The organism is Mesorhizobium sp. M0954, from assembly GCF_040319155.1.
GTDB lineage: Bacteria > Pseudomonadota > Alphaproteobacteria > Rhizobiales > Rhizobiaceae > Mesorhizobium.
In genome coordinates this window covers 1-55,473 of sequence record NZ_JAMYNR010000028.1, presented here as the reverse complement: position 1 = coordinate 55,473, position 55,473 = coordinate 1, and the positions used below count along the sequence as shown (strand labels likewise).

59 protein-coding genes and 2 pseudogenes (1 of these 61 only partly in view) are annotated in these 55,473 nt (G+C 61.4%); 33 read left to right on the top strand and 28 right to left on the bottom strand.

Annotated elements, in window-relative coordinates:
* A protein-coding gene (locus NKH93_RS27595; RefSeq protein WP_352973645.1) for an alpha/beta hydrolase crosses the window boundary here: on the bottom strand, positions 1–764 show its 5' portion. Its footprint begins 145 nt before the window's first position; the window shows 764 of its 909 coding nt (coding positions 1–764); the start codon lies at positions 762–764; its stop codon lies off the left edge, out of view.
* 47 nt (positions 765–811) lie between these two features.
* Here NKH93_RS27595 and NKH93_RS27590 point away from each other — a divergent pair, with 47 nt between their 5' ends.
* Positions 812–1,264 (top strand): MarR family winged helix-turn-helix transcriptional regulator, encoded by a 453-nt coding sequence (locus NKH93_RS27590; RefSeq protein WP_352448891.1) that lies wholly within the window; start codon positions 812–814, stop codon positions 1,262–1,264.
* Positions 1,265–1,291: 27 nt separating this feature from the next.
* On the opposite strand, the gene NKH93_RS27585 is transcribed toward NKH93_RS27590, so the two are convergent.
* Positions 1,292–1,903, bottom strand: coding sequence for a pyridoxamine 5'-phosphate oxidase family protein (locus tag NKH93_RS27585; RefSeq protein WP_352816404.1), 612 nt, complete (start codon positions 1,901–1,903; stop codon positions 1,292–1,294).
* Positions 1,904–2,062: 159 nt separating this feature from the next.
* On the opposite strand from NKH93_RS27585, the gene NKH93_RS27580 reads away from it, so the two are divergent.
* The gene (locus tag NKH93_RS27580) at positions 2,063–2,491 is read left to right on the top strand and encodes a nuclear transport factor 2 family protein (RefSeq protein WP_023675023.1); all 429 of its coding nucleotides are present in this window, start codon (positions 2,063–2,065) and stop codon (positions 2,489–2,491) included.
* A gap of 24 nt (positions 2,492–2,515) precedes the next feature.
* On the opposite strand, the gene NKH93_RS27575 is transcribed toward NKH93_RS27580, so the two are convergent.
* Complete coding sequence (locus tag NKH93_RS27575) at positions 2,516–2,869, bottom strand: gamma-butyrobetaine hydroxylase family protein (protein WP_023717628.1); 354 nt, start codon at positions 2,867–2,869, stop codon at positions 2,516–2,518.
* Between the two features lie 198 nt (positions 2,870–3,067).
* Here NKH93_RS27575 and moaA point away from each other — a divergent pair, with 198 nt between their 5' ends.
* A complete protein-coding gene (gene moaA, locus NKH93_RS27570; protein ID WP_352816408.1) occupies positions 3,068–4,063 on the top strand; it encodes a GTP 3',8-cyclase MoaA in 996 nt (331 codons plus the stop codon).
* Positions 4,064–4,158: 95 nt separating this feature from the next.
* Positions 4,159–4,593: a hypothetical protein gene (locus tag NKH93_RS27565; protein WP_352973644.1), complete on the top strand. Its 435-nt coding sequence runs from the start codon at positions 4,159–4,161 to the stop codon at positions 4,591–4,593.
* A gap of 51 nt (positions 4,594–4,644) precedes the next feature.
* Here the strand turns inward: NKH93_RS27565 and NKH93_RS27560 are convergent, their stop codons facing one another.
* Positions 4,645–5,373 carry a DUF1579 family protein gene (locus NKH93_RS27560; protein WP_198023531.1) on the bottom strand — a complete coding sequence of 243 codons (729 nt, stop codon included), beginning with the start codon at positions 5,371–5,373 and terminating at the stop codon, positions 4,645–4,647.
* Between the two features lie 196 nt (positions 5,374–5,569).
* On the opposite strand from NKH93_RS27560, the gene NKH93_RS27555 reads away from it, so the two are divergent.
* The 11 genes from NKH93_RS27555 (at position 5,570) to NKH93_RS27505 (ending at position 13,638) form a co-directional block, all read left to right on the top strand.
* Positions 5,570–5,926, top strand: a complete 357-nt coding sequence (locus NKH93_RS27555) for a hypothetical protein (RefSeq protein ID WP_352448884.1) — start codon at positions 5,570–5,572, stop codon at positions 5,924–5,926.
* A gap of 122 nt (positions 5,927–6,048) precedes the next feature.
* Positions 6,049–6,969, top strand: coding sequence for a DMT family transporter (locus NKH93_RS27550; RefSeq protein ID WP_352816412.1), 921 nt, complete (start codon positions 6,049–6,051; stop codon positions 6,967–6,969).
* A 58-nt stretch (positions 6,970–7,027) separates the two neighbouring features.
* The gene (gene mobA / locus NKH93_RS27545) at positions 7,028–7,657 is read left to right on the top strand and encodes a molybdenum cofactor guanylyltransferase MobA (protein WP_352471892.1); all 630 of its coding nucleotides are present in this window, start codon (positions 7,028–7,030) and stop codon (positions 7,655–7,657) included.
* Positions 7,654–8,163: a molybdopterin-guanine dinucleotide biosynthesis protein B gene (mobB, locus tag NKH93_RS27540; protein WP_352471893.1), complete on the top strand. Its 510-nt coding sequence runs from the start codon at positions 7,654–7,656 to the stop codon at positions 8,161–8,163. The genes mobA and mobB overlap by 4 nt, the downstream gene beginning before the upstream one ends.
* 212 nt (positions 8,164–8,375) lie before the next feature.
* Complete coding sequence (locus tag NKH93_RS27535) at positions 8,376–9,158, top strand: ABC transporter substrate-binding protein (RefSeq protein ID WP_352471894.1); 783 nt, start codon at positions 8,376–8,378, stop codon at positions 9,156–9,158.
* Positions 9,159–9,276: 118 nt separating this feature from the next.
* A complete protein-coding gene (locus tag NKH93_RS27530; RefSeq protein ID WP_352471895.1) occupies positions 9,277–9,990 on the top strand; it encodes an ABC transporter permease in 714 nt (237 codons plus the stop codon).
* Entirely contained in the window at positions 9,987–10,814 is an 828-nt protein-coding gene (locus NKH93_RS27525) for an ABC transporter permease (protein WP_352815594.1), read from the top strand. The genes NKH93_RS27530 and NKH93_RS27525 overlap by 4 nt, the downstream gene beginning before the upstream one ends.
* A 64-nt stretch (positions 10,815–10,878) precedes the next feature.
* The gene (locus tag NKH93_RS27520; protein ID WP_352815596.1) at positions 10,879–11,748 is read left to right on the top strand and encodes an NAD(P)-dependent oxidoreductase; all 870 of its coding nucleotides are present in this window, start codon (positions 10,879–10,881) and stop codon (positions 11,746–11,748) included.
* A gap of 9 nt (positions 11,749–11,757) precedes the next feature.
* Positions 11,758–12,462, top strand: coding sequence for a DNA alkylation repair protein (locus NKH93_RS27515; protein ID WP_352816415.1), 705 nt, complete (start codon positions 11,758–11,760; stop codon positions 12,460–12,462).
* Entirely contained in the window at positions 12,422–13,003 is a 582-nt protein-coding gene (locus NKH93_RS27510) for a GNAT family N-acetyltransferase (RefSeq protein ID WP_352815600.1), read from the top strand. The genes NKH93_RS27515 and NKH93_RS27510 overlap by 41 nt, the downstream gene beginning before the upstream one ends.
* Positions 13,004–13,065: 62 nt before the next feature.
* Positions 13,066–13,638 carry a DUF3299 domain-containing protein gene (locus NKH93_RS27505; RefSeq protein WP_352816421.1) on the top strand — a complete coding sequence of 191 codons (573 nt, stop codon included), beginning with the start codon at positions 13,066–13,068 and terminating at the stop codon, positions 13,636–13,638.
* Between the two features lie 11 nt (positions 13,639–13,649).
* Here NKH93_RS27505 and NKH93_RS27500 read toward each other — a convergent pair whose 3' ends face one another.
* The 4 genes and pseudogenes from NKH93_RS27500 to NKH93_RS27485 all read right to left on the bottom strand — a co-directional run bounded on the left by NKH93_RS27500 (position 13,650) and on the right by NKH93_RS27485 (position 16,250).
* Positions 13,650–14,141 carry an Lrp/AsnC family transcriptional regulator gene (locus tag NKH93_RS27500; protein ID WP_023675006.1) on the bottom strand — a complete coding sequence of 164 codons (492 nt, stop codon included), beginning with the start codon at positions 14,139–14,141 and terminating at the stop codon, positions 13,650–13,652.
* Between the two features lie 201 nt (positions 14,142–14,342).
* A pseudogene (locus NKH93_RS27495) lies at positions 14,343–14,960 on the bottom strand (uracil-DNA glycosylase family protein); the annotation flags it as partial.
* Positions 14,961–14,973: 13 nt separating this feature from the next.
* Entirely contained in the window at positions 14,974–15,585 is a 612-nt protein-coding gene (locus NKH93_RS27490) for a glutathione S-transferase (RefSeq protein WP_352973643.1), read from the bottom strand.
* A 41-nt stretch (positions 15,586–15,626) separates the two neighbouring features.
* On the bottom strand, positions 15,627–16,250 hold the full coding sequence (locus NKH93_RS27485; protein ID WP_352508414.1) for a thermonuclease family protein: 624 nt from the start codon (positions 16,248–16,250) through the stop codon (positions 15,627–15,629).
* Positions 16,251–16,325: 75 nt separating this feature from the next.
* Between NKH93_RS27485 and NKH93_RS27480 the strand changes: the two genes are divergently transcribed.
* Positions 16,326–17,840 carry a sensor histidine kinase gene (locus NKH93_RS27480; protein WP_352927392.1) on the top strand — a complete coding sequence of 505 codons (1,515 nt, stop codon included), beginning with the start codon at positions 16,326–16,328 and terminating at the stop codon, positions 17,838–17,840.
* Between the two features lie 4 nt (positions 17,841–17,844).
* On the opposite strand, the gene NKH93_RS27475 is transcribed toward NKH93_RS27480, so the two are convergent.
* Positions 17,845–18,843 carry a nicotinate-nucleotide--dimethylbenzimidazole phosphoribosyltransferase gene (locus tag NKH93_RS27475; protein WP_352471937.1) on the bottom strand — a complete coding sequence of 333 codons (999 nt, stop codon included), beginning with the start codon at positions 18,841–18,843 and terminating at the stop codon, positions 17,845–17,847.
* A gap of 197 nt (positions 18,844–19,040) precedes the next feature.
* Between NKH93_RS27475 and NKH93_RS27470 the strand changes: the two genes are divergently transcribed.
* Together NKH93_RS27470 and NKH93_RS27465 are read left to right on the top strand one after the other, a co-directional pair.
* Positions 19,041–19,274 carry a DUF1289 domain-containing protein gene (locus NKH93_RS27470; RefSeq protein WP_352471906.1) on the top strand — a complete coding sequence of 78 codons (234 nt, stop codon included), beginning with the start codon at positions 19,041–19,043 and terminating at the stop codon, positions 19,272–19,274.
* A 13-nt stretch (positions 19,275–19,287) separates the two neighbouring features.
* On the top strand, positions 19,288–19,992 hold the full coding sequence (locus tag NKH93_RS27465) for a TIGR02281 family clan AA aspartic protease (protein WP_352540527.1): 705 nt from the start codon (positions 19,288–19,290) through the stop codon (positions 19,990–19,992).
* Positions 19,993–20,000: 8 nt separating this feature from the next.
* On the opposite strand, the gene dusA is transcribed toward NKH93_RS27465, so the two are convergent.
* Together dusA and NKH93_RS27455 are read right to left on the bottom strand one after the other, a co-directional pair.
* On the bottom strand, positions 20,001–20,993 hold the full coding sequence (dusA, locus tag NKH93_RS27460) for a tRNA dihydrouridine(20/20a) synthase DusA (protein ID WP_352815609.1): 993 nt from the start codon (positions 20,991–20,993) through the stop codon (positions 20,001–20,003).
* 183 nt (positions 20,994–21,176) lie between these two features.
* Positions 21,177–21,848 (bottom strand): GntR family transcriptional regulator, encoded by a 672-nt coding sequence (locus NKH93_RS27455; protein ID WP_023674997.1) that lies wholly within the window; start codon positions 21,846–21,848, stop codon positions 21,177–21,179.
* A gap of 140 nt (positions 21,849–21,988) precedes the next feature.
* On the opposite strand from NKH93_RS27455, the gene NKH93_RS27450 reads away from it, so the two are divergent.
* The 8 genes from NKH93_RS27450 (at position 21,989) to NKH93_RS27415 (ending at position 30,809) form a co-directional block, all read left to right on the top strand.
* A complete protein-coding gene (locus NKH93_RS27450; protein WP_352927389.1) occupies positions 21,989–22,576 on the top strand; it encodes an amino acid synthesis family protein in 588 nt (195 codons plus the stop codon).
* Positions 22,569–24,368, top strand: coding sequence for an alpha/beta fold hydrolase (locus NKH93_RS27445; protein ID WP_352973642.1), 1,800 nt, complete (start codon positions 22,569–22,571; stop codon positions 24,366–24,368). Before NKH93_RS27450 ends, NKH93_RS27445 begins: the two co-directional genes overlap by 8 nt.
* A 5-nt stretch (positions 24,369–24,373) precedes the next feature.
* Positions 24,374–25,432: an LLM class flavin-dependent oxidoreductase gene (locus tag NKH93_RS27440; protein WP_352927383.1), complete on the top strand. Its 1,059-nt coding sequence runs from the start codon at positions 24,374–24,376 to the stop codon at positions 25,430–25,432.
* Positions 25,429–26,904: an aldehyde dehydrogenase gene (locus NKH93_RS27435; protein WP_352927380.1), complete on the top strand. Its 1,476-nt coding sequence runs from the start codon at positions 25,429–25,431 to the stop codon at positions 26,902–26,904. Before NKH93_RS27440 ends, NKH93_RS27435 begins: the two co-directional genes overlap by 4 nt.
* An 83-nt stretch (positions 26,905–26,987) precedes the next feature.
* On the top strand, positions 26,988–28,007 hold the full coding sequence (locus NKH93_RS27430; protein ID WP_352540533.1) for an ABC transporter substrate-binding protein: 1,020 nt from the start codon (positions 26,988–26,990) through the stop codon (positions 28,005–28,007).
* 66 nt (positions 28,008–28,073) lie between these two features.
* The gene (locus NKH93_RS27425) at positions 28,074–28,934 is read left to right on the top strand and encodes an ABC transporter permease (RefSeq protein WP_502896503.1); all 861 of its coding nucleotides are present in this window, start codon (positions 28,074–28,076) and stop codon (positions 28,932–28,934) included.
* A gap of 1 nt (position 28,935) precedes the next feature.
* Entirely contained in the window at positions 28,936–29,736 is an 801-nt protein-coding gene (locus NKH93_RS27420) for an ABC transporter permease (protein WP_352471915.1), read from the top strand.
* Positions 29,733–30,809 (top strand): ABC transporter ATP-binding protein, encoded by a 1,077-nt coding sequence (locus NKH93_RS27415; protein ID WP_352471916.1) that lies wholly within the window; start codon positions 29,733–29,735, stop codon positions 30,807–30,809. Before NKH93_RS27420 ends, NKH93_RS27415 begins: the two co-directional genes overlap by 4 nt.
* 501 nt (positions 30,810–31,310) lie before the next feature.
* Here the strand turns inward: NKH93_RS27415 and NKH93_RS27410 are convergent.
* The 4 genes from NKH93_RS27410 to NKH93_RS27395 form a co-directional block, all read right to left on the bottom strand.
* On the bottom strand, positions 31,311–32,348 hold the full coding sequence (locus NKH93_RS27410) for a phosphatidylglycerol lysyltransferase domain-containing protein (protein WP_352471917.1): 1,038 nt from the start codon (positions 32,346–32,348) through the stop codon (positions 31,311–31,313).
* A 267-nt stretch (positions 32,349–32,615) separates the two neighbouring features.
* A complete protein-coding gene (locus tag NKH93_RS27405; protein ID WP_352973641.1) occupies positions 32,616–33,338 on the bottom strand; it encodes a glycosyltransferase in 723 nt (240 codons plus the stop codon).
* Positions 33,339–33,446: 108 nt separating this feature from the next.
* Positions 33,447–34,220 carry a glycosyltransferase family 2 protein gene (locus NKH93_RS27400; RefSeq protein WP_352973640.1) on the bottom strand — a complete coding sequence of 258 codons (774 nt, stop codon included), beginning with the start codon at positions 34,218–34,220 and terminating at the stop codon, positions 33,447–33,449.
* A gap of 113 nt (positions 34,221–34,333) precedes the next feature.
* Complete coding sequence (locus NKH93_RS27395; protein ID WP_352973639.1) at positions 34,334–35,497, bottom strand: glycosyltransferase family 4 protein; 1,164 nt, start codon at positions 35,495–35,497, stop codon at positions 34,334–34,336.
* A 221-nt stretch (positions 35,498–35,718) separates the two neighbouring features.
* On the opposite strand from NKH93_RS27395, the gene NKH93_RS27390 reads away from it, so the two are divergent.
* Positions 35,719–36,699 (top strand): glycosyltransferase family 2 protein, encoded by a 981-nt coding sequence (locus NKH93_RS27390; RefSeq protein ID WP_352471921.1) that lies wholly within the window; start codon positions 35,719–35,721, stop codon positions 36,697–36,699.
* Positions 36,700–36,729: 30 nt separating this feature from the next.
* Here NKH93_RS27390 and NKH93_RS27385 read toward each other — a convergent pair whose 3' ends face one another.
* The 11 genes from NKH93_RS27385 to NKH93_RS27335 all read right to left on the bottom strand — a co-directional run bounded on the left by NKH93_RS27385 (position 36,730) and on the right by NKH93_RS27335 (position 46,936).
* Positions 36,730–37,425, bottom strand: a complete 696-nt coding sequence (locus NKH93_RS27385) for a sulfotransferase family protein (RefSeq protein ID WP_352471922.1) — start codon at positions 37,423–37,425, stop codon at positions 36,730–36,732.
* A gap of 14 nt (positions 37,426–37,439) precedes the next feature.
* On the bottom strand, positions 37,440–38,219 hold the full coding sequence (locus tag NKH93_RS27380; protein ID WP_352471923.1) for a sulfotransferase domain-containing protein: 780 nt from the start codon (positions 38,217–38,219) through the stop codon (positions 37,440–37,442).
* Positions 38,220–38,520: 301 nt separating this feature from the next.
* The gene (locus NKH93_RS27375) at positions 38,521–39,699 is read right to left on the bottom strand and encodes a glycosyltransferase family 9 protein (RefSeq protein WP_352919667.1); all 1,179 of its coding nucleotides are present in this window, start codon (positions 39,697–39,699) and stop codon (positions 38,521–38,523) included.
* A complete protein-coding gene (locus NKH93_RS27370) occupies positions 39,689–40,873 on the bottom strand; it encodes a glycosyltransferase family 9 protein (RefSeq protein WP_352973638.1) in 1,185 nt (394 codons plus the stop codon). Before NKH93_RS27370 ends, NKH93_RS27375 begins: the two co-directional genes overlap by 11 nt.
* 9 nt (positions 40,874–40,882) lie before the next feature.
* On the bottom strand, positions 40,883–42,064 hold the full coding sequence (locus NKH93_RS27365) for a glycosyltransferase family 9 protein (protein ID WP_352973637.1): 1,182 nt from the start codon (positions 42,062–42,064) through the stop codon (positions 40,883–40,885).
* A gap of 6 nt (positions 42,065–42,070) precedes the next feature.
* Positions 42,071–43,858, bottom strand: coding sequence for an ABC transporter ATP-binding protein (locus tag NKH93_RS27360; protein WP_352685742.1), 1,788 nt, complete (start codon positions 43,856–43,858; stop codon positions 42,071–42,073).
* A 237-nt stretch (positions 43,859–44,095) separates the two neighbouring features.
* Positions 44,096–44,638 (bottom strand): class I SAM-dependent methyltransferase, encoded by a 543-nt coding sequence (locus NKH93_RS27355; protein WP_352502411.1) that lies wholly within the window; start codon positions 44,636–44,638, stop codon positions 44,096–44,098.
* A 397-nt stretch (positions 44,639–45,035) separates the two neighbouring features.
* Complete coding sequence (locus NKH93_RS34385; protein ID WP_502896501.1) at positions 45,036–45,290, bottom strand: DUF6894 family protein; 255 nt, start codon at positions 45,288–45,290, stop codon at positions 45,036–45,038.
* Between the two features lie 215 nt (positions 45,291–45,505).
* The gene (locus NKH93_RS27345) at positions 45,506–45,730 is read right to left on the bottom strand and encodes a hypothetical protein (RefSeq protein ID WP_352502409.1); all 225 of its coding nucleotides are present in this window, start codon (positions 45,728–45,730) and stop codon (positions 45,506–45,508) included.
* A 262-nt stretch (positions 45,731–45,992) separates the two neighbouring features.
* Positions 45,993–46,304, bottom strand: coding sequence for a hypothetical protein (locus tag NKH93_RS27340; RefSeq protein WP_352502408.1), 312 nt, complete (start codon positions 46,302–46,304; stop codon positions 45,993–45,995).
* A gap of 239 nt (positions 46,305–46,543) precedes the next feature.
* Positions 46,544–46,936 carry a hypothetical protein gene (locus NKH93_RS27335; RefSeq protein ID WP_352973636.1) on the bottom strand — a complete coding sequence of 131 codons (393 nt, stop codon included), beginning with the start codon at positions 46,934–46,936 and terminating at the stop codon, positions 46,544–46,546.
* Positions 46,937–46,960: 24 nt separating this feature from the next.
* Here NKH93_RS27335 and NKH93_RS27330 point away from each other — a divergent pair, with 24 nt between their 5' ends.
* A complete protein-coding gene (locus NKH93_RS27330; protein WP_352973635.1) occupies positions 46,961–48,217 on the top strand; it encodes a methyltransferase family protein in 1,257 nt (418 codons plus the stop codon).
* Positions 48,218–48,250: 33 nt separating this feature from the next.
* On the opposite strand, the gene NKH93_RS34380 is transcribed toward NKH93_RS27330, so the two are convergent.
* Positions 48,251–48,823 (bottom strand): DUF982 domain-containing protein, encoded by a 573-nt coding sequence (locus NKH93_RS34380; protein ID WP_502893790.1) that lies wholly within the window; start codon positions 48,821–48,823, stop codon positions 48,251–48,253.
* Between NKH93_RS34380 and NKH93_RS27320 the strand changes: the two genes are divergently transcribed.
* From NKH93_RS27320 to otsB, 4 genes are all read left to right on the top strand, one after another.
* Positions 48,809–49,870, top strand: coding sequence for a glycosyltransferase family 4 protein (locus tag NKH93_RS27320; RefSeq protein WP_352540549.1), 1,062 nt, complete (start codon positions 48,809–48,811; stop codon positions 49,868–49,870). The genes NKH93_RS34380 and NKH93_RS27320 overlap by 15 nt on opposite strands.
* A 48-nt stretch (positions 49,871–49,918) precedes the next feature.
* The gene (locus tag NKH93_RS27315; protein ID WP_352540550.1) at positions 49,919–52,081 is read left to right on the top strand and encodes an amylo-alpha-1,6-glucosidase; all 2,163 of its coding nucleotides are present in this window, start codon (positions 49,919–49,921) and stop codon (positions 52,079–52,081) included.
* A 178-nt stretch (positions 52,082–52,259) separates the two neighbouring features.
* Positions 52,260–54,041, top strand: coding sequence for an alpha,alpha-trehalose-phosphate synthase (UDP-forming) (locus NKH93_RS27310; RefSeq protein ID WP_023674969.1), 1,782 nt, complete (start codon positions 52,260–52,262; stop codon positions 54,039–54,041).
* Positions 54,038–54,790, top strand: coding sequence for a trehalose-phosphatase (otsB, locus tag NKH93_RS27305; RefSeq protein WP_352973634.1), 753 nt, complete (start codon positions 54,038–54,040; stop codon positions 54,788–54,790). The genes NKH93_RS27310 and otsB overlap by 4 nt, the downstream gene beginning before the upstream one ends.
* 17 nt (positions 54,791–54,807) lie before the next feature.
* On the opposite strand, the pseudogene NKH93_RS27300 reads toward otsB, so the two are convergent.
* Positions 54,808–55,017, bottom strand: a pseudogene (locus NKH93_RS27300) (ABC transporter ATP-binding protein); the annotation flags it as partial.
* Between NKH93_RS27300 and NKH93_RS27295 the strand changes: the two are divergent.
* Complete coding sequence (locus tag NKH93_RS27295) at positions 55,013–55,375, top strand: MmcQ/YjbR family DNA-binding protein (RefSeq protein WP_352973633.1); 363 nt, start codon at positions 55,013–55,015, stop codon at positions 55,373–55,375. The pseudogene NKH93_RS27300 and the gene NKH93_RS27295 overlap by 5 nt on opposite strands.
* Positions 55,376–55,473: the final 98 nt, after the last annotated feature.

Genomic DNA, 55,473 nt, shown 5'->3' with positions numbered 1-55,473 from the left:
TGCTCGGCGGACACTTCGCGGTCGTCCGGCGCGTGGATCACCAGCGTCGGCAGCGGCGTGCTTGCGAGCTGGCGGTCACCGGTGAACTCGTGCACCGGCCGGCCGGCGATGCGCTCGACCCGGTCGGCCATGGCGGCCTGCGAGCGCGAGCCGACATTCAGCATGCGGCTGAAATCAGCGAAGATCGCCGGCAGCGAGCTCGGCGCGGCGATAAGCACCAGCCGCCCGGCCGCCAATCGCGGGATGTTCCTGATCGAACCGGCGACGGCGTTGGTGGCAACGGTACCACCGAAGGAATGGCCGACAATGGCCGCGAACGGGCCGAACCATTCGCCGGCAACCCGTGCCGCATCGACCGCACTGACCAGGGTAAGCCGGCGGCCCTGCGACTGGCCGTGGCCCGGCAGATCGAGCGAGACCACCTTGTAGCCGGCATCGCGATAGGCTTCGATCAGCGTGCGCATGTATTCGGTGCGCGAACGCCAACCATGGATGACGAGCACGGTGCCGGCAGTCGCCCTGCCCGGCTCGGGCCGGAATTCATGCACCATGACGCAGCCGGTTCTGGTCTTTAGCCGGTGATGGCGTGCCTGGGTCATGAAATCGGCGGCGCGATCAATTGCGCGGCGCTCGCCTTTGCTCAAGCTCTTCTCGTGCGGCGTGCGGCAGAACAGCTCGAATGCAGCACGCCCGGTGAGTCGCGGTGCCACATGCTCAGCCACGCCGAACGTGCCGCGGATGACCTTCAGTCCAAATGATGCCATAGTGGCGATCCATTCATTGGTTCAAGCATGAACATAATAGTTCAAACATGAACATTAAGCAAGACCTGCCCTGGGACAACCCGCGTTTTCGCAACTGGGTCGCGGTGGCGCGCGCCTGCCATGTGGTGGAACGCACCCTGGCGGTGAAGCTTGCGCCGCTCGACCTGAAGCCGGCGCAGCTCGACGTGCTGATGAACCTCTACCGTCATCCCGGCATGTCGCAGCACGACCTTGCTCGTCGGCTGCTGGTCGGCCGCTCCAACATCACCATGCTTTTGCCTCAGCTGGAGACCCGTGGCCTGCTGCGCCGCGAGGGCGACGAGAAGGACAAGCGCGTGCTGAGGCTGACCTTGACAGAGGCCGGCGAGGCACTGCTGATGCAGGCGCTGAAGGTCCATATGGCGCTGATCGAGAAGGCGATGAGCCAGTCGACGCCGGAACAATGTGACATGATCGGCGAACAGATGCGTAGGATTGCCGAGGTTTTGAAGACCGCCTGACAGCCCAGTGCTCCACCACCAAATGCTTCACCACATCGATTTTTTCGCGCGCTCCGGCCATTCCTTGTCGTAGACCTCGCCGTCAATGTTCTTGCGGCTGGTGATTTCCAGGATTTGGCCGGGAGTCGGCAGCGATCTCGGGTCGACATGCCTTGCCAGATTCCACAGTTCCGATCGGTGGATGGCGCGGGCGCACTGGAAATAAACCGCATCGATCTCGATGATCGTCACCGAGCGCGCCGGCTTGCCCTCGACAGCGAACGAGGCGCAGAGCCCGGTATCGGTGGTGATGTGGGCGCGGCCATTGACGCGCAGCGTCGTGCCGGAACCCGGCACCAGGAACAGGAGCGCGACGCGCGGATCGCGAAGGATGTTCCTTAGCGAATCGGCACGGTTGTTGCCGCGCCGGTCCGGCATCATCAGCGTTTTCGGATCATGGATGCGGACGAAGCCGGCGAGATCGCCGCGCGGCGAGCAGTCCAGCCCTTCTGGCCCGCAGGTTGCGAGCGCGGCAAACGGCGAAGCCTCGATGATAGCTGCGTATTCGCGAATCAGCTGGTCGAGTTCCTTGACCACTGACGCTTCACCAGGCAGGCCATAGAGCGCTTCGAGCTGTTCGACGCTGGTGATTATCGACATGTTTTCGTCTCCAAACCGTTGCCGGCGCTACTCCAGATGCATGACGTTTTCACGACAAGTGCCCGTTTGCCGGTCATCAGGAAACGGGTGTCGAGGCAACGCAAACAAGGGCAAACCGCTTTACCTGCATGATCGTGCCAACGGATACGGAGGTCAAAAATGGATAAACCGCTCGACCGGCGACGCACCGCCATGGAACTTATTGAAAACATGTTCAATGTTGAAATGCGTTTCCTGCAATCAGGGTCGGAGAGCCTCGATGTGCTTGCCGGCGCATTTCATGCCGAGATTGTCGTGCATGAGCCGCGCTCCCTGCCCTATGCCGGTGACTGGAACGGCCTCGACGGCGTTGGCGCCCTTTTCCGCAAAATGCGGGAAATCTGGAGCGACGTGGCGGTGGAGGACCTTCAGGTCGCCCAAAACGATGACACGGTGTTCATGAGCTGCTCGCTTTCGCTGACATCGCGGGCCAATGGTGCAACCATCAAACAGCCGTTTGCCGAAGTCTTGCGCTTCAAGGATGACCGGCTGATCGAAGGCACGCCGTTTTATCACGACACCAGCGAGATACTGGCGATCCTGCGTTGACCTGAGAGTCCTGCGGGATCCCATTCAACGGTCGCGGCTCAGCCCCTTCTCTTCCAGTTCGGCGAGATAGGCGGCCCAGCGTGCATCCTTCTCATGACCCAGCGTATGCAGGTAATTCCAGGTGAAGATGCCGGTATCATGGAAATCGTCGAAGGTGATGCGCACGGCATAATTGCCGACCGGCTCGATCTTCAGAATCGCTACATTGCGCTTGCCGGGAACGGTGACGCGCTGTTCGGGCGAATGGCCCTGCACCTCGGCCGATGGCGAGGCGACGCGCAGAAGCTCAGCCGGCAACTCGAACGGCTGATGGCCCGGAAAGGTGACGGAAAGCAGCTTGCGGTCCTTCGAGACCCTGAGTTCCTTTGGCGCTGTCATGCTGGTGGATCCTGCGGAGAACTGCCCTTCCTACGCCGCTTCGCGTCGAGGGAAAAGGCCGTTTCAGAACTTCCGACATGATCTGTCGGCGTCGGAATGTTACCGAAGATCACGAGCTTCTATCTTGAATGCCAAGTTGGTTCGTATCACATAGCCATATATAACGAAGCCGTTCACGGCCACGGGAAGCGCATAAGCATGGATATGATCGATCCTTTCGGTCGCACGATCACCTACCTGCGCGTGTCGGTCACCGACCGCTGCGATTTCCGCTGCACCTATTGCATGGCCGAGGACATGACGTTCCTGCCGAAGAAGGACCTGCTGTCGCTGGAAGAGCTCGACCGGCTCTGCACGGTCTTCATCGAAAAGGGTGTGCGCAAGCTCCGCCTCACCGGCGGTGAGCCGCTTGTGCGCAAGAACATCATGCACCTGGTACGCCAGCTTTCGCGGCATCTCGAGAGTGGTGCACTGGAAGAGCTGACGCTGACCACCAACGGATCGCAGCTTTCCCGCTTTGCCGCCGAGCTCGCCGACTGCGGCGTCAAGCGCATTAACGTCTCGCTCGATACCCTCGATGCCGACAAATTCCGCCAGATCACCCGCTGGGGCAATCTGGACAAGGTCATGGACGGCATCGACGCCGCGCAGGCGGCCGGGCTGAAGGTAAAGCTCAATGCCGTGGCGTTGAAGGACTTCAATGACGCCGAATTGCCTGAAATGCTGCGCTGGGCGCATGGCCGCGGCATGGATCTGACGATCATCGAAACCATGCCGATGGGCGAGATCGATGCCGACCGCACCGACCAGTATTTGCCGCTGTCGCTGCTGCGCGCGGCTCTCGAACGCCAGTTCACGCTAAGCGACATTCCCTACAAGACCGGTGGCCCGGCCCGCTATGTCCAAGTCGCCGAGACCGGCGGGCGGCTGGGCTTCATCACACCGATGACGCATAATTTCTGCGAAAGCTGCAACCGGGTCCGGCTGACCTGCACCGGCACCCTTTACATGTGCCTCGGCCAGGAAGATGCGGCCGACCTGCGCGCGCCGCTGCGTGCGTCGGAAGGCAACGAGCTGGTCGCCGATGCCATCGACGAAGCAATCGGCCGCAAGCCCAAAGGCCACGACTTCATCATCGATCGCCGCACCAACCGTCCGTCGGTGTCGCGGCATATGAGCGTCACCGGCGGCTGATTTTTCGCCGATTTCGTGCAAGAATAATCGCCTTGGTATCGGCGCGAGGCAAGGCGTGCAGCGGTTTTTTTGCAGTCCTGACGTTTTTCGGAGTGATGGCGGGGACCACGGCAGTTGCCGCGCCATTTACCTATACGAACGAGCGCTTCGGTACCATCTGCACCTTTCCGGATGAAATCTTCACTCTTCGCCAGCCTGAGCCGGACAATGGCGATGGACAACAATGGCTCACTGCCGATGGCGCCAGCCTGATCTGTTCGGGTATCCTCAACATCGATGACGACACCCCGACAGCCTTCGTCTCCGCCGAGAGGGCCGGCAAGGAACCTGGCTACAGGATCACCTACAGCAAGACCGGCAAGGACTGGGCGGTGCTGTCGGGCATCAAAGGCGAGAACATCTTCTACGAACGCCGCCTGTTCGGAAAAGACGGTGTCATCCGCACGGTCTGGATCAACTACCCGCCAGCCCTGAAATCGAAATACGACCCGCTCGTCGATGCGATCGCCGGCAGCCTCAGGGGACCGTGAGCATCCGGCGACGTCAGAACTTATTGGCAGCCTATTGTTTTTGCTAGCGAGTCACGGTTGTTGGCGCGTGTAGTCATATCGTACGGCAAGCCATTTTTTGCCGCTGCCATTGGCCTGGAGGAAATGTTGCTCGGCCACTTCGTGATTGTCGCCGTCCCTGGAAATGACGAAATCGGAGGCCGTGAACCGCCCTTCGACCTCGGGGCCGAAGCCGACGAAACCAAGCGGCTGGAACAGGAGTGAAATCTTGCCGTCCTCCTCACCACCAAAACTCCAGGCGGGCATGATCCCTGCCGGGAAACGGGTGTCCATGGAGACATACTTCCAGCGGCCCTCCACTCGGTCATAGCTCAAATAGGCTATCCGCTGGAAGTCCGGCATTTTCGACCCGGGCGCCGGGCGCATCACCTCCTGCATGAAGGGACCGATCATCGTGCGCTCGGCCACCAGCCCGGTCATGACGATCGGCTGCGCACCGGGCGTTGGCCAGATCGTGTTGACGACGGACCATTTCCCGACGCGGCGAGCGAGCTCATCCGCTTCGTGACCCGGCGTGGACATCCGTTCGACTGCCGACGCCGAAGCGCCGTTCTCGGCGAACGCAGGCGCTATCGCCATGAGGATGACGGCCAGGGCAGAAGAGAACCGGAAAGCCGACGAAACATGCCGCCTGCTGCCTGTGCCAAGCCAGTCCGCATTGCCTCGTGCATTCATCATGGACCATCTCCCCAACACGATCAGAAGCTTACAATGACCAATTTGGTGAATCTTGCCGAGCAAATTTGATCTCGTCGAAATATTTCCTCGAGCCGCAATGTGATAAATTTGCCCTCCGGACCTATCCTTTAGAACGGCACCTTTTTTGGGTCACACCCAGAAAAGGTCTCGTCCGCAAACGGTCACCGGATTTACCGCAAGCCCATTCGGGCCTAGCCTCTGCTCTGGAGCGGTTCTTCGCCCAGTGGGGGAATACGATATGCGCAAACTCATTCTTTCTCTTGCATTGCTCAGCCTCGCGGCCCTGCCCGCGGCGGCTCAGTCGATCGGCGGCACCTATGCCGTGGCCGGCACCAATTTCGATGGGTCGTCCTATGGTGGCGACGCGACGATCACTCTGACCAGCGAGACGACCTGCACGATCCATTGGGAGACAGGCGGCTCGTCCTCGGACGGTATCTGCATGCGCAATGATGATGCCTTCTCCGCCGGTTATGTCATGGGCAAGGCGGTCGGTCTTGTCGTCTACAAGGTGCAGGACGACGGCTCGCTGCGTGGCCTGTGGACGATTGCCGGCAAGGAAGGCAACGGCACCGAGGTACTGACGCCCAAATAAGCCCTGCCGCTCTTGCGCGACAGACGTTACGGCCCATAGAAAGGCTGTGGCCCAGCCCTTTGACGTTGCTGTTTTGCGGGTGCCTGCTAGACGCTTGCTGCAGGACTCACCCGGTAATCGCCTTGCCTCTTTCGCCAAACCTGCGCGGCGCGTTGTTCATGATGGTGGCCATGGCTGGTTTCACCCTCAACGACGCTATCACCAAATTCTCGTCGGAATCGATGAACATGGCGCAGGTCATGCTGATCCGCGGCGCCTTTGCTTCGCTTTTCGTTGGCCTGCTTGCGTGGCAACGCGGCGCGCTTGCCCGGCCAGGTTCGATGCTGCAGCCGACCGTTGCGCTGCGCGTCGCCGGCGAGGCCGGCGCCACGGTGTCCTTCCTGGTTGCTCTGGCGCATCTTCCGATCGCCAATGTCTCCGCCGTGCTGCAGGCGCTGCCGCTGGCGGTGACGATGGGCGCAGCGCTTGTGTTCAACGAGGGCGTCGGCTGGCGGCGCTGGCTGGCTATTGCCGTCGGTTTTGCCGGCGTGCTGATCATCGTACGGCCGGGCTTCGAAGGGTTCAGCGTCTTTTCTCTGCTGGCGCTGGCCAGCGTGGCATGCTGTGCAGTGCGCGATCTCGGCACGAAGCGGATACCGCAGGCAATTCCGACATTGCTGGTGTCGAGCGCCACCGCCCTTGCCATGACGTTTCTGGGCGCGGCATTGCTTTCACCGATGGGCGGTTGGACACCGATGACAGGACAAAGCACGGCGTTCCTGGCGCTGGCGGCGGTGCTCGTGCTCATCGGCTACCACTTCATCATCACGGCGATGCGGGTGGGCGATATCTCCTTCATTGCGCCGTTCCGCTACACCGCCCTGCTCTGGTCGATCCTGCTTGGCTTCACGATCTTCGGCGATGTCCCGGATCTGCCGATGATCCTCGGTGCCACGATCATCATCGGCTCAGGCCTCTATGCACTCTACCGCGAACGGATCGTCGGCCGGCGAAAGACAGCCGCCGAAAGCACTGGACCGGACATGGCGCCGGACGGCATATAGAGTGACTGTCGACGACTGTCTGATTTGAAAACTGGATTTTGGGTCTAGGCAGCAAACGATGGGCCGAGATATCGCAGGGATCATTCTAGCCGGCGGCCGGTCGAGCCGGATGGGCGGCGGCGACAAGACGTTGCTTGCGCTTGGCGACGGTACCCTGCTCGACCATGTCGTTTCGCGCCTTGGCCCGCAGGTCGGACCGCTTGCGCTAAACGCCAATGGCGATCCGACACGGTTTGCCGCGACGGGGCTTCCGGTGCTTGCCGACACCGTCAAAGGTTATGCCGGGCCGCTTGCCGGGATCCTGACCGGCCTCGAATGGGCTTCCGACACGACCTGCCAGGCGCTGGTCACGGCTGCCGGCGATACGCCTTTCCTGCCGAGGGATATGGTCGAGCGGCTGCTCGCGGCAGCCTATGCGCGCTCCGGCTCGATCGCCGTTGCCTGTTCCGGCGGCAAACGACATCCGACCTTTGCACTCTGGCCGCTAGGGTTAGATCAGGCCTTGCGACAATTTCTCGTCGAGGAAGACAACCGGCGCGTTGCGGCGTTCATCGACCGGCACGGTTTTGTCGAGGTGGAATTTCCCATCCTGAAATCCGGCGGGGCCGAGATCGATCCGTTCTTCAACATCAACACTCCCGACGACCTTGCCCAGGCCGCGCATCTGTTGCGGAGCATCGAGCCATGAAAAGACGTGTCTTCGGCATCACCGGCTGGAAGAACTCCGGCAAGACGACATTGACCGAAAAGCTGGTGGCCGAGTTCGTCCGGCGCGGCTGGAAAGTGTCGACGGTAAAACACGCCCATCATGATTTCGACATCGACAAACCCGGAGCGGACAGCTTTCGCCACCGGCAGGCGGGAGCAGTGGAGGTCGCGGTCGTGTCGGGCAGGCGCTGGGCGCTGATGCACGAATTGCGCGGCGAGGACGAGCCGACGCTGGACGCGATCCTGTCACGGCTGGCACCCTCCGATATCGTGCTGGTCGAGGGTTACAAGCGCGAGGCGCACAAGAAAATCGAGACGCGACGGCTCGAGGCCAAGGACCGGACACCGCTCTCGGCAGGCGATCCACACATTGTCGCCATCGCGTCCGACTTCCACATTGTCGGCGAAGACCTGCCGGCCTTCGATCTCGACGACACGAATTCGATAGCTGACTTCATCGAGCGCGCCACCGGCCTGACGCGCTGAGATCGCGGCCGCAGGGGGCTTCCGGCCACTTTCTCTCCATTCAGGCGTTTGACCCAGCGTCACCGTTTTCTGAACATGACCTTCCCTCAAGCGACGGTTTTGCAGTTGCTTTTTCTTGGGAAAGAATGGGAGTATCGCGCCAGCGGGCGGTCAAAAGCACCGCCCACAGAGCCGTTCGGGAACGACGGCCGGGACCAACAGAGAGGACCATTATGCGTATTGCACTGCGTATCGCGCTCGCCGCTTCGGCTGCGCTGCTGACGCTTGGCGTTGCCCAGGCGCAGGAAAAAACCTTGAGGATCGGCACCGAGGGAGCGTATCCGCCATTCAACAACCTCACCGCCGACGGCCAACTCGTGGGCTTCGATATCGACATCGCCAAGGCGCTTTGCGACGAGATGAAGGTGAAGTGCACCTTCGTCGCGCAGGACTGGGACGGCATCATTCCAGCCCTTCAGGCAGGCAAGTTCGACGCCATCGTCGCGTCGATGTCGATCACGCCGGAACGCGCCGAGAAGGTCGACTTCACCCACAAATATTACAATACGCCGCCGGCGATCGCCGCGCCCAAGGACACCGACATCAAGGGTGTCACCAAGGAAGATTTGGCCGGCAAAACGATCGGCGTGCAGGCGTCCACCACGCATTTCAACTATTCGACCAAGACTTATACCGACAGCACCGTCAAGCCGTACCCGACCGCACAGGAATACCAGCTCGATCTGGCCAATGGCCGGCTCGATGCCGCCAACGACGACGTCGTCGTGCTGCAGCAATGGCTGGATTCGCCGGACGGCGCCTGCTGCAAGCTGGTCGGCACAATCAAGCCGGTTATCGAAATCCACGGTCCGGGCGCCGGCATTGCCGTGCGCAAGGGCGAGACCGATCTGGTCAACCAGTTCAATGCGGCGATCGACGCCATCCGCGCAAACGGAAAGTACAAGGAAATCAACGACAAATACTTCAAATATGACGTTTATGGCGGCGAGTCCTGATCGACCGACATAGGATGACGTGAACGGCGGGAGATTCCCGCCGTTCTTATAAGGACGCCGCGCACGAGGGGTGATGCGGTACGGGTCTCGAAGAGCCTCAAGGAGAACAGGCAGGCGGATGCAGAGCGCACTGACGCTTCTCAGTTGGGGACCCGAAGGCTGGCTCGACGACATCGCCGCGGGTGTATTTGTCACGGTATGTCTTGCGCTGGCCACTCTGCCTTTCGGGCTGACGCTCGGCTTTTTCGTGGCGCTGGCCAAACAATCGGAAGAGCCGTCGCTGAGACTGGCCGGGAACATCTACACCACGATTTTTCGCGGAATACCCGAGCTGCTCACCCTATTTCTCATCTTCTTCGGCATCCCATTGATCCTGCAATACATTGTCCGGCTGGTGAGCCCTGGCACCTCCGCCGACGTCAACAGCTTCGTCGCCGGCATGATCGCGCTGTGCTTCATTTTCTCCTCTTATTCCAGCGAGGTGTTTTTATCCGCATTCCGCGCCATTCCAAAAGGGCAATATGAGGGAGGCTATTCGGTTGGCCTGTCCAGCGGCCAGACGATGCGGCTGATCGTGTTGCCGCAGTTGATCCGCATCGCGTTGCCCGGACTTGCCAATCTCTGGCTTATCCTGCTCAAGGACACCGCGCTCGTCTCGGCCGTCGGGCTCAACGAGATCCTCCGGCAGAGCGGGGTTGCCGCTCGCGTCACCAAGCATGCCTTCCTGTTTTACGGTTTTGCCGGCCTGATCTATCTCCTGCTGGCGATCGTCTCCTCCTTCGGCATCAATGCGATCGAACGAGCGGTCGGCAGCAGCGAGGTCAAGAGATGAGCCTGGCCACCGACACGCTGAAGGTCGACCGGCCGCCGCCGCCCGCACGCGGCTGGTCGCGCCAACGCGTCCTCGGCCATGTCCTGGTCGGCCTGTGGATCGCTCTCGGCATCGGCATGGTCGTCTACCTGGTCGCTGCGTGGAACCCGGAGTTCTTCCAGAAATATGCACCCGGCTACATATCCGGCCTCGGCATCACCCTGTTGCTGGTTGCCATCTCGATTGTGCTTGGCGCGATCCTGTCGGTGCCGATCGCCTATGCACGTATGTCGAAGAACCCGATCCTCTCGGGGTTTGCCTATGCCTATGTCTATTTTTTTCGCGGCACGCCGCTGTTGGCGCAGACCTTCCTGGTCTACTACGGATTGGGCTCCTTCCGGCCGGAACTCGAGATGGTCGGCCTGTGGGGTTTCTTCCGCGAGGCGTTCAACTGCGCGATCTTCGCCTTTTCGCTGAATACGGCCGCGTACCAGGCCGAGATTTTGCGTGGCGCGATCGAGAGCGTACCGAGGGGTCAATGGGAAGGTGCCGCCTCGCTCGGCCTGCACAAAGTGCAAATCCTACGGAAAATTATCCTGCCGCAGGCGCTGATCGTGGCGCTCCGCCCGTATGGCAACGAGATCATCCTGATGATCAAGGGCTCGGCGATCGTTGCCATCATCACCGTCTATGATCTGATGGGCATCACGAAGCTCACCTATGCGCGCACTTTCGACTTCCAGTCCTTTATATGGGCGGCGATCATCTATCTGATCATTGTCGAGATCCTGCGTCACGCGGTCGAATGGATCGAACGGCGCATCACCATCCACCTGCACCGCTGACTCCCATCGCATTGCCTGATCCGGTAAGAAGACCGCAAAGCAGGCTTGTAGGGGATTCGAAAACATGGCTTCGGTGGCATTTCTTGGTCTTGGCGTCATGGGTTATCCGATGGCCGGACATCTCAAGAACAAGGGCGGTTACGATGTCACCGTCTACAATCGTACCAGCGCCAAGGCCGAGCAGTGGGTTGCCCGGCACGGCGGCAGCTTCGCTGTGACGCCAGCGGAGGCGGCGGAGGGCAAGGACTTCGTCTTTTCCTGCGTCGGCAATGACGACGATCTGCGCTCGGTGACGACCGGCGCCGGAGGCGCCTTCAATTCCATGAAGAAAGGCGCCATCTTCATCGACAATACCACAGCATCGGCGGAGGTCGCGCGCGAACTGGCGCAGCAGTCGCAAGCGCTCGGGTTTGCGTTCCTCGACGCCCCGGTCTCCGGCGGCCAGGCAGGCGCCGAGAACGGAATGCTGACCGTGATGGTCGGCGGCGAGCCCGACGCCTTCGACAGGGCCAAGCCAGTCATAGATGCTTATGCCCGCATGGTCGGATTGATGGGACCGGCCGGGGCTGGCCAGCTCACCAAGATGATCAACCAGATCTGCATCGCCGGCCTCGTTCAGGGCTTGGCCGAGGGCATCCATTTCGGCAAGAAGGCAGGGCTCGACATCGAAAAGGTCATCGAGGTGATTTCCAAGGGTGCGGCCGGTTCCTGGCAGATGGAGAACCGGCACAAGACGATGAATGCCGGCAAATATGATTTCGGCTTCGCCGTCGACTGGATGCGCAAGGATCTTGGCATCTGCCTCGCCGAGGCCGACCGCAACGGCGCCAAACTGCCGGTGACGGCACTTGTCGACCAGTTCTACAAGGACGTGCAAGCGATGGGCGGCAAGCGCTGGGACACGTCCTCGCTGCTGGCGCGGCTGGAGAAATAGGATTTCACTGTGGCCGAGCTTTCGCCTCAATCCAGCGCCGATGAAATTGTCGCTCATCTGCGCTCGATCGCCTCGGAGAAAAATCGACTTGGCATGCTGCGCTACGGCATCAAGATCGAACGTGCGCTAGGTATCTCGCATGGCGTGCAGCGGCAGATTGCCAAGAAAATCAAGCGCAACCATGAGCGTGCCTTTGAGCTTTGGCAGACAGGCATCATGGAGGCGCAGTTCATCGCTTCCGTGACAGCCGATCCGGAGCGGTTCTCCGGCGCGGATGCAAGACGATGGGCGGCGACTTTCGACTCGTGGGATATCGTCGACGGGGTCTCCGATCTCTTTGTCGACACGGATTGCTGGAAGGAATTGATCGCCGAATTCGCGGTCGACGAACGGGAATTCGTTCGACGCACGGCTTTTGCGATGATGGCCTGGTCGGTAGTCCACCGGAAGAAGGAACCCGAGACGACCTTCCTCGAATTCCTGCCGATCATCGAAGCGCATGCGACCGACGGCCGCAATTTTGTGAAGAAGGCCGTGAACTGGGCGCTTCGTTCGATCGGCAAGCGATCGATGAATTTGCACGGCCCTGCCCTTGCCCTGGCGCTAAAACTGGCGGCCTCGACAGACAGGACCGCACGCTGGATCGGCAAGGACGCCGTGAAGGAACTTTCCGATGCCAAGACGCTCGAGCGGCTCGCCGCCAGAAAAGCTTGACCTGAGCGAAGCGCGCTTCACGGAGGTGACGCAATCGACGCGCGCCGATTTCGAAAACCTGTTCGAGCAACCCGGCGGGCCGAAATACTGCTGGTGTATGGCTTGGCGCAATCTCGACCGCCGCGAGCATGTCGAGAACGACGAGAAGAAACGCGCGATGATGACGCTGATCGACGCCGGCACGCCGGTCGGCATTGTCGCCCAGATCGATGGCCGGACCGTCGGCTGGTGCTCGATTGCGCCGCGCGAGACCTACCGCAAGCTGTCACGGCAGCAGGACGATAGCGAGATGGGCATCTGGTCGATCGTCTGCTTCTATGTACCGAAAGCGCTGCGCGGCGGCGGGCTGGCAAGCGCATTGCTTGACGCGGCCATCGATCACGCCTTTGCCAAAGGCGCCAGGACGATCGAAGCCTATCCCGTCGACCAGGCTTCGCCGAGCTACAGCTTCATGGGTTTTCGCGACATGTTCGTCGCCCGCGGCTTTCGCGAGATCGGCATGACCGGCTCGCGCCGGCATGTGATGCGGCTTGAGCGTTGACCTGTGAGGCAGCGGCAGCTTTACTCGATGTCCGCAGATCAAGGCTCAACGGCGGAGCAGCGATGAGCAACCGTTTTAAATCAGGCACGATCATGGCAACTGCCTTGTTGGCGTCCGCGATCGCGGCAAGCGCTTCCACTGGGACCATGCACATTTTCTGGAAGGATCTGCGCCCGGCTACCCAGGCAGCCGCCGAAAGCGTCGGACTGCCGATGATCGCGGCCAAAATGCCGGATCGTGGCGAGACGCTCTCACTCGACTTGCAGGACAAGACCGTGCAACTCGCAGGCTATGCGCTGCCGGTCGACCGCGATGGTGATCTCGTCTACCAATTCCTGCTGGTGCCGTGGACGGGAGCCTGCAGCCACATGCCGACGCCGCCGCCTAACCAGATCGTCCTCGTCACGCCTGCACGGCCTTACAGGATGTCCGAGGCCTACCAGCCGGTTTCGGTGACCGGCGCATTACGGCCGGGCATGGAGAAGAGCCAGCTTTTCATCCTCGACGGCGTCAGTGTCATCCAGTCGGGCTACACCGTGCGCAAGGCCGAGGTGGTTAACGTCGGCGCCGTGCCGGACACGATCACGCTGCCGGTCAACTCGCCCTGGAGTTTCCTCAACAAAAAGAAGAACTAAACAGAAGAATCTCAGGCGGCGTTCGCGCCGGACTCCTTGTCGAGCATCATGTAATCCAGCGGCATCTCGGTCGTGTATTTGATCTGCTCCATGGCGAAGGAAGACGACACGTCGCGGATCTCGATCTTGGCGATCAGCCGCTTGTAGAAGGCGTCGTAGGCGGCGATATCGGGCACCACGACGCGCAAGAGATAGTCGACGTCGCCGCTCATGCGATAGAATTCGACCACTTCCGGGAATTCCTGGATGACCTCCGAAAAGCGCCGCAGCCATTCATGGCTGTGCGAATTGGTGCGGATCGAGACGAACACCGTTACCCGCACGTTGACCTTTTCATGATCGAGGATGGCGACGCGCCGCTTGATGACGCCCTCTTCCTCGAGCTTCTGGATGCGCCGCCAGCACGGCGTCGTCGACAGGCCGACCTTCTTGGCGACGTCGGCGACTGCAAGCGTCGCATCCTCCTGCAGGAGGCGGAGAATTTTTCTATCAAGGCGGTCCATTGGGTGCTCCCCTGATGCAAGTCGTCCAAGTGCGCAGCGGCCTTGGCACAACGACATGCATAAAAACAAGAATTTAACGCGCGTCCCCTCATGCGCGGCGCGCTTCGAGGAATGGATTACCATAATCCCTCTTGCTCGAGCCTATTACAAGAAAGAAATTCTGCCGCATAGTGCGAAAGCGAGTGATTTCTTGCTGAATGCCTAGCCGAGGCGATAGCGGATTTCCGATCTCAGAAAGGGCAGCAAATCCATTTCAAACCATGGATTGCGCTTCAGCCAGCCGGTGTTGCGCCAGGACGGGTGCGGCAGCGGCAGGACTTTCGGGTCGGTTGCCGCCGCCCAGATGGCACGCCAATCCATGACCGTTTCCGTCAGCGAGGGACGGCGCGCCGTGCCCATATGCCAGCTTTGCGCGTAGATGCCGATCATCAGCACCATATCGACTTGCGGCATCAGCGCCATCAGCGATGTGCGCCAGGCCGGCGCACATTCGCGGCGCGGCGGCAGGTCGGCGCCCCTGGCGTCCTGACCGGGAAAGCAAAAGCCCATCGGCACGATGGCGAATTTGTCCGTGTCGTAAAATTCCTCGCTGCCGACGCCCAGCCAGCTTCGCAGCCGGTCGCCGGAGGCGTCGGTGAACGGCATCCCTGTAATGTGAACCTTGGTACCCGGCGCCTGGCTGGCGATCAGGATACGCGCACTCGACGATGGCCTGAGCACCGGACGCGGCTGGTGCGGCAACGGCCTGCCGGCCGGGTTATCGACGCAGATGCGGCAGGCGCGTACCCTCGCCGCCAAGGCTTCCAGCTCTTCGCTCATTCGGAACTCGTTGTCAGGCGGCGGCACTCGGCCGGCTGGAGATGTCCCGATGCCAGCGCAGCACGTTCGTGCACTCTTCGGGTACCTTGATGCGAGCCGGCTTCATGAAGTCGATGGCCACCAGCCCGGTGATGTCGGCGATCGAATAGGCATCGCCGGCGACGAATTCCCTGCCGGCGAGCTCAGTGTCCAGAAATCTCAGGAATTCGATCGTCTTCGGCTTGTTGGCCTCGCCCCATTCGGGGATTTGCGGGATCTCCCATTCCCTCATTGCGGGGTGGATGTGCCGGAACGCCGCAGCGACGCAGCCGAACAGATTGAACTCCACACGTCTTTGCCACATCTCAACGATCGCCTTGCCGAGCGCGCCACGCCCGAACAAAGCCGGCTCGGGGTGCAGTTCCTCGAAGTAACGACAGATTGCGACGGATTCGGTGATGACGGTGCCGTCGTCGAGCTCGAGCACCGGTAGACGCTTCAGCGGATTGCGCGAGCTGACCGGCTGCTCTTTGTGCTCCAGCGCGCCCATGTCGACGGGCACCAGCGGAACCTGAAGTCCCTTTTCGGCCAGAAAAATCCGAACCCGGCGTGGATTGGGCGCCCGCCCGCCGTCGAACAGCTTCATCTCTATCCTCCTCGTCCGTCTCGACGAACTATAGGCACAGCTCACCAGAAGCGAAAAATTTCGCGCAAGGCGTCGCCGATCGACGCCAAGGTACCGTGCTTTCTTTCAACCAGCTCGTGGCCGTGGCTCTCGCGCCAGTTCTTCGGCTCGTCGAAAGTTCCGCCCCAGATGCCGGCTTTGCCCGCGCGCGCAGCAGCTTCCTCGGTCTCGAAATCGCCAAAGGCGACCGCCCAGCCGGCCTCGACCTGTGCGCGGTTGAGATCCTTGCCGCCGGCCTTGCAGTCGCCGAGCAGCCTGCCGTAGCGGTCCCGCTGCCAGCCGCTGCAGGAGACGGCTTTGCCGGCGATCAACCGCACCAGGGACTGCCGCGCGAGCTTGCCGCAAGGATAGTCGGCACCGTCCTTGCGACAGATCTGCGAATATTCCGGCGCGTCGATGCCACGCATGCGGATGCGCTCGCCGCCGAGCGTGATGCTATCGCCGTCATTGACAGTGGCCGCGCCCTCCGTCTTGCGCGTCTCGATCCGGTCGAGTCGCGCCGCCAGGAGGATCGCCAGGCCGAGCACGATGAGTGTCAGCCCATAGTCCATCAGTCGGCGCCACAGGCTTCGCGGACGCGGCGCATAGTATCGCTGGCGCGGCCATCGCGACCACGAACGGCTCATATGGCAAACCGTTGGTTAATCATTCGAACGTAGCTTAACGATTTGAAATTGCTGCCCGCGTAAATTGAAGACTTCATGCCCCTGCAACGCTCGACCATGGCAGACAAGTTTATTGTGGACCGCAGAAAACGCCATCGCAACAGCGATGTCGCGCGCGCGGTGCGCAAGACGCGCGACCGTCTTTCGCAGCAAGCCGGAAATCCCGACTTCGACCGCGAGCTGTTGAAGCTCCACGCGCTTTCGATGACCGGCGGCGTGATCGTCATTCCGCTGCTCATCCTGGCAACGGCCGCGGCAGGCTTGTTCGCGGGCGTCGGCAAGGAGATCGGCGTCTGGGCGCTGTTCACATTCATCTGCTATACCATCGTTGCATTCATGGCCAGACGCGTCACTCAAGCGTCCGAGCTCAACCCGCTGGAAACGCATAGGGATTTCCTGATCGGCCATTTTCTGTGCGGGCTTGGCTGGGCCTGGTTCGCATGGCTCGGCTGCGAAGCTTGCCAAATGGATCAGTTCCAGGTCGCCAAGGCGGTGGTGCTGCTGCTCGCCATGTCGGCAACCGCGATCCTGGCCTCGTCCCTGCGCGGTGCGCTGTTGGCGACCTTCGCCCTCCCGGTCGCCATCTATGCTTATGCCAGTGCGAAATTATGGATGCCGGTCGAGGCGATCATGGCAGGCTTGCTGATCTCCTCGTTGCCTTTCTTCGCCTATGTAGCGCGCCAGCTCAACCGTTCCTCGCTGATGCTGCTGTCGTTCCGCTCCGAAAAGGATGCGCTGATTGCCGAACTGGAGACGGCGAAATCGATGTCGGACGAGGCACGGCGGCGGGCGGAAGACGCCAATCTGGCGAAATCGCGTTTCCTGGCCTCGATGAGCCACGAACTGCGCACACCGCTCAACGCCATTCTCGGCTTTTCTGAAGTGATGGCCAACGAGGTGCTCGGCCCGATGAGCAACCCGACCTATCGCGACTATGCCCGTGACGTGCACGACTCCGGACAGCATCTGCTCGACCTGATCAACGAAATTCTCGATTTGTCGCGCATCGAAGCGGGCCGCTACCAGCTCAACGAGGAGCCGATGATGCTGCTCTCCGTCGTCGAGGATTGCTGCCACATGATGGAGCTGAAGGCGCGCAACAAGGACATCCGCATCGTCCAGGATTTCGAAAACGCCTTGCCGCGCTTGTTCGCCGACGAACGCGCGGTGCGGCAGATTGTGCTCAACCTGTTGTCCAATGCCATCAAGTTCACCGCCACCGGCGGCGAAATCCGCGTGCGCGTCGGCTGGACGGCGGGCGGCGGGCAATATCTCTCCGTCAAGGACAATGGGCCGGGCATACCGGAAGACGAGATTCCGATCGTGCTTTCGGCCTTCGGCCAGGGCTCGATCGCCATCAAGAGCGCCGAACAGGGCACCGGGCTTGGCCTGCCGATCGTGCAAGGCTTGCTGGCCATGCATGGCGGCGAATTCCAGCTCCATTCCAGGCTGCGCGAAGGCACCGAGGCGATCGCCATCTTCCCGCTGAGCCGGGTGATGGAGGAACTGCCGGCGCTGCCGACCAAGGCGGTTGCCTCGCGCCGGCGCTGAATGCTTAACCGCGGACCGCCGCTGCCATGCCGGAGCTGGTCAGCGCGGCCGCCTTGACCAGGCCGGCGGCAAGAGCCGCCCCTACCGCCTCGCCTTGACTGACGCCCAGATCGAGCAGCGGGCGAAGGCCGAGGCGCTCGGCGGCCTTGGCGTGACCAGGCTCCGGCGACAGGCTTGCGAGGAGACAATGATCGAGCGCGGCGGGGTTGGCGGCATGTAGGACACCAGCGGCGGCAGTCACCGCAAACCCATCGAGCAGCACCGGGATCTTCTGCATCCGCGCCGCCAGAATGGCGCCGCAGATCGCGGCGAATTCCCGCCCGCCGACCCGGCGCAGCGCTTCCAGCGGGTCCTTGAGGCTCGCGCCGTGAAACGCGACCGCGGCATCGACCACCTCCGCCTTGCGCCTCTGCATCGCCGCGTCTGCCCCTGATCCAGGGCCGATCCAGTCGGCGCCGGTGCCGCCGAACAGTGCCGTGCAAAGGGCCGCGGCGACAGTCGAATTGCCGACGCCGAGGTCGCCAAGGCAAAGCAGGTCGGTGCCGCCGGCAATCGCTTCCATGCCGAAGGCCATGGTAGCGGCACAACCGCGCTCGTCCAGTGCCGCATCCTCGGTAATGTCGGTTGTCGGGATGTGCAGAGCCAGATCGAACACCTTCAAGCCGAGATCGTTGGCGATGCAGATCTGGTTGATTGCTGCACCGCCGGCGGCGCAGAGCTCGACTGCATTTGCCGTGGCGGCGGCGGGGCGCGGCGAAATGCCGTGGCGGGTGACGCCATGATTGCCGGCAAAGATCGCCACCAATGGCCGCGTCACCGCCGGCGGCGCGCGGCCGCTCCACCCGGCGAGCCAGGCGGCAATGTCCTCGATGCGGCCAAGCGAGCCTTCGGGCTTGTCTGCCTTGGCAAACAACTGGCGCACGCGGGCCTTGGCCGCCATATCTCCCGGCGGCAGGCTCACCAGGAGGTCGCGAAAATCGTCGAAAGGCAGCGTGCTGGTCATGTCGATGGCGATCGTCCGTGTGAATTGGTGAGCGGCATAGCCGCCTTGGCCAGCCGGCACAACCTCAAGCCGGCACAAGCTCCAGGCCTGGTACAACTTCGAGGTATTGACGCGAAAGCACCCGTTGGCGGCGCTTCCCGGAGGGCTTGTATTGACTTTGTCGTTGCACCATGTGGAGGCTAGCCAAGGAAATCCTTATGACGGCCATTGAATCCCCGTGCATCCTGGTCTGCTCGATCGATATGAAAACCGGCTTCTGTTTCGGTTGCGGGCGCACGCGCGCGGAAATCGCTGCCTGGATCGACATGACCCCGCAAACCCGCCGCAGCGTCATGGCCGAGCTGCCGGCAAGGCTGGAAACGGTCGAGCGACGCCCCCGCCGGGAAACCCGTCGCAGCCGCATGGCACGCGAACGCGACGCCCTCTCGTGAACCGGCCGCAGAGATGAACCGACTGCTGTGGATTCTGATCGTCGCGATCGGGGCAGGTGTACTCCTGCTCATGCTCAACGATTCCGCCGGCAGTACATTCGGCATTGAGAATTACGATTTCAGCCAGCTGATCTGGCTTAGCGCTTTAGCGGCGCTCGTCGGCGCCGGCCTGCTCAGATCGGGCAGGCCGTTAGGCACCATGGCCCGCAGCCTCGGCGCCTGGGGCGCAATCGTGCTGGCGCTGATCGCCGGCTATCAGTACCGCTATGAGTTGCAGGATTTCGCCAGCCGCGTCACCGCCGGCCTTGTTCCCGGCAGTCCGCTGGCGCTGGGCGTGGAAGAAGGCCATGCCACCGTCACCCTGGACAAGGCCGGCAGCGGCCATTTCGAAGCGCGCGTCACGATCAACGGCACGCCGATCCTGACGGTTGTCGATACCGGCGCGACCAGCACCGTTCTGACCGCCGAGGACGCGCTGGCGGTCGGGTTCAATTCGGCGGCTCTCCGCTTCACCATACCGATCTCTACCGCCAACGGCATGACACGCGCGGCGGCGGTGCGAACCGACGAACTGTCGATCGGCGGCATCGTGCGCAAGGACATGCCCATCATGATCGCCGCACCCGGCACGCTCGGCCAGAGCCTGCTCGGCATGAATTTCATCGGCTCGCTATCGGGCTTCGACGTACGTGGCGATCGCATGATTTTGCGGGATTGAGTTTTTCCTCAGGCCGCCTCTGCGGTCCGGCCGAAATCGACCTCTGCAAAAGCCGCCTTGAGCACCTGCGGTCCGGCACCCGGCCTTGTCGCATCGGTGGACAGGATTTGCCGATAGCGGCGTGCACCGGGCAGGCCGTGAAACAGCCCGACCATGTGCCGGGTGACATGCCCGAGGCGTCCGCCCTGCTCGATATGGCGTGACGCGTAATCCGCCATGGCATCGATCAGTGCGACAAAATCGAACGACTCAGCTGTGCTGCCGTAAAACGCGGCATCGATGCCGGTGAGTATCCCTGGCGTGTGATAGGCGGCGCGGCCGAGCATGGCGCCATCGACATGGTCGAGATGCGTCAGCGCCTCTGCGAGAGATTGAATACCGCCATTGATGCCGATGAATTTGTTTTGTTTTCTGGCTTTCAGCCGATAGACGCGGCCATAGTCGAGCGGCGGGATGTCGCGATTTTCCTTTGGGCTCAGTCCTTCCAGCCAGGCCTTGCGGGCGTGCACCCACAGCGCGTCGGCGCCGGCCGCGAAAACACCATCGGCCAACGCATCGAGTGCCGGTTCCGGATCCTGCTCATCGACGCCGATACGGCACTTGACGGTGACCGGTATTTTCACCGCCGCCTTCATTGCCGCGACGCAATCCGCGACGAGCACGGGCGTCTTCATCAGGCACGCGCCGAAGGTGCCCGACTGGACGCGGTCGGACGGGCAGCCGACATTGAGGTTGATTTCATCATAGCCGAAGGCTTCGCCGATGCGCGCCGCCTCGGCCAGCTTTCCCGGATCGGCGCCGCCGAGTTGCAGCGCCAACGGATGTTCGTTGTCGTCGAAGCCAAGCAGCCGCTCGCGTGCGCCGTGGATGACCGCATCGGCCACCACCATCTCGGTATAGAGCAGCGCCTCGCGCGTCAGCTGGCGATGGAAGAACCGGCAGTGCCGGTCCGTCCAATCCATCATCGGCGCCACGGCAACTTTGTGGCGTAACATGTTCATTTTACTACTTTTCTGTCTCAGTCCGTTCGAATGACAGAGCAATTTGGCAAAAGATGCACACCTAACTGACCCGATATACGATTTTGCCGCCGCAACTGAAAGCAAATTGGCATGTCACACATGTCACTGTACGCACCAGTTAGATGCCTGCCGTGGAACGATGGACCGCCGGCGGCATACCAGTCAGCCAAGGCGAAGCGTGTTGCGGGCGATCTGCCACGCGGATTCGACATGCCGCCGCGCCGCCTCCTCCGCCTCGTCCGGCTTGCGCGAGCGGATTGCATCCATGATTTCGGTCATTTCGGCGATCGCCGGCTCGCGGCGGTTCTCCGACGCGATCGTCATTGAGCGGAGCTGGTTGATGCGGACATTCAGCCCCGTCACGATTTCCCAGGCAATGCGCTTGTCCGCCGCCTCGAACAGCGTTTCGTAGAATTTGGTCGTTGCCCGCATCACCTCGACAGGCGCACCGGACGCCCACGCCTCAAGCAGGTTCGTCAAGGCGGCATCGAGCGAGGCGATCTGCGCGTCCGTGGCTGTCAGGGCGCAAGCCCGCGCCGCGATGCCCTCGAGCAGCGCCCGCAATTCATAGATTTCGTCGGTGCGGCCGAGATCCGGCTTGGCCACGGCGGGTCCGTGGCCCGGTATCATCTGCACCAGGCCTTCCGCCTCCAGCTGCCGCAGCACCTCGCGCACGACGGAACGGCTTACCCCGAGCTGATCGCATAGCGGCCGCTCGACCAGCCTTTCGCCAGGCTGGAAATGGAAGCCCATGATCGCCTCACGCATGCGCTCCAGCGCCAGCGTCCTCAGCGTCTTGGCAGAGCGGTCGATCCGCAGCGTATCGCCTGACATTTTCTCTCCCTACCCCGATCCGGCCACAAAACAGATTCCATAGCCGATTGACAAGGCTTCTGGTGCTCCATAGTATGGTATACCATAAGATGATGTAAAGATTTCGGCGTTGCACAGCGCCGCGGCGACCGAGGACTTTCATGAAACCAGCCATTCGAAAGATCGTCACCTACATCGAGAACACGCTAATCGAGGGCGGCAAGGAAGCCCCAAAACCGCTGCGTCTGATCGGTGTCGCCGCTGTGCTGACAAATCCTTGGGCCGGCCGCGGTTTCACCGACGACCTGTCGCCGGAGATCCGCGCCATTGCTCCCGTCCTCGGTGAACTGCTGACCCACGAGATTATCGCCGTTGCCGGTTCCGGCGAGGCGATAGAGGGCTACGGCAAGGCCGCGGTCTGCGGCACGGCGGGCGAGATCGAGCATGCATCGGCGCTGATCCATACGCTGCATTTCGGCAACCATTACCGTCGCGCGGTCGGCGCCAAGACCTATCTCGCCTTCACCAATCTGCGCGGAGGGCCGAACACCCCGATCATGATCCCGCTGATGGACAAGAACGACGAAGGCCGCCGCTCCCACTATCTGACCGTACATTTCCAGATCGGCGACGCGCCCGCGCCCGACGAGCTGGTGGTGGCGCTTGGCGCTTCGATTGGCGGCCGCCCGCACCATCGTATCGGCGACCGCTATCAGGACCTCAAGGAGGTCGGAGACCTGCGTGGCTGACGTCGCTGCCACCGCATGGGTCCGGGACACGGCTCCGGACGGCACCGGCTTCATCCGCGCCGGCTCCGGCGCGCCGGTTCTGCTCATTCACGGTGTCGGCATGAACGCCGCGATCTGGCACGATCAGATCGCGGCGATGAAACACCATCATGACCTGATCGCCATCGACATGCTCGGCCACGGCGTTTCACCGCTGCCGCCGGAAGAAGCCAGCCTGTCGGATTTCGCCGATCAGGCGGTTCGCCTTCTCGACCATCTCGGCGTGGCGTCGGTATCGATCGTTGGCCATTCGATGGGCGCGCTGGTCGCTCTGGAGATCGCCCTTCGCACCCCATCGCGCGTTCGCTCAATCGTCTGTCTCAATGCGGTATTCCGCCGCCCCGCGGCCTTGGCGCAGGCCGTACGCCAGCGTGCGGCCGCGCTCGGCACCCATGGCAACCCTTCCGCCATTGCGGCTACGCTTGCCCGCTGGTTCGGCGACCCGCTGCCGGCGAATCTTATCGGGGCGGCCTCTACCGCGCGCGCCGCCCTTGAAAGGGTCGACCCCGAAGGCTACGCGCGCACCTATCGCCTTTTTGCCCATGCCGATGCCGAGCACGCCGATGCTCTCCCCGGTCTTGCCGCGCCGGCCCTGTTCATGACCGGGTCGCAGGACAGCAATTCGACCCCGGCCATGTCGGCGGCGATGGCGAGGCTTGCGCCGCACGGCCAATGCCTCGTGCTCAATGGAGAAAGGCATATGATGGCAATGGCTTCACCTGAAAAAGTGACCAAACACATCATGGAATTTCTCGACACGGCAGGAGACGCTGGCGTGAAGCCGGAGACGGATGCAGTCTTTGACAGCGGCGAATTCCGGCGCGCGCTCGGCTCGTTCCTGACCGGTGTCACCATCGTCACAACGATCGGAGCGGAAGGCGAACCGCGCGGCTTCACCGCCAACTCCTTCACCTCGGTCTCGCTCGAGCCGCCGCTGGTGCTTGTCTGCATCGCCAAGAGGGCCCTGGGGCACAGTGCTTTTTCGACATCGAGAGGTTTCGCCATCAACATCCTGTCGGAGGACCAGAAGGCCCATTCCGGCATCTTCGCTTCCAAAGCAGCGGACAAGTTCGCGGCCGTGGCCTGGCAGCCGGGCCGAACCGGCAATCCGCTGATCGACGGCTCCGTTGCAGTGTTCGATTGCGGCATGGAGCAGCTGGTCGATGCTGGCGATCACTCGATCCTCATCGGCCGCGTCCACGACTTCAGCCACAACGGAGCCCAGCCCCTCGGTTATTGCAGAGGCACCTACGTCACGCCCGGCCTCAGCCAGGAGGCGCTGGCGGCGGCGCCCCCCGATACGGAGGTCGGCGCCATTCTCGAGAACGAGGGCCGTGTGCTGTTCTTCGCAACGGCCGACGGGTTTCATGAATTGCCTGCGGGGCGCGGACTGGGCACGCCCAACGATGCGCGCAGCCTCAAGGGGCGCCTTGCCGCCAGGGCCATAGACGCGCAGCTCGGCTTCCTTTTCGCGGTGTGGGACGATGCCGCCGAACCCTGGCGCACGCATGTTTATTATCGCGGAACGGCCGAGGGGTCCTATTCCGACGATCGCCAGATGCGGCTTGTCGACATCGAGCAGATCGCCGATCTGGAGATCGCCGATCCTGCGGTGCGTTCGATGCTTGCCCGCTATGCGCGCGAACGCACGGAAGATGCATTCGGCGTCTATGTCGGCAACGAGGTCGAAGGCGAAGTCCGGCCGCTCGCCAAGCCCTCGCCTTCTCAAATTCCTCTTTCCGGCCGCGGGTGAAACCGATGAAGTTTTCGCTTTTCGTGCACATGGAGCGATCGGATCTGGCAAAGCCGCATTCCGAGCTTGTCGGCGAGCTGGAGGAGCTGGTTCTGCAGGCGGAAGAGGCAGGATTCGAGACTGCCTGGATCGGCGAGCATCACGGGATGGAATTCACCATCTCGCCGAACCCGTTCATCAACATCGCCTGGCTCGCCGCCAAAACCAGGCGCATCCGGCTCGGAACAGGAACCATCGTCGCGCCGTTCTGGCACCCGATCAAGCTTGCCGGCGAAGCAGCGATGGCCGACGTCGTCACCGGCGGCCGTCTCGACATCGGCATTGCGCGCGGCGCCTACGCTTACGAATACCAGCGACTTTTCCCAGGCCTCGAGGCCTGGGTCGCCGGGCAGCGTATGCGCGAGATGGTGCCGACGATCCGGGGCCTTTGGGATGGTGATTTCGAACTCGCCGGCGAGTTCTGGTCGTTTCCTTCAACCACCTCGTCGCCCAAGCCGCTGCAAAAGCCTTATCCGCCGATCTGGGTGGCCGCACGCGATCCGAACTCGCACGACTTTGCGGTTTCCAGCAAATGCAACGTCCAGGTGACGCCGCTTGCTTCCGGCGATGGCGAAGTGGCCAGCCTGATGGAGCGTTTCAACGCGGCGTGCAATGCCCACCCCGACGTACCAAGGCCGGAGATTATGCTGCTGATGCATACTTTCGTCGCCGAGGATGCAGCGGAGGCTGACCGGCTCGCGCAGGATCTGTCGCAGTTCTACTGCCAGTTCGGCGCCTGGTTCCAGAACAAGAAGCCGGTGCACCAGGGCATAATGGAAGCGCTGACCGAAGACGAGATCGCGGCCATGCCGCAATATGCGCCTGACAAGATCAGGCAGAACCTGGTCATTGGCGAAGCCGACGAGGTGATCGCCAGGCTGAAGGCCTACGAAGCGCTCGGCTACGATCAGTATTCGATCTGGATCGACAGCGGCCTTTCCCATCGGCGCAAGAAGAAATCGCTGCAGCTCTTCATCGACAGGGTGATGCCGGCCTTTTCCGAACCGAAAGCCGGATTGCGATGAGCACCACTCAATTCAGGAACTATATTGACGGCAGCTTCGTCGAAGTGGCGGCGACCTTCGACAGCATCGATCCCTCGACGGGCGCGCCATGGGCGAAGATGCCCGCTGCATCGTCTGATGACGTCGACCGCGCCGTCGAAGCTGCTCACCGGGCGCTTGGCTCCGGCACGTGGCCGGCAATGACGGCAACGGCACGCGGCAAGGTTCTGGTGCGGCTCGGCGATCTGGTGGTCGCCAATGCCGACCGGCTGGCGGAACTCGAGACGCGCGATACCGGCAAGATCATCCGCGAGACCCGCGCCCAGATCGCCTATGTCGGCGACTATTACCGCTATTATGGCGGGCTGGCCGACAAGCACGAGGGCTCGTTTGTTCCCATCGACAAGGCCGACATGGAAGTGACCATCCGGCCGGAGCCAATCGGCGTCGTAGCCGCCATTGTGCCGTGGAACTCGCAGCTCTTCCTGTCCGCCGTCAAGCTCGGGCCGGCGCTGGCGGCCGGCTGCACCATCGTTCTGAAAGCATCGGAAGACGGCCCTGCCCCGTTGCTGGCCTTCGCTGAACTCGTCCATGAGGCGGGATTTCCCGCCGGGACCGTGAACATCCTGACCGGCTTCGGCCACGATTGCGGTCACCGGCTGACCAGTCATCCGCTCGTCGCCCGCGTCGCCTTCACCGGCGGTCCCTCGACCGCTCGGCAGATCGTCAGGAATACGGCGGAAAACCTCGCCTTCACGACGCTCGAGCTCGGCGGCAAAAGCCCGGTCGTGGTGTTTGCCGATGCCGATCTGGACAGCGCCGCCAACGCGGTCGTTGCCAGCATCTTCGCTGCCACCGGCCAGAGCTGCGTCGCCGGCTCGCGGCTGCTGGTCCAGCGCTCCGTGAAGGACGAATTCCTCGACCGGCTCAAGCGCAAGGCCGAGGCGATCAGGATTGGCGATCCGCAGGATCCCGCGATCGAAATGGGACCGCTCGCCACCTCGCGCCAGCGCGAATGGATAGAGAAGATCATTGCTGAAAGCCTGGCCGCGGGCGGGCAACTGGTCACCGGCGGCATCCGCCCCGCGGGCATGGCGGACGGCTTCTATTACGCGCCGACGATTATCGACGCGCCTGATCAGACGCTTGCCTGCGTGCGCGAAGAGCTCTTCGGCCCGGTGCTCTGTGTGCTAGCCTTCGACAGCGAAGCTGAAGCGCTTTCGCTCGCCAACGACACGAAGTTCGGCCTGGCGTCCGGCGTGTTCACCACCAATCTGGCAAAAGCCCACCGCATGGCGCGCGGCATCCATGCCGGCGTTGTCTGGATCAACACCTATCGGGCGGTCTCGCCGCTGGTTCCGTTTGGCGGCTACGGCCAATCCGGGCTCGGCCGCGAGGGCGGCCTCGATGCGATCCGCGACTACACGCGTTCGAAATCGGTGTGGATACGCACCTCCGACGACCCAATTCCCGATCCTTTTGTCATGCGGTAGCCGCCGCTGGCCGGAGATGCGCGATCAAGGCGAAAACGACCGATCGCGAACAGACACCAACGAAAACAACAGAGGAGAACGACATGAAACTGATCATCACCGGCTTCCTTGCCGGATTTATTGCAACGACAGTTCTGGCAACGACGGCCGCAAAGGCCGAGGACATGGTCTTCACCAGCTGGGGCGGGACGACCCAGGAAGCGCAGACCAAATCCTGGGCCGAGCCGTTCACCGCTGCATCCGGCATCAAGGTCATGCAGGACGGCCCGACCGACTACGGCAAGCTGAAGGCGATGGTCGACAGCGGCAGTGTCAACTGGGACGTCGTCGACGTCGAGATGGATTTCGCCATCAAGGCGGCCAAGGACGGTCTGCTCGAGCCGATCGACTTCAAGGCCGTGTCGAAGGCCGACCTCGATCCGCGCTTCACCACCGATCATGCCGTCGGCAGTTTCTACTATTCCTTCGTGCTCGCCTGGAACAAGGGCGCCGTTTCGGGTGAACCGGCCGGCTGGGCCGACATGTTCGACCTGACGAAGTTCCCGGGCAAGCGGACCTTCTACAAATGGTCGGCGCCCGGTGTCATCGAGATCGCGCTGCTGGCCGATGGTGTTCCGGCGGACAAGCTCTATCCGCTGGATCTCGATCGCGCCTTCAAGAAACTCGACACCATCAAGTCGGACATCGTCTGGTGGGGCGGCGGGGCGGAGTCGCAGCAATTGATCGCATCCGGCGAAGCAACGTTCGGCCAGCTGTGGAACGGCCGCGTCTTCGCACTGGACAAGGAAGGCGCCGATGTCGGCGTCTCCTGGAACCAGAACCTGACCGCAGCCGACGTTCTGGTGGTACCGAAGGGTGCCAAGAACAAGGATACGGCGATGAAATTCCTCGCCGCGGCGAGCAGCCCCGCCGGCCAGGCCAAATTTGCCGAAGCCAGCGGCTATGCGCCGATCAACACCAAGGCCAAGGCAGAGATGCCGGCCGATGCCGTGAAATCGCTGCCGGACGCTCATGTCGACGGACAGATCAATCTCGACATGAACTACTGGGCCGCCAATCGCGACACCATCGCCGCGCGCTGGTATGCCTGGCAGGCGAAATAAGCCCGCCCCTGAACCGCAATGGACGAGACGGTTCGCGCCGTCTCGTCCCGTAGCCGGGTCGCTGTCATGTCGGTCGAAACACGCCGGAACTTTGGAACGGTGCGGGTGCCGGCAGGTCTCAATGGCCTGCTGCCGGCCCTGATTCTGATTATGCTGTTCTTCGTCGTCCCCGTGCTGGCGCTGCTTTTGCGCAGTGTCACGGAGCCCGAGCCAGGCTTGCAGAACTATGCTGCCCTGCTCGGTGACGGCACCTATGCGCGGGTGTTCTTCAACACATTCCTGGTCGCGGCGTTGGTCACCATCGTCACGGTCCTTGTCGCCTTTCCGGTCGCCTGGATGCTGGCGATCATGCCTTCGGGACCGGCCTCGATCATCTTCGGCATCATCATTCTGTCGATGTGGACGAACCTGCTCACCCGCACCTATGCCTGGATGGTGCTCCTGCAGCGTACCGGCGTCATCAACCGGACGCTGATGACCATCGGCGTCATCGACCACCCGCTGCCGCTCATCAACAATCTCACCGGCGTCACCATCGGCATGGTCTATATCATGCTGCCCTTCATGATCCTGCCGCTGGTCGGCACGTTACGGGCGATCGATCCGATGACGCTGCGTGCGGCGTCGCTGTGCGGCGCAAGCCCTTTCCAGGCGTTCCGCCGCATCCTCGTGCCGCTGTCGTTGCCCGGCGTCGCCGCCGGTGGCCTGATGGTCTTCGTCATGTCGCTCGGCTACTTCGTAACGCCGGCACTGCTCGGCGGCACGTCGAACATGATGCTTGCCGAAATGATCGCGCAGATGGTCCAGTCGCTGCTCAACTGGGGGCTCGGCAGCGCCGCGGCCTTCATCCTGCTTGTCGTCACCATGGCTCTCTACGCGCTGCAACTGCGCCTTGCCGGTGCCAGGCGCATGAGCGGAGGCATCTGAGATGCTGCTCGACTATGACCGCATGGGTGGACTGCGGGTTGCCCTGCTCGGCTTCACCGCGCTGGTCGCCGGCTTTCTTCTGTTGCCGGTGGTCTTCATTGTCCTGCTCTCCTTCGGCTCGTCGCGCTGGCTGGCCTTTCCGCCGCCCGGCTGGACGCTCAAATGGTACCAGGAGCTTTTTGCCGATCCGGCCTGGCTCGGCGCCGCACTGACCAGCGCCCGGATCGCCACCATGACGGCGATCCTGGCAGTGGCGATCGGCCTGCTCGCCTCCTTTGCCCTGGTTCGCGGACGGTTTGCCGGACGTGAGATCGTGCGTGGCCTGCTGCTGACGCCGATGGTGCTGCCCGTCGTTGTCTTCGCCATCGCCATCTACGCCTTCTTCCTTCGCCTTGGCCTCGGCGGCACCACCATCGGCTTCGTCATCGCCCACACCGTGCTGGCGCTGCCCTTCGCCATCATTCCGATCGCCACCGCGCTCGAAGGGTTCGACAAGTCGATCGAGGACGCGGCAATCGTCTGCGGGGCAAGCCCGCTCGAGGCCAGGCTCAGGATCACCTTGCCGTCGATCCGGATCGGCATCTTCTCCGCCGCGATCTTTTCCTTCCTCGCGTCGTGGGACGAAGTCGTGGTGGCGATCTTCATGGCCAGCCCCAGCTTGCAAACCTTGCCCGTCAAGATCTGGGGCAGTCTGCGGTCGGACCTCAGTCCGGTGATCGCCGCTGCCTCCAGCCTGCTGGTCGGGCTGACGCTTGCCCTGATGGTGATGACGGCGCTGCTGCAGCGAAAGTTCCGGACATGACCCACCCTTTCCTCTCCATCCGCAATCTGCGCAAGGCGTTCGGGGCGATCGTCGCCGTGCACGACGTCACGCTGGACATTCCCAGGGGCGAGTTCCTGACCTTCCTCGGGCCCTCCGGTTCGGGAAAATCGACGACGCTCTACGCGATCGCCGGCTTTCAGGACCCGACTTCCGGCGATGTCTTGCTGGAAGGAAAGTCGCTGCTTGCGGTGCCCCCGCACAAGCGCAACATCGGCATGGTCTTCCAGCGCTACACGCTGTTTCCGCATCTGACGGTGGCCGAAAACGTCGCTTTTCCGCTGCGGGTTCGCCGCCGGCCGGACGCCGAGGTGAAGAAAAAGGTCGCCGACATGCTGGCCCTGGTGCGGCTCGAAAGCTTTGCCGGACGCTTACCCGGTGCGCTGTCGGGCGGCCAGCAGCAGCGCGTCGCGCTGGCCCGGGCGCTGGCCTACGATCCTCCGATCCTTTTGATGGACGAGCCATTGTCGGCGCTCGACAAGAAGCTGCGCGAGGAAATCCAGGGCGAAATCCGCCGCATCCATCGCCAGACCGGCGTCACCATTCTCTACGTCACCCACGATCAGGAAGAGGCGCTGCATCTGTCGGACCGAATCGCCCTGTTCAAGGATGGCCGCATCGAGCAGACCGGCACCGGCGAGGATCTCTATCTCAGGCCGGCGACCGATTTCGTCGCCGGCTTCATCGGCAATTCGAATTTCCTCGCCGCCGAACATCTCGGCACCACCAACGGCACGACAACGATCCGCATGACAGACGGTTCGGTCATATCCGGAGTCAGGGCCAACGGCACGTTCGGCAAAGGCCAGAAGACCAGGCTGATGATCCGGCCCGAAGCCTTTAGCATGGAGCGGAGCCCGGCGAGCGCGGAACTGAATGTCGAGATCGTCGACATCGCATTTTACGGCGAGCGCCGGCGGATCGTCGCGCGCATCGCCGCTGGACAGGAGGTTGACATCAGGCCGACCTCCGCCGCCATGCAATCGCAGGATGTGTGGCCCTGCAGCCGGCAGGTTTTTTTCGATCCCGCTGCTGCATTCCTGTTTCCGGCCTGACTAAGCCGCGGTGGATCGCCGCCCTTCAACGCTTCGCAGCTGATTGGATGGCGGGCGCAACTCCCGTACCCATTGACAGTCGTCATGCTCGGTTGGAAGATGAAGAAGGTCCGCGGCGATAGCCATACGGGAAGGCAATGGTCCAACCGCCAGATACCGGACACCATCCTGGCAGCGTCGTCGCGGTCATCGTCATTTGTTTGATCATCGTTGCTTTGTTCTTCATAGGCTTCAGATACTCAAGGCCAGGCCAGGGTACCCTCGTAATTCCCGGCGGTACGCTGCAGCAACCGTGAATCCGACCCCTTGGCGCTGACGCGAAGCCGTTCTCAGGCTGCCAAACGTGCCCCGGCGGGACTGGGGGACGCCGCAGAATAGGCCGGCGGTTCGCAGCCGGTCCTTTGCTTCCCGCCGCGGCATTCCTTTCCCACCTAAACAACCAAGCCTGACCGGTGTGAGGTCAACCATACCAGGAGGCGACGAGCGCTCAGCCACCAGGCACTAGACGGCCCTGATCAGCCGGAGCAGAGAAAGCGCTTCGAAAAAGGTCCCCTTGCGAAAGGCAAGATAGGTCGGCTCTTCGACACCATGGAACCGGCGCTTGAAGGCCGCCTGCCCCTGCAGATTGAAGCGGGTGCGATTGACCCAGGGCGAGTCATAGGCACGCTGGAAGGCGTGCCGCCAGAAATCGCTTTCGGCAAACCCGCTAGGTCCGATTTCGACAAGCGGCGACAGGCCTAGGGTGACGACGGAAACACCTTCATCGCGAAAGCGGTCAACCGCGAATTTGGTCAGGCCGATCTCGGCATGCGCCGAGGCATCGATGTGCTTGCGCTTGAACGAGGTGGTGTAGCCGATGACCTTGCCGTCGCTGAACAGCGGATCGAAATCCAGCAAGGCCACGAGTTCCCCATCCGGACCGTGCAGGACGAAACGGCGCATATCGACGCCAAGGTGATCGGCAAAGGGCCTGTTGAGAAATCTCATCTCCCAGCGCTTGACAATGCGGTCGGCCCGCCAATTTTGGGAGAGCCTGGCAATCTCGTCGAGGAAGACAGTCCCGTTGTCCTCTGCGAAGGAAAAACCCTTCTTCAAGAGCCAGCGTTCGGAATAGCGCACTGTCTCATTGCGCTTTCCGGAAAAGTCGTGTCCGGGCAGGACAAGCCTGGTATCGACGCCGAGGCGGTTGACCTGATAGCCAAGCCCGGCAAGCACGCGCGCCGTCTGGTCGCCGATCTGCACAAACCACGGGCTGCCGGCAACCTCGATGAAACGTCTGATATAGTCGCGCCGATCGGCCGGGGCAGCCACTGGATCACCGAGCGCGAAATGATGTCGCGTTTTGCTGCCGTAAGCGATGTAGCCCTGGGCATCGCCGAAGTAGTGAAGCCCCCTCTGCACGGCGGTCGAATAGGCAAGGGAAAAATCACCATGGCGACGGACCAGCGCCAGGCGCTCGACATGGTTCAGCTGCAGCCGCGGTATTTTAGGCCCGCGGTTCTCCAGGAAACGATCGAGGCGTCTTCGCAGTGACGGCATGGTCGACTTTCGCGTGCCGGCTAGGCCGATGAAAGAGCTGACGGACTCCAAACCGATCATATTGGCGCGAGCTGAACCTTATCTCAGCGCGGCATGGTTACCCGGCCGGAGCCGCCAGATTCGTAGGTGCAATCTGCCCGGTCCCGCCCCCCGGCGGCAACACGTTGTCGACGCCCAGCGCCTGACGGCTGGTTGCTGCGCCCTTGGCGACATGAAAATCAATGCCACTTTCGGAAGCGCCCAGGTCACCTGCCAAACACGATGTTCTTATCGAACGGCGCTCTGAGAAGATTCCGCTTGATCGGAAGCCAGGAACTCGTCGCGTTCTGCTATCCACAAATCGGCGTAGTCGACATTCTGCCATTCGGCAAACCACGGGCCGCCGCTGGTATAGTGGACCGCCTTAGGTGTGCCGACCGCAGGCTTTTCATTCCAACCTTCGAGCCAATTCCACTCTACCGGCAATGAGCCCAAATCTTTGTCGGCAACCCACTGCATTCGGTGAAGATAGGCGCCACTTTCCTGATTCACGACCTCTGGCGTGAGCAATCTGACCGAAGGATGCGCGCAATTGAACAGCATCAGCGACGACCAGTTTTTCCGAGGATAGGACGTCTGGACCACACCATCCATCTTGGTTGTGGCCTTCGGCGTATAGTCATGCTGGACGCAATAAACCGCCTTGTCCGAGTCCGTATATTTCAGCAGGCCTGCGACGTCACCAAGCCACAGGAAATCGCAATCGCAAAACAGGGCCCAACCCGTGTAGTCGGCGAGAAAGGGCGTGAGGAAGCGCGTGTAGGTGAACTCCGTTGAGGCGAGCGGATCTTTTTCCCGCCAATATAGCCCGCGGGCACGCATCTCGTCCTGTTTGATCGGAATGACGGAGACAGGCGCCGACGCATGTTTGAGCAGCGAGTGTCGCGCGACGTCGTACGCGATCGGCTCACGGCTGTCCCATCCGATAAATACCCTAAACGCATCAGTCATATTCACTACCCTGGCTTTCGATTTTTACGGTCGTACACTAACTAGTTGGCGATGGCTCGGCAACAATTGCGGTCAACCAAGCCGGTTTCTCACAGATTTGTCCTGGCCTCAGCCTTGCGTTTTTGGGTGGACCTGGCCTCGCATTCCCAATGCGACACGCGCCCATTTCTGATAGGTGTAGCTGGCCGAATACGCGGCCACCATCGCACCAATGGAACCGTCCAGAAATCCCAGCCGGAAAATATAGCTGCGCACATAGGCCCAGACCGAGCGCAAAACCGCCTTGCCTATCGAGCTTTTTTTGCCCTCGGCAAGCAGTTGCGCGGCGGACGCCTCTGCGTACCGGCCGATCTTGTCGTGGGCATCTGCCAAGTCGGTAATGGAATCGTGCTCGATCGGCTGGGACAATCGGCCGACCTTCCCGTTCACCAATACCTTCTCGTGCACGGTGTCGTCGCTGAACCGCCCGGAGCGGCGACGGAAGAGCCTGAGCACCAGATCGGGCGACCAGCCGCTATGGCGGACAATGTGCCCGCAAAAGCGCGATCTTCTCGGTATTTCGAAGCCGTCATTGGCTTTTGGGTCGGCGATTGCGGCCCTTATTTCCGCGCCGAGCGGCGCCTCCACCCACTCATCGGCATCCAGCGACAGGATCCAATCCCCCGTTGCCGCGGCCAGCGCACGGTTTTTTTGCGCGCCGAAACCGGGCCAATCAACGGTCATCAGGACCTTGGCCCCCAGAGCACCGGCAATCTCCCTGGTCCTGTCGCTGCTGTTGTTGTCGAGAACGACGATCTCATCGGCAAAATGGACCGACTCAAGGCATTGCGCGATGGACGCCTCCTCGTTGCGGGTGATGATAATGACCGAGAGCGCCGGCACGGTCAGAATGCTCCGGCATCAAGGCTGCCACCGTCATTCGAATGCATCTGCAGCATCGGTTCCCGGCCCGTTAGCACACTGAGGGTACTAACCTAATTCAACAAAGTCGAAAATCATTTCAGATCAAGGCTTTCATAAAGCGCCATCATTCGCTTGATCATGACATTGAAATCATAGTGTTCGGCCGCCGCTCTCACCCGGGCTGCGGTGTCAGGTCGTGACAACAACTGCAGCGCGTGCGCGAGCGCTGCAGCGAGGTCGCTTTCGCTGGCCGCATCGCAAACGAGCGTCGGCTCGAACCGCTCGACAAGCTCGCGCGCTCCACAGCCGGTGCTTACCACGGCGGGCAAGCCGCTGGCCATCGCTTCAATGACCACTGTGCCGAAAGGATCATAGATGGAAGGCAGCACGGCAATATCGGCCGCGCCGTACCACGGCAGCATGTCTTTCTGCGGCCCCAGCATCTTGAGCCGTGTGCCGAGACCGAGCCTGTCACCGGCCTGCCTGAAGGCGTTGGCGCGCGAATCATGGCCGATGACCCACAATTCAGGCTCGCCATCGAGCCTGGCGGCCGCCTTCATCAGTGCAAGCAGTCCTTTTCGCGCGAAGCCCGAGCCGACAAACAGGACGACCGGCCTGTTTTCGTCGACGTCGAGCCGCGCGCGGATTCTCGCCCGGTGCTGTTGGCGCAGCTGCGGGTTGAAGCGGTCGAGATCCACCCCGTTGGGAATATGGTGCACATTTTCCGCCGGATAATCGTAGTGACGGACAATGTCCTCGGCGACCATCTTCGAAATCGCTATGACAGCTTTGAGCCGTGGGCTGGCATAGGTTGCGCGCTCGAGGCGCAGCGTCTGGCGGTGAAAGGGGCTCAGCGCCATTGCCGCCCTGCCAAGCCGCGTCTCGAAACGCCGCCGCTCGGCAAGATAGGCGGCATGAACGCCCTCCCCGGCCCGGAAGACATCGCAGCACGGGAGGCGATCGTTGCTCTGCACCAGCGCCGGCGGCATCTCGGCGATCTTGCGGCAGGCGGCTTGAGCAAAGGACGTCGCCCGCAGCGAACGCGGAAACCGCCGACCGGCACAATGGATGAACTCGATGCCTTCATAACGCGGCCAGTCGCCGGACAGCACGGCCACCCGCCGCTGACGCGCGGCGAATGCGGCCATGATGTTTTCCAGCATGATCTCGCCGCCACCGAAAGGCGCATAGCGCTGGCGCACGAACAGGATCGGCCTGTCGAATTGAATTTCGCTGCCACGAATGCCGGCGTACATAGGGTCTGGGCTCCGGCCTTGTTGCCATCTGACGATGTCTATAGAGGCCAGCTCGCATCGGCAACACTTGGAAAGCTCCCCCGCCGGAACTCAGAACAGGCCTGTGTCCATTGTCCGCAACTGCTTGCGATTTGCCTGACGGTGCTGCATGTAGAAATTAACTGCAAACAGCGGATCAGCGCCAGCTCCAGCCGGTGACCGCCATGAGGGGAATCGATGGCTTGAGCAAAGCAACCTGGCCCGCCATTGTCCGCCGGACGATTACCGACACCGCCATATATCGGCTGAGACACACCTTCGGAAGACGGGCAGAAGTGTCATCGCTGCGGCCGATAACGCCCCTTAAAGCGAATGACCTGCCTTTGATCCTCGTCATCCGCAACGAGGCGGACAGGCTACCCCCGTTCCTGAAGCACTATCGCGAACTCGGCGTCACCAGATTCGCCGTCCTCGATGATCGCTCGACCGACGGCACAGCTGAGCTTCTGGCCGAGCAGCCAGATGTCGATCTATTCAGCTCGCCGATCACCTATTCGCAGTCGGACCTGGGAAACCTTTGGCGACAGCGGATTGTGCAGATCTATGGTCAGCCTCGCTGGTATCTGACCGTGGATGCGGACGAATATCTTGTCTATGACGGCATGGATCAGCATCCGCTCGGTGCGATGGCCGACTGGCTGAAGCGGCGCGGAATGACACGCCTGCTGGCGCCGATGATCGACATGTATCCGAGCGGAAGCATCTGGGACGTACCCTTCGATCCCATCGTGCCGCCATGGCAAGTTGCAGACCATTTCGACGGCAGCGGCTATGAGGTGACGAGGAGCCCCCGGCATCTCAAGATCACAGGCGGCCCGAGAACCCGGCTTTTCGCCAGGCAGCACAAGTTGACCAAGTTCCCTCTGATATATGTTGATCGCCAGACGATTTTTACGTCGATTCACTCACCGCTGCCCTACTGGCGAAACTATATAAAGGGATTGGCTGGCCTGCTTCATTTCAAGTTCTTCGCCGATTTCAACGACAAGGCGCAGGTCGCGGTGGCGGAAGGTCAGTATTGGAACGGCGCTTCCAAATATCGCCAGTATCATGAGGTATCGAGCGGTAAAGCCGCTCTCAGCGCGATGAGCGAACAGTCAATGCTGTACGAAGGAGCTCACAGCCTGTTCAAAACGGGTTTGATCGACAAAATTGATTGGTAGACGGCAGTTCAAGCAGATGCCGAGCCGAGATCATGCATAACCGAATGCTTTCATAAGCTGGGCACCTCGTCCCTGTACCAGGTCCTGTAGCTCGGCGTTTCCAAGTTCGGAGCGCCATCTTCCGCTCCCGTCATAGATCGGCTGATTGACCTGTTGGTTCCGGAGCACCGCATGTGGCGTCTCGCCGCTGGCGTCGGTCGGCTTGAACCACTGCTGCGGGTTCTTGTGATAGTCGAGGAGATCCGGCCTGAAGGTTACATCGAGAAAGCCGCATATCTGCTCGACGACTTTGGCCGGATTCTCGACCAGGTCCTCATAGCGATAGATCAGCACATCCGGCTTTCCCCGTTCCGCAAGAACCAGCGCATTGTCGTTGATCCAGCGGTCGAGAGCCTCCGTTGGGTCGCCAAGTCGTTTGATCAGGGACGCTACGACGTCGCGTCCATCTCGCACCGGCATGACGAAACGCGCGCCGGGCACGAGCCGGCGAATGCGGGCGACACGGCGGATATGCCGCGGTGTCTTTTCAAGCAGCACGTTCTTTCCAGCATCGAGCGCCGCCCGCTTCAGTTTCCAGAAGCGGAACATGGCCAGTGGCGTCCACTTGAAGAAAATGTTGGTTTCCTGGAGCGGCAGGTAGACGTCGGGATGCGACGCAAGGATCGTCGCAATCAACGTCGTCCCGCTATGGCCGCAGCCGCAAATGAATCCGGTCCGCATCACCATGTCGGCAATGCTCCCTAACCCAAGGCGACCCGGGCGCGGTTATCGACGCGAGCGTAGCACAAGCCGTTCGTGCTAAAAACCTTGTCCAGCTTCTCCCAATATTCGAACTTAGCCAACTGCTCGTCACAATAGGCCACATCGTCCTCGGAAAGATATTCGCCGTAACCGCCTATCTTGCCCTTGCGCACCTTGAAGCTTTCGGGATCATTCGCATCGCGCGGCTGTAATATCTTGCCGTATCGATCGGACAGATCACCAGTCGATTCACTCACTTTCATCTTGTCGAACGTTCGGTTGTTCGCCACCTCGACAAGCGTCCGATCGTCAGCCTGCTGGTTCAGGAATCCAAGGATCGCGCGAAGGACACCAGCGGTATCCCGATGCATATCTTCATATTGAAGATACCGGATTTCGCGCATCCGGGGCATGGCCGCGAACCAATGCAGATTGAATCTGATGATCTTTTCAATCCCATGATTGTCGCTTCTGATAAAATCACTGAACGATCCCGCTGGAAGCATGTGGCGCTTCTGAACCTGAAAGTACCCTGAGACCACCGTATCTCTTGGATCGCGAACAAGCATTATTGTTCTTCTCTTTTTATACCGAGATTTATTCTCCTTGAGGCTCGATTTCGGTCGAAGTAACTTGTGGTCGGTTCCGTCGTGAATGTATTGAACTTCAACTCCGAGATCGTCCAGCATGACACGTAGCCAGGTGCGCCCCGATTTTGGAAAGGATACGATAAGAGGAAGAGGCGGCGCTTTGGCCTGGAAAAATTTTAGAAAGGACATGGGAGAGACCTCCTTTAGATTATCAGAGCTGGCGCCCGAACCGCTGCCGGCCAGACCAACCCCATTACTGGGCGCCTAAGCCTACGGCTAATTCGAACACAAGGCAGAAATGCCAGCAAGAATTGCGATCCTCTGCGGGGCGAATTGGCCTTTACTATATCCCGGTTCGGAATGCCTTATGTTTTTTGGCCTGCTGCGACGACTGTTCGACACGGGCGCTCCATTCCGCGATCCGTCGGCCGAACCCTTAATGCGGATCGCGTCGAAGCGTCTTCAGTGACACCCTTTCGGACGACAGGCATTAGCCACTCACTTTTGTGAGCCATGGCGCCAGGATGGCCTCAGCCTCGCCCATCACCACGGACCAGGGGCGTTCCCGTTTCGAGACCAGCACGGCCGATGGATAGTAGGGCGTGCGGTCGCCCTCGACCGGCCAGGAGCGCTTGAAGCCGTCGCCCAGAATGAAAACCGAGGGGATGCCGAGCGCGCCCGCCAGATGCGCTCCGGTATTGCTGATGGTCACCACGGCGTCCATCGCGGCAACCTGCGCGGCGAAAAGGTCCATGTCGACGAGCTGATCGACCGATCTGTCATGAAGAATGCGCTCCGGCTCACCGTCGGTCAGGAACTTCAGATCGGTCTCGATCTGGCCGTACTGCAGCGAGACGAACCGGAGGTCCGGTCGGCCTATCAGGTTTCGCCAGGCGGCAAGCGGCGGCAGGTCTTTGCCAGGATTCGAGCTGCCCCATGCGATACCGACCAACGGCCGTCCTTCATGCCGGTAGCGGGCGCGAAGTTCAGCGACCCGGGCCGGATCCGGCTTAAGGGGCACGAAATGCTCGCGGATCGTCGCCTCGTCGGTCTCGAAAACGGCAGTCAGATGCTGGACGCCGGCGAAGGCCTGCGCCTCGCCATAGGCAGCCTTGCCGTCAGCGCCGACCGGCCGCACATCGGCGGTCGGAAAAGTGCGCTGAAAGAGCGGTACCAGGCGGCGCTCGACCAGGACGATCGAACGGGCGGCGCGCCCCAACGCACAGCCGACGGAACTCGCATGATGGATCGCGGTGGCCAGACCCTGCTTTTCGGTTTCCATCAGATCGACAAGCAGTGTCTGGCCCGAAATATCCTGGCCCAGCCACTCGCCATCGACGCGGCCGTTGACGATGTGGCGTCGGGCGATCCTGAGTTCGGCGGCTGCGCCATAGGCGCCCATCCGCATCAGCGCCTTGCTGAGCTCGTCGATCAGGTGGACCTCGCCCCTCGACTTCGCAATGGATCCAAGAGCCAGGGCTTTCGGCAGTGCCGCCGGCCAATCGCGGGACTCGACGCTTCGCCGATAATCCGCCATCTGATCGGCAATGTCGCCGTCGCGCCAGCGAAGGAAGAGCTGCCGCCGGTGACGTCGGAACCAGACCTTGTATCTGTAGCCTGCAAGCGCGACAGCGCGGCGCAACCGGCCGAGAAGTTGGCTACCTTCCATCGCCAGCTCCGCCGATGATTTGCATGACCCGTCCGCCTGCTTCCTGCACTGCCGACGCCCAGGCTCGGCCGCCTTTTCGGACCAGTCGAACGCTCGGATATGCGGCGACGGTCTCACCGAAAGCAGGCCAGGACAGCCGAAATCCATCGTCGAGCATGACAATCGTCGGCACGCCGAGCGCTCCGGCGAGGTTGGCGCCGGTATTGCTGATCGTGACCACCGCGTCGAGCGCCGCAATTTGGGCGGCAAAGCGGTCCATGTCCGTCAATTGGTCGACTGAAGCGTCATGGATGATGCGCCCCGGAGCGTGGCGCTCGAACTCGGAGAGGGCCGGCCCGACATCGCCATATTGCAAGCTGACCAGGCGCCCCGGCAGGCTGCTGAACAGCGTCCGCCAATCGTCCAGAGCCGGCAGATCCTTGCTCTTGTTCAGGCTTCCCCAGGCAAATCCGATCAGGGGACCTGGGCCGCCATCGAGATAGGTGCCGCGCAGCTCGGCAACCAGTCGGCGGTCCGGCTCCAGCGGAACGAAGGGCGCGCGTGCCGCCGGGTCGTCCGGCCAGAAATGCTTTGCGAGTGTCTCGAAACCGGCAACGACGTCGGCGTCCACTGCCGCCATGTCCTCTTCCCCTTCAATCCTGACATCAAGCGCAGGATATGTTCTGCGATAAAGCGGTGCCAGTCGCGGCTCGACGAAGACAATGCATCGACCAGCAGCCGCGACCACTGGACCAAGCAGCGACGCGAACTGGAAAAAGATCGCCAGGTCGCCTTCGCGACGATCGACGAGAAGCGTGCGATCCGCAAGATCACTGCCATCCCAATCGGGTCTGCCGCGCTGCTTGCTCGCCGCCATCAACTGCCAGATGCGATTTCCTCCGTCGAGACGCCTCAGTCCGCGCCCCGCTTTCTTGATCAGGCCGAGATCGCCAAGCTGCTCACCAAGCGCGCCAAGCGCCAGTGCATGGTCGCGAGCAGTTTGCCAGTCACCACGCTGCACGCTTTCCTCCATCAGCCTCATATGCCTTTCGGCGCTTTCGTCGGCGTGGCGCGAGGGACGTCTAAGAAGTTCCTTTGCCCGCTCGAGAACCTTCTGCAGCCGCTTGCCGACGGCGCCTTGCGGGCGCAGATCGGCGGTTTTTGCCTTCTGAAGGATGGTTCGTCTGTTCTGCACGGCGATGTTCTATCGTCCTCGGGGAGCGTCGGAAAGCGTCGTCAGGATCGACGAGAGCCGCCGGCCGGCCTCGTCGAGCACCAGCGACCAAGGGCGTCCCTCCTTGCGAATGACAATGCCCTTCGGATACCAGGGTGTCCGGTCGCCGGTCACCGGCCATGCCGTCTGAAAATTATCGTCGATGAGGAAAACACTCGGCACGCCAATGGCTCCGGCAAGATGGGCCGCCGTATTGCTGATCGTCACGACAGCATCGAGTGCGGCGACCTGTGCGGCGAAACGGTCCATGTCGACCATCTGGTCGACGCTGTCGTCAAAGATCAGACGCGCGTCGTTGCCGTTGCGAAGGCGCCGCAACGCCGGCTTGACCTGCCCGTACTGGAGCGAAACGAATGTCGCTGGCGTCTGGGCGATGAACCGTGCCCATTCAGGAAAATCAGGCACGTCCTTGGTATGGGACTTGCTGCCCCAGGAGAGACCGACCAGCGGCAGATCCGTCATCGCCCGATAGCGCTTGCGGAATGCCTCGACGAGTTCAGGATCTGCCCGCAGCGGTACGAAGTCGGCAGCAAGCTTTTCGGCGTCGCGTCCGAACACCCAGGCGAGATCTTCGAAAGTCGCGTGTTTGTCGCCGACCACATCCCGCTGCGCCGGGACCACGGTCGCCTTCGGGAACGTTCGCTGCAGAATTGATACCAGGCGCGGCTCGACCCGAATTGTTGCGCTTTGGGCATAGGCAGCGGCAGCGCCGGCCAGTCGCGCGTGGCGGATAACCCGGCCAAGGCTGCGCGGATCATCCTCCACAAGATCGATCAGCAGTGTATCCGATCCGAGATTCTCGCCGGTCCACTCGTTGGCGCTTTTCCCTTTCCGCAGCCGGCGAGCGGAAAGCCGAAGCTCAGCTGCCCGCGCAAAGTTGCCAAGGCGTTCGAACGCCTGGCCCGCCTTCTGCATCAGCTCCGGGTCGCGATTATGATCGGCCGTGACAGCCATCTCATTGGTACCGACTTCAAGGCCTTTCCAGTCCCTGCGCACGATCAGGGCCTCAACCTTGGCCTGCAGCTCAAGAATGGAACGAGGCTGCCTGGGACTGAAAAACAACCTGCGCACCGCCTTTTTGTACCGGCGTACCTGAAGGCCCAGTCCACCAATTACATACCGGACATAGGAACCGTGATAAAAGCTGGTCATCGGCCTTCAGCGCAATACGCTCTGCCGCAGCTTTTTGCCGCTTTCGACCATCGGATCGGGCGTCTCCAGGTGGAATATCGAACGATATATCTCGCTGTGCTTGGCAAGCTGGTCATGCGTTCCAGCATCGACAAGCTGTCCGGCGTCAAACACGAGAATACGATCGGCCGCCTTGATTGTAGACAGCCTGTGCGCAATGCAGATCACCGTGCGCTGAAATGTGTTGTCGAAGGCTGCCTCCATAACCGCCCGTTCGTTTTCACCGTCAAGCGCGGATGTCGCTTCGTCATAGACGATTACCGCAGCATTCTTGAGCAGGGCGCGCGCGATGGCAACGCGTTGTTTCTGGCCGCCAGACAGGTTGGTGCCGCTTGGCCCGACAAGCGTGTCGAGCCCGTTTTCGAGCGCCGAAGCAAAGCTGGTGACCCGGGCGAGGTTCGCAGCGGACTCGATTTCCTGATCCGTGGCATTCGGGCGGCCGTCGCGAATGTTGTCGCGAATCGAGCCTTCGAACAGGAAGACGTCCTGGGATACCAGTGCGATGTTATCGCGAACGTCGGCCAGGCTGATCTTCGAAATGTCCTTTCCGTCGATCAGGATCCTGCCCTTGTCCGGCTCCATCAGACGCAGGATCAGATTGACGATGGTGGTCTTGCCGGCGCCGGAGCGGCCGACGATCGCCAGCTTCTCACGAGGTCGCACGTCGAAGGAAACACCCTCGAGCGCGGGGCTGTTGCCGTCATAGGAAAAGGCCACATCTTCAAAGCGGATACCACCATCGACGTCGGTCAGACGCTCGCCCGCAATCGCGAGTCGCCGCTGCTCGGGCGTGTCGATCAAGTCATACATCTGCTCGACGGCGACCATTTGCTTCTGAATGTCGACATTGACCCGGGCCAACCGCTTGGCAGGCTCATAGGCAAGCAGGAACGCGGTAATGAAGGCCATGAATTCGCCGGGCGTCTTGCCGTTGCCGAGGGTCTGCCAGCTGGCGTACATAACGAAAAGCCCGATGATCACGCCGCCGCCGGTCTCCATCAATGGGCTCATCAATGCTGACGTCCGGTTGATCTGGATGCCACGTCTTTCCATCTTGCGGACGGCCTTTGCAAAGCTGGCGACGGCCTTGTCCTCGAGCTGGAAGGACTTGATGGTGCGGATGCCTTCGACGGCTTCCGTGCCGATCGACTGGACCTGCGCGGCCAATTCCGTCTCGCCCCTCGCCAGCGCCTTGAGCTTCCTGGTTATCGCGCCGACTGACAGGAACAGCATCGGCAGAACCGCCACGGATATCAGCGACATCACCGGGTCCTGCTTGACCATGACGCTGGCCAAGGCAATCAGGGTCAGCAGATCAGAGACGGCGCTGCTCGTGAGGGTGAGAATAACGGTCGCCCCGGCGCGCGCGTTGAACATGATTTTGGAGATGAATTTTGCCGGATGCTGGTTCGCGAAACGGCTGATGTCGAAACGCACCATTCGAGAAAATTGCCGGTTTTGCAGGTCCGAAACGATAGCCCGGCGAATCTTTCCCGTTGTGACGGTCTGGCAGTAGGCAGCTATGCCCTTGACCAGGAAAATGCCGATGATGACGACGCTGATACCCGATACAGCGGCAGCATCTCGCTCGACATAGATGGTGTTGATCATGACTTTCATGATCCAGGCCGTCGCGCCGACCGCGGCAGCAGCAGCGATCGAGCACAGCAAACCTGTCACATACAGCATCTTGTGCGGCGGCAGATTTTCGCCAATCAGACGCTTGATCAGCGGATATGCCGGGACCGTTGACACTCGTTTCTTTGCAATCATCTTGTCGCCGCCCGTTGCGATCCCGTCCGGTCTTCGTGTTGTCTTGAAGCACGAGACGGTTTCGATCACCTGTCTGTGGCTTCGTTCCCGACCGCAGTCAATGCCGAACCGGATCCTTGCACGTCATCGGCTTATGACTGTCGGTTCCTCGCGTCCGAGCATAGCGGATCCCAGCCACGCGGCTCTTGCGCCATTCGCCGTCGGCCGCGCTATGCCTGGTCAGTGTTTCGCGAGGACCATGAGATGGCTTCCAAGAGGCGATGTGTGATTGCTTTTGATTGAAAAGCCCACATCCGAAAGCACGGCGATCATCTCCTTATCCTTGCCAGGAGGGACGCGGGCAACGATCGTTTGAGCACGCCCGGCGATATCGCACAGCACGCGTCGCGCCTTGTCCGCGCCGAGGCTCCACTGCATGTGATGGTAGACCGCCAGCAGCATGACGATGTCGTACTGCGGTTTGAGAACATTTTGCAGCTTCCGGCTGCCAAGATCGAGACAATCGAACTGGCTTTGGACCGGACAACCCAGGAAGATCATCCTGGCCGTCTCGATATGCGGCTTGAGAATGTCGATCCCATGGATCGAACTCGGTCCTAGCTTGGATATCTCATAGGCGACAATACCCATGTTGCAGCCAACATCGAGAATGGATTTCCCGGCGTAGTCGACCTCTGCTGAGAATAGGCCGTCCAGTCGGTCGTCCCACGTTCCCTTGAATCTCTTTTGCTTATTTGACCACCACAAATCATTGTTCTCCAAAAACGGCGCCGGACTGATTTCCTTGACGGAGGGGACTGTGCGCCCGGCCCAACTCGGTCTAGTAGCTGGCGCGCAAACGACACTGTCCTGAGCGTCCTGTAAACGCAACCGCGGGAGAAAGGAACTCCTGATCACAGCATCCTGCGAAGACGTTTCGGTAAGTTTCGGTAAGTTGACGAACACCCGGCCCGACAAATCGACATACTGGTTGGAAATGGCAACGTCGCTTGGCGCCCCCGTAGGCAAGGCAAGCCGTATTTGTTCTTGCTTTGTGCCGGCAGCTATGCTACTAATTTGCCTATGGTGCTGATTTGCACCAACGACCGTCTTGCCGCGACATGCGGTTTTTCAGCTAGGCTCGATCAAAGCTCGCCCGCATCGCGGGGCTTTTGGCCAATCACGGTCGAGCGCCGGCCTTTTCGGCAGCTTCCGAGAATGGAAATCGGAAAAGCAGCTTCCGGTTCTCGTCGCAGATTTCGAAGGAAAGACCTGTCAGGACCGGGCTGCCGCTGAGCAGGCCCTCGGCCAGGATTTCCTTGGCCGAGGCCATTGCGTTATCCTGAGCCGCGGACAAACCGTCCAACTCCTGACCCTCGAAATCTTCCGTCAAGCGGCCCTCATTGTTTCGGAAATGGAAAAAATATCTCGGCATGGCTGCTCCGGTCGGTCGGTTTCTCTAATGCATGTCGCGCAAAACTGTGCAGCGGTTTTGCGGCAACGACATGCACAAAAACAGGCACTTACAGCGCATCGCATGAGGCCGATCGACGCGATGCGCATTAGTCGCGAGCGCCTCAGGAACAGCGTCGGATTTGTGCACGACAGCAACGTGCGATTTTGGCGTTGGGATTCATGGCATTTAGGCCTTCATGCGTCAGGTCGATCGAACAGCACCCCCAGCCCGTGTTCGAACGCACATGCCGCAATCATGTCGTCCAGGACTTTTCCGGAGGCCGGGCAATTCGGCATGACAGCCCTGATCGCGATCTCAGCCGCTGCGGTGGAAACCGCATCGTGGCGCCTCTTCCTGGTCTCCATGTATTGCTCGAGCAGAATTTTCAGGCGCCGCGCGGCAATCTCGTCAACGACCATCGTTCTCCCTCGATTCGGCACAATCCGTCTTCCGGGTCTGTCCTCCGGATGAAGGTCCGCTGCCATTGGGTAGCAGCGGACCACTCGGCTGGGTGAGCCAATGACCCGAGGCGGGGGTGTCTCGGACCGACACCACAATAGCTTCGGCAGGCCACTCGTTCCACAGACCGCTGTCGTTGGTAATTTTCGTACACTGAGCATTGCCGCAGACAGTCTGCGACGGTGGGATTTTTGCGTTATGCCCGTAGCCTGATAACCGGGATCAGCTTCGGCTTCGATCGACATAGCTGTAGATGCCTGCGCCGATCGCGACCGCTCCTACAGTGATCAGAATCGATGGCACACCCAACAACGTGGCGATGATCCCCCAGACAATGGCGACGGCAATTGCGCCGGCCGTTCCCAGCACCAGTCTAAGCCGTTTCGACATTTTCCGTTTCCCCCAAAGTGCATCTTCCTTTTTCTGGTCGAAATACCGCAATGCGGCAGCATTGTCTGCGCTTTGTTCAACTTTTTTCGCCGCCCTGAGCCCGACCGCTGAGGCGTAAGCGATCCGTATGCGGCCTTGTTGCAAATACCCGCTCGACAATCAGGAAGCTTGGGCGCGAGCCCGAGAAGCGAGGCGTCAGAAAGCGAGGTATCTATGCAAAATTTTCGGAATTTACTCCGGTTCTCGATCATGGCCATGGCGGCCACGACAACCGCAATAGTGATCACCGGCCTTACCCCCGAGACGACCGAAGCGAATTTGATTTGCCATAGGTTGGTCTGCAAGAAGGCGAGCAATGAACACAGTGCTTTCGGCACCAAATATCAGCGCAAATGCACCTGCGAAAATACAAACGAGGGCGCCAACAACCATCGCTCGCCACACAACCTCAACAACAGGCCCATCGGTGGCTCAAGCAGCAGCAGTGGTTCGAGCGGCACCAGCAGTTCGAGCGGCAGCAGCGGTTCGAGCGGCAGCAGCGGCTCCAGCGGCAGCAGCGGTTCGAGTGGCACCAGCAGTTCAAGCGGCGGCAATGACGGAACAAGCAGCGGCGGCTCAAGCGGATCGAGCAGTAGCAGCGGATCCAGCGGCGGCAACGACGGGACAAGCAGCAGCGGATCCAACGGCAGCGGTGGAGTGTAGCGGCTGCTCAAGTGCCACCAGCGGCGGCGGGTGGGCACACTACGTGACCCGTCGCGGCCGCCGACGACGATCAACCCTCATGCAACGGGAGTAGCAGCTTGACGCTCCAACCGAAATCCGCGACCGCGCCCCTCACCGGCCTTGCAGGACTGTTTGGTCTTGCGCTGGCCGTCGGAGTGCTCGTCAACAGAAGCTGGCCTGTACATTTGCAGGCCATGACTGTCATTGCAGCTACCGCGGCAGCGATGATCGCGGTCGACACGGCCTATTTCCAGACGTTCCGGAGGCGTTCGACGGGATTGCAGGCGAAGCCGATGCGAGTGCTTGAAGTCGAGCGCGTCGTGCGCAAGCTCATCGGCTTCATCGTCACGCTCACGACCATTGCCGCAGTCTACTGGATAGTGCCGGAATACCGGCGCGGGTTTTACGCCCCCTACTGGGCGGCGCTTTTCGACACCTTGCCGGCGCTGCTCGTCGCCGCGCCGTTTTATGTTGCCTATGTCGACCGCCGGCAGACCGATCCGGAAGATTCATATGCCGAAATCGGTGCATTCGTCCTCAGCGGCGCCGTGCCGCAAAGGACCGAGCAGATACGCCAGCACGTGCGGAGCTGGATCGTCAAAGGCTTCTTCCTGCCGCTGATGTTCGTCTATCTGTGCTCCACACTGGGTTCGATCCTTGCCGGGCTGGAACAACCGTATCGATTCGACATCATGCGCTGGCACGCTTTTGCAATCGATCTCCTGTTCATGGTGGATGTTCTTGTCGCGGTCGTCGGCTACGTCTTCACGCTGCGCGTCCTCGACAATCATATCCGCACCGTCGAGCCCACCGTATTCGGCTGGCTGGTTTGTCTTGCCTGTTATGAACCCATCAACGCCGCCACCCGTGCCTACCTGAACTACGAAACGGGTGCCAACTGGACGGCGGTGATGCCCTCACCGGCGCTCCAGGTTTTCTGGGGGTCGGCGATCCTCTTCTGCATCTTGATTTTTGTCTGGTCCACCGTGAGCTTTGGCCTGAGATTTTCCAATCTCACCAATCGCGGAATCATCACCTGCGGACCGTATCGCTGGATCAAGCATCCGGCCTATGTTTCGAAAAACCTCTCCTGGTGGCTGGTCTCCCTACCTTTCCTCACCGCCGCAGGACCCGCTGAAGCGCTGCGGCACTCCGCCATCCTGCTCGCGCTCAATGCCATCTACGCACTCCGCGCCATCACCGAGGAATGCCATCTGTCACGCGACCCCGATTACGTCGCCTATCGCGATTACATCAGCGAAAACGGCGCCGTTGCTCAGCTCAAACGACTGTTCGCGAAAGCGAGTCGGTCGCCGATCAGGCGCTCAGGCTGAATGCCCTTGCTCGGACCATCTGCGGCAGCTTGCCTATCGCCTCAAGGCGTGATCGCGATGCCGATCCTCGCCGCTCATCGGCAACGGCCGATCGCCCTCGAGCAGGCGGGTGATCCGGGCGAAGCCGGCAAAAGCCTTTCTCGCTTCCTCGGCCGACATCCGGCCGGCCATGGCCGCAGCGCAGCAATTCACGGCGCACTGGTAAACCGGCCCGCGCCGCCCGGCCGGCCATTTTCGCAAGAATGCCATCGCTTCGGCAACGCTGTCGATCTCCTCCACGGGCTGTCCCTGTCCGCGCAAAATCCGCACGGGCGAAAAGAATTGCAAGCGGTCCATCATTTCCTCCCCGTCGACCGGATGCGTGCGATCGAACCCCACTAAACTCGCGAACCCGACTTTGGTTCCCGGCAAAACATGGCTTGGCCTGAAAAATGTTTGCTGGACGAGACGAGCAACGGTCGACGCGCCCGGCAGCTCCAATTGGGTGACATCTTGCCCCAATTGGGTGGCATCTTGCCATTGTACGGGAACGTTAGCGCGGCTGATGCATTTCGATGCCACGAGCAGTCTTTTTGAGGGAAATGCCAAAACATGAGAATAGCCCATGTGGCGCCGCTCCATGAATCCGTGCCACCCCGGTTCTATGGAGGGACGGAGCGCATCGTCTCCTATCTGACCGAAGGATTGGTCGAGCTTGGCCATGACGTGACCCTGTTCGCCAGCGGCGATACCAAGACGTCGGCGAAATTGGTGGCGTGTCGCGAGCGCGCGCTCCGTCTCGATCCGCGCCCGCACAAATCCGAAACCGCGGCGCATCTCTCGATGCTCGCCGAGGTGAGGAGCCGTGCGCAACAGTTCGACATCATCCATTTCCATCTCAGCCACTTCCTGCATTTTCCTTTCTTCGAACACATGCCCGACCGGACGGTGACGACACCGCATGGCAGGCTCGACTATGTCGACCTGGCCCCGGCCTACGAACATTTTCCGCGCTTTCCGATGATCTCGATTTCGTGTAGCCAGAGAACCGGGCTACCCAGGGCAAATTGGCTGGCGACCATCCATCACGGGCTACCGATCAATACGTATGAGCCGACTTTCGAGACGGAGGTGGACGAGCCGTATCTGGCCTTTCTGGGCCGGCTGTCGCGCGACAAGCGCCCGGACCGTGCCATTGAGATCGCCTTGCGCTCCGGGCTGAAACTGAAGCTTGCGGCAAAGATCGGCGACGACGACCGCCCTTTTTTCCACGACACGGTCGAGCCGCTGATCGACGGCGACCGTGTCGACTATATCGGCGAGATCGAAGAGGACAGAAAAGCGGAATTCCTCGGCAAGGCGGCCGGCCTGCTGTTTCCGATCGATTGGCCGGAGCCGTTCGGTCTTGCCGCGATAGAGGCTATGGCCTGTGGCACGCCGGTGATCGCCTGGAAATGCGGTGCCCTGCCGGAGATCATCGACCACGGCGTGACCGGTTTCCTTGTCGATACGGTCGATGCTGCGGTCGCCTCGATACCGGAATTGCTGCGCCTCGACAGGCGACAGGTGAGAGCCGTGTTCGAAAACCGTTTTTCTGCCACGAGAATGGCCCACGACTATGTGGCTGCCTATGCGCGCCTGATCGGTACTCCCGGTGAAGCGAGAGCGTCCTGATCGGCGTCATTGTGGACGTTGGAAACGAAACGACAGAGCTTGTGACGTATGAATCAACTCGACGAGCGTAAGCTTGATCCCGCCGTAGCCCTTGCCTCCCTCGACGAGGTTGCGCCCCGGGAGCCGCACCGGCTGTTCGCCCTCAAGCAAGCCGACTGCTTCGCGGTGGCCGACGCCTATGGCGACATCCGCGGCGCCGGCGATGGCTTTTTCCGAGACGACACGCGTGTGCTTTCGGAATTCCGGCTGACGGTCGGTGGCCGGCAAATGTCGTTGCTCGGCGCCTCGCTCAGCCAGGACAATGTGCTTTTCACCTCGAACCTGACCAATCTGCCGATCCAGAGTGTCGGTGGTCGCGACATTCCGCAGGGCGCGATCCACATAGAACGCGTCAGGCTGCTTTGGCAGGACCGGCTGTTCGAGCGCATCACCCTTTCCAACTACAGCCAGGAATCGTCGGCCATTCGGGTTTCCTTGCATTTCGCAGCAGATTTCCGCGACATGTTCGAGGTGCGCGGTTCGACCCGGCTCAAGCGCGGAATAGCCCACGCCGCCGAGACCAGTCCGACATCCGTGGTGCTTCGATATGACGGGCTGGACCAACTCGTGCGCCTGTCGGCGATCTCGTTCTCGCAGGCGCCGGACAATTTGACCGCCAGCCGCGCGGATTTCCTGGTTGCGGTGACGAAGCGCAGCAGCGAGGTCCTCTATATCGAGGTCGGCCCGGAAGTGGCGGAGACACCCGACCGCGACCGTTTTCGGGCTGCAGCCGCCCGCGCTCGCTTCGGCATGCGCGCCAAACGCCGCCACGGCGCGACGGTGCACAGTTCTGGCCGCGTCTTCAACGACTGGATCGAACGCGCGCGCGCGGACGTGGCGCTGCTGACCACCGAGCTTGCAACCGGACCTTACCCCTATGCCGGCATACCCTGGTTCTCGACGGCATTTGGCCGTGACGGGGTGATTTCCGCATTGCAGATGCTGTGGTTGAATCCTGGGCTGGCGCGCGGCGTACTCGCCTTTCTCGCCCAGCATCAGGCGACCGAAACGTCGCCGTTCAGCGATTCGCAGCCCGGCAAGATCATGCACGAGACCCGCAAGGGCGAGATGGCGGCACTGCGGGAGCTCCCGTTCGGCCGCTATTACGGCGGCGTCGATACCACGCCGCTCTATATTCATCTCGCTTGCGCCTATGCGGATCGTACCGGCGACATGGCGTTCGTCGACAGCCTGTGGCCATCGCTCTGTGCAGCGGCCGAATGGACGGAGGAGACAAGCCGCGCGACCGGCTTCGTTACCTACCAGCGCGGCGCCGAGACCGGCCTTGCCAACCAGGGCTGGAAGGACAGTTTCGATTCCGTCTTCCATGCCGATGGCCGCATGCCCAAGGGGCCGATCGCCCTGGTCGAGGTGCAAGGCTACGTCTTTGCCGCGTTCCGTGGGCTGGCGGCGCTCGCCCGCCGCCGCGGCGAGGACGACAAGGCCGATCATTGGGAGGAACGCGCCGAAACCATGCGCGCCGCGGTGGAACGCCATTTCTGGATGGACGATCTCAATTTCTATGCACTGGCGATCGATGGTGCAGGCGAGCTCTGCAAGGTACGGACGTCGAATGCCGGCCATCTTCTCTTTGTCGGGCTGCCCGAGCCGGAACGGGCGCAGATGGTCGCCGATCAGCTGCTCTCCGCGTCGTTCCACTCTGGTTGGGGCGTGAGGACGCTGGCCGACGATGCGATATTCTTCAATCCGATGTCCTACCACAATGGTTCGATCTGGCCGCACGACACCGCCATGTGCGGTGCAGGCCTGGCACGTTATGGCGTGCGCGACAGCGTGGTTCGGCTGATGAGCGGCACGTTCGAATCGGCTGTCCATTTCAACATGCGGCTGCCGGAACTGTTCTGCGGCTTTACCCGGTCGCCGGGCGAAGCGCCCATCGCCTATCCCGTCGCGTGCCTGCCGCAAGCCTGGTCAGCGGGATCGGCCTTCATGCTGATGCAGGCCTGCCTTGGGCTCGAAATCGACGGCTGGAACAGCGAAATCCGGGTCACCCGCCCAAGGCTGCCGATCGGCATCGACACGCTGACATTGCGGCATCTGGGTGTCGGCTCGACAGTGGTCGACCTCACATTCCAGCGTGTCGGCGACCGGGTCGTCGCCTTTCTTGCCGACCGGTATGAGGGGATGGTGCCGCTCATCGTGCGCACTTGATGCCGCCGCGCTGCGGCGCATCGAAAATGACGCGCGCGTTGCAATCGTCCGGAACCGATAGCCTCTTTGTGCGTTGCAAAAATGGGCGGGGTGGGGACGCTGTCGTTGTCATACGGCGGCGAACCAGAAAACAAATAAAAAAACGGCTATCGGCCGGCCGGAGGCGAGATCACATTCCATGTCAGATTATACTGTAAACCTGCTCTGGGTTTTGCTGATTGCAAGTTTTGGCTTTTCCGCTTTTGCCATTCTCCTGTCGATATCCCGCCAGCGCCGCGGTCGCGCAACGGCCGCCGCATACACGCCGAGCGAGGATGTCGCCTCGGAAGCGGCACGCAAGGTGCTGCGCGAGTTCGAAAAGAACGGCCAGTCCGCCGATGCGGCACTGGTCACGTGGTCGCCCGACACGTTGCGCAAGATCCTGGCCGACGACCTGCCGGACGCACAGGTCATCGTGGTGTCCAACCGCGAACCCTACATCCACAACATCAAGGACGACGGGGTCCAACTTTTGGTGCCGGCCAGCGGCCTGGTTTCGGCACTCGAGCCCATCACCCGCGCCTGTGCCGGCACCTGGATCGCCTATGGCGGCGGCACGGCAGACCGTCTCACCGTCGACAAGGACGACCGGGTGCAGGTGCCGCCAGGCAATCCGTCCTACACGCTGCGCAGGGTCTGGCTGACGGAGGAGGAATATCAGGGCTACTATCTGGGCTTCGCTAATGAGGGCCTATGGCCGCTTTGCCATATCGCCTTCACCCGCCCCGTGTTTCGCGCCTCGGACTGGGACGCCTATGAGGCCGTCAACCGCAAATTCGCCGATACGGTGGTTGCCGAAGCCCGCAACGAACGGCCGATCGTGCTGGTGCAGGACTATCATTTCGCGCTGCTGCCGCGCATGATCCGCCAGCGCCTGCCGGACGCGATAGTCATCACCTTCTGGCATATCCCGTGGCCTAATTCGGAAGTATTCAGCATCTGTCCGTGGCGTGAGCGGATCCTGGAAGGACTGCTCGGCAGTTCGATCATCGGCTTTCATACCCAATTCCATGCCAACAACTTCACCGAAAGTGTCGACCGCTTTCTGGAGAGCCGGATCGAACGGGCAGACGCGGCAATCTCCTATGGTGGGCAGACCACATTGGTCCACGCCTATCCCATTTCCATAGAATGGCCGGCCCAATTGCTGGCAAAACTGCCGTCTGTGGAGGAGTGCCGCGCCAGCGTGCGCGACAGATTCGGCCTGTCTGCGGATACCAAACTATGCGTTGGCGTCGAGCGCCTCGACTACACGAAAGGCATTCTCGATCGCTTCCATGCCTTGGACGAATTGTTCACGAGATATCCCGAATGGATAGGCAAGGTGGTTTTCCTGCAGATCGCCGCGCCGAGCCGGGGGACATTGCCCGCCTACCAGCAACTCCACGACGAATGCCGCCGCTGTGCCGAGGAGCTCAACCGGCGCTATGGCAGCGAGACATACAGCCCTATCCTGATGGTCGCCGAACATCATCGGCAGGAGCAGGTCTACGAGGTCTATCGTGCCGCCGACATCTGTATGGTCACCAGTCTGCATGACGGCATGAACCTTGTCGCCAAGGAATTCGTCGCAGCGCGCGACGACGAACAGGGCGTGCTTTTGCTCAGCACCTTCGCCGGTGCCTCGCGCGAATTGCTGGAAGCACTGATCGTCAACCCCTACGATGCGGCCATGATGAGCGAGGCGCTGTTGCAGGCGCTGACGATGACGCCGGAAGAGCAGCGCGAACGTTTGCGGCCGATGCGCGAGATGGTCCGCGACAACAATGTCTACCGCTGGGCCGGCAGCATGCTGCTGGACGCCGCGCGCCTGCGCAAACGCGGCGATCTCGACAGGGTGACCGGAACCGGCGAGCGCCCGCCATCGAACACCAACAACGTCATCTCGATGTTCGAGCGGGCTCGGAAGGCAGCGTCGTGAAAAGCTTTGAACAACCACCGGCGTTGAACCTGTCGGAGGCGCTCTTTCTCGACATCGACGGAACCCTGCTGGAACACGCTGCCCATCCCGACGCGGTGTTCGTCGGCGAGGAATTGCGCAATCTGCTCGAACGCATCGAGCGGCGGCTGGATGGTGCGGTCGCCTTCATCACCGGCCGATCGATTCCCGCCGTGGACAAGCTGTTCCACCCGCTGAAGCTGCGGATTGCCGGACTGTATGGGCTGGAGCATCGGCTGACGCCGAGCGGTCCGATCGATGCCGCCGACGCGCCGGCCGACATCGCCGCCCTTGCGGACGAGATCGAGGCCGAACTGGGCAGCGGCAAGGTCTATGTCGAGCGCAAGGGGCCGGTCCTTGCCGTTCATACAAGAGCAGCACCGCAACTGCTTGCACCCGCAATCCAGCTCGTCGAACAGGCATTGGCCCGGCTTCCGAAGGGTTATCGGGTGCTTCCGGGAAACGCCGGCGTCGAGCTCATGCCTTTGGAAGCCGTCAAAGGTGCTGCCATCCGGCGTTTCATGGACATTCCGCCCTTTGTTGGCCGGCGGCCGATATTCCTCGGAGACGATACATCGGACGAACACGGTTTCGAGGCGATCAATGAAATTGGCGGCATCTCCATCCGCGTGAAGCCGAACGGACCGACGGCCGCAACCTATGTCCTCGACGACGTGACGGGCGCAATAGCCTGGCTCGAGGCCAGTTTCGAGACGTCGGCGGTGGCCTGATCGCGCCGTGGCCCGGTTCAGCTGATCTTCCCGTCCACTATGTGAATGCGGCGATCCATGCGTGCGGCCATGTCGAGGTCATGCGTGACTGCCACGACCGTCTTGCCGCGTTCGCGCACCAGATTCTGCAGGATTGTGAACACCTGCTCCGAGCTCTTGCTGTCGAGGCTCCCCGTCGGCTCGTCTGCCAGGATAGCCACCGACAGCGATGGAGGAGAGTTGATGAGTAGGAAATCGCGCGCTTCGACCGATGCCGTTCTCAAGGAACTACGCGCCTTCGGCCTCACCTATCCAGGCGCCGAGACAAAGAGTCCGTGGCCTGGTCACGACGATCTCGCGGTGAAAGGCAAGACCTTTGCTTATTTGAGCCTTGAAGGCGAACCGTTCAGCATCTCCCTCAAACTCCCCTACAGCGGCGACGAGGCGAGAAAGCTCCACTATGCGTCGCCGACGGAGTACGGCCTTGGCAAGAGCGGATGGGTGACGTTCGAACCAGCACCGGACGAACTGCCCCCGATGGGACAACTGAAGTCATGGCTCGATGAGAGTTATCGCGCACAAGCGCCCAAAAAGCTTGCCGCCTGATCACGCACAAGGTGGACTCTGGAGCTTAGGTCGAGCGATTGGTGTCACCCCACGAATCGCCGGCGCTAGAAGCTCAACGACGCCGCGCCGATAAGCGC

Excerpts from the sequence above, each read along its gene's own strand:
- NKH93_RS27590 (WP_352448891.1), top strand. The coding sequence starts at position 812 with ATGAACATTAAGCAAGACCTGCCCTGGGACAACCCGCGTTTTCGCAAC.
- NKH93_RS27585 (WP_352816404.1), bottom strand. The coding sequence starts at position 1,903 with ATGTCGATAATCACCAGCGTCGAACAGCTCGAAGCGCTCTATGGCCTG.
- NKH93_RS27580 (WP_023675023.1), top strand. The coding sequence starts at position 2,063 with ATGGATAAACCGCTCGACCGGCGACGCACCGCCATGGAACTTATTGAA.
- NKH93_RS27575 (WP_023717628.1), bottom strand. The coding sequence starts at position 2,869 with ATGACAGCGCCAAAGGAACTCAGGGTCTCGAAGGACCGCAAGCTGCTT.
- moaA (WP_352816408.1), top strand. The coding sequence starts at position 3,068 with ATGGATATGATCGATCCTTTCGGTCGCACGATCACCTACCTGCGCGTG.
- NKH93_RS27565 (WP_352973644.1), top strand. The coding sequence starts at position 4,159 with ATGGCGGGGACCACGGCAGTTGCCGCGCCATTTACCTATACGAACGAG.
- NKH93_RS27555 (WP_352448884.1), top strand. The coding sequence starts at position 5,570 with ATGCGCAAACTCATTCTTTCTCTTGCATTGCTCAGCCTCGCGGCCCTG.
- mobA (WP_352471892.1), top strand. The coding sequence starts at position 7,028 with ATGGGCCGAGATATCGCAGGGATCATTCTAGCCGGCGGCCGGTCGAGC.
- mobB (WP_352471893.1), top strand. The coding sequence starts at position 7,654 with ATGAAAAGACGTGTCTTCGGCATCACCGGCTGGAAGAACTCCGGCAAG.
- NKH93_RS27535 (WP_352471894.1), top strand. The coding sequence starts at position 8,376 with ATGCGTATTGCACTGCGTATCGCGCTCGCCGCTTCGGCTGCGCTGCTG.
- NKH93_RS27530 (WP_352471895.1), top strand. The coding sequence starts at position 9,277 with ATGCAGAGCGCACTGACGCTTCTCAGTTGGGGACCCGAAGGCTGGCTC.
- NKH93_RS27525 (WP_352815594.1), top strand. The coding sequence starts at position 9,987 with ATGAGCCTGGCCACCGACACGCTGAAGGTCGACCGGCCGCCGCCGCCC.
- NKH93_RS27520 (WP_352815596.1), top strand. The coding sequence starts at position 10,879 with ATGGCTTCGGTGGCATTTCTTGGTCTTGGCGTCATGGGTTATCCGATG.
- NKH93_RS27510 (WP_352815600.1), top strand. The coding sequence starts at position 12,422 with ATGCCAAGACGCTCGAGCGGCTCGCCGCCAGAAAAGCTTGACCTGAGC.
- NKH93_RS27505 (WP_352816421.1), top strand. The coding sequence starts at position 13,066 with ATGAGCAACCGTTTTAAATCAGGCACGATCATGGCAACTGCCTTGTTG.
- NKH93_RS27500 (WP_023675006.1), bottom strand. The coding sequence starts at position 14,141 with ATGGACCGCCTTGATAGAAAAATTCTCCGCCTCCTGCAGGAGGATGCG.
- NKH93_RS27490 (WP_352973643.1), bottom strand. The coding sequence starts at position 15,585 with ATGAAGCTGTTCGACGGCGGGCGGGCGCCCAATCCACGCCGGGTTCGG.
- NKH93_RS27485 (WP_352508414.1), bottom strand. The coding sequence starts at position 16,250 with ATGAGCCGTTCGTGGTCGCGATGGCCGCGCCAGCGATACTATGCGCCG.
- NKH93_RS27480 (WP_352927392.1), top strand. The coding sequence starts at position 16,326 with ATGCCCCTGCAACGCTCGACCATGGCAGACAAGTTTATTGTGGACCGC.
- NKH93_RS27475 (WP_352471937.1), bottom strand. The coding sequence starts at position 18,843 with ATGACCAGCACGCTGCCTTTCGACGATTTTCGCGACCTCCTGGTGAGC.
- NKH93_RS27470 (WP_352471906.1), top strand. The coding sequence starts at position 19,041 with ATGACGGCCATTGAATCCCCGTGCATCCTGGTCTGCTCGATCGATATG.
- NKH93_RS27465 (WP_352540527.1), top strand. The coding sequence starts at position 19,288 with ATGAACCGACTGCTGTGGATTCTGATCGTCGCGATCGGGGCAGGTGTA.
- dusA (WP_352815609.1), bottom strand. The coding sequence starts at position 20,993 with ATGAACATGTTACGCCACAAAGTTGCCGTGGCGCCGATGATGGATTGG.
- NKH93_RS27455 (WP_023674997.1), bottom strand. The coding sequence starts at position 21,848 with ATGTCAGGCGATACGCTGCGGATCGACCGCTCTGCCAAGACGCTGAGG.
- NKH93_RS27450 (WP_352927389.1), top strand. The coding sequence starts at position 21,989 with ATGAAACCAGCCATTCGAAAGATCGTCACCTACATCGAGAACACGCTA.
- NKH93_RS27440 (WP_352927383.1), top strand. The coding sequence starts at position 24,374 with ATGAAGTTTTCGCTTTTCGTGCACATGGAGCGATCGGATCTGGCAAAG.
- NKH93_RS27435 (WP_352927380.1), top strand. The coding sequence starts at position 25,429 with ATGAGCACCACTCAATTCAGGAACTATATTGACGGCAGCTTCGTCGAA.
- NKH93_RS27430 (WP_352540533.1), top strand. The coding sequence starts at position 26,988 with ATGAAACTGATCATCACCGGCTTCCTTGCCGGATTTATTGCAACGACA.
- NKH93_RS27425 (WP_502896503.1), top strand. The coding sequence starts at position 28,074 with ATGTCGGTCGAAACACGCCGGAACTTTGGAACGGTGCGGGTGCCGGCA.
- NKH93_RS27420 (WP_352471915.1), top strand. The coding sequence starts at position 28,936 with ATGCTGCTCGACTATGACCGCATGGGTGGACTGCGGGTTGCCCTGCTC.
- NKH93_RS27415 (WP_352471916.1), top strand. The coding sequence starts at position 29,733 with ATGACCCACCCTTTCCTCTCCATCCGCAATCTGCGCAAGGCGTTCGGG.
- NKH93_RS27410 (WP_352471917.1), bottom strand. The coding sequence starts at position 32,348 with ATGCCGTCACTGCGAAGACGCCTCGATCGTTTCCTGGAGAACCGCGGG.
- NKH93_RS27405 (WP_352973641.1), bottom strand. The coding sequence starts at position 33,338 with ATGACTGATGCGTTTAGGGTATTTATCGGATGGGACAGCCGTGAGCCG.
- NKH93_RS27395 (WP_352973639.1), bottom strand. The coding sequence starts at position 35,497 with ATGTACGCCGGCATTCGTGGCAGCGAAATTCAATTCGACAGGCCGATC.
- NKH93_RS27385 (WP_352471922.1), bottom strand. The coding sequence starts at position 37,425 with ATGGTGATGCGGACCGGATTCATTTGCGGCTGCGGCCATAGCGGGACG.
- NKH93_RS27380 (WP_352471923.1), bottom strand. The coding sequence starts at position 38,219 with ATGTCCTTTCTAAAATTTTTCCAGGCCAAAGCGCCGCCTCTTCCTCTT.
- NKH93_RS27375 (WP_352919667.1), bottom strand. The coding sequence starts at position 39,699 with ATGGAAGGTAGCCAACTTCTCGGCCGGTTGCGCCGCGCTGTCGCGCTT.
- NKH93_RS27365 (WP_352973637.1), bottom strand. The coding sequence starts at position 42,064 with ATGACCAGCTTTTATCACGGTTCCTATGTCCGGTATGTAATTGGTGGA.
- NKH93_RS34385 (WP_502896501.1), bottom strand. The coding sequence starts at position 45,290 with ATGCCGAGATATTTTTTCCATTTCCGAAACAATGAGGGCCGCTTGACG.
- NKH93_RS27345 (WP_352502409.1), bottom strand. The coding sequence starts at position 45,730 with ATGGTCGTTGACGAGATTGCCGCGCGGCGCCTGAAAATTCTGCTCGAG.
- NKH93_RS27320 (WP_352540549.1), top strand. The coding sequence starts at position 48,809 with ATGAGAATAGCCCATGTGGCGCCGCTCCATGAATCCGTGCCACCCCGG.
- NKH93_RS34380 (WP_502893790.1), bottom strand. The coding sequence starts at position 48,823 with ATGGGCTATTCTCATGTTTTGGCATTTCCCTCAAAAAGACTGCTCGTG.
- NKH93_RS27315 (WP_352540550.1), top strand. The coding sequence starts at position 49,919 with ATGAATCAACTCGACGAGCGTAAGCTTGATCCCGCCGTAGCCCTTGCC.
- NKH93_RS27310 (WP_023674969.1), top strand. The coding sequence starts at position 52,260 with ATGTCAGATTATACTGTAAACCTGCTCTGGGTTTTGCTGATTGCAAGT.
- NKH93_RS27295 (WP_352973633.1), top strand. The coding sequence starts at position 55,013 with ATGAGTAGGAAATCGCGCGCTTCGACCGATGCCGTTCTCAAGGAACTA.